36 protein-coding genes, 1 tRNA gene and 1 pseudogene are annotated in these 54,655 nt (G+C 61.3%); 20 read left to right on the top strand and 18 right to left on the bottom strand.

Annotation, left to right across the window (positions count from 1 at the left end):
- On the bottom strand, nucleotides 1-1,195 hold a 1,195-nt coding region (locus tag K8U03_24955), incomplete at its 3' end, for a DEAD/DEAH box helicase family protein (GenBank protein MCE9608147.1).
- 3 nt (nucleotides 1,196-1,198) lie between these two features.
- A complete protein-coding gene (locus K8U03_24950) occupies nucleotides 1,199-2,839 on the bottom strand; it encodes a site-specific DNA-methyltransferase (GenBank protein ID MCE9608146.1) in 1,641 nt (546 codons plus the stop codon).
- 501 nt (nucleotides 2,840-3,340) lie between these two features.
- Here K8U03_24950 and K8U03_24945 point away from each other — a divergent pair.
- The 5 genes and pseudogenes from K8U03_24945 (at nucleotide 3,341) to K8U03_24925 (ending at nucleotide 7,516) form a co-directional block, all read left to right on the top strand.
- Nucleotides 3,341-4,381, top strand: a complete 1,041-nt coding sequence (locus tag K8U03_24945; GenBank protein ID MCE9608145.1) for a hypothetical protein — start codon at nucleotides 3,341-3,343, stop codon at nucleotides 4,379-4,381.
- Between the two features lie 84 nt (nucleotides 4,382-4,465).
- A complete protein-coding gene (locus K8U03_24940) occupies nucleotides 4,466-4,708 on the top strand; it encodes a helix-turn-helix domain-containing protein (GenBank protein ID MCE9608144.1) in 243 nt (80 codons plus the stop codon).
- Nucleotides 4,705-5,961: a bifunctional DNA primase/polymerase gene (locus K8U03_24935; GenBank protein MCE9608143.1), complete on the top strand. Its 1,257-nt coding sequence runs from the start codon at nucleotides 4,705-4,707 to the stop codon at nucleotides 5,959-5,961. Before K8U03_24940 ends, K8U03_24935 begins: the two co-directional genes overlap by 4 nt.
- Before the next feature lie 43 nt (nucleotides 5,962-6,004).
- A complete protein-coding gene (locus K8U03_24930; protein ID MCE9608142.1) occupies nucleotides 6,005-6,232 on the top strand; it encodes a helix-turn-helix domain-containing protein in 228 nt (75 codons plus the stop codon).
- A 273-nt stretch (nucleotides 6,233-6,505) separates the two neighbouring features.
- Nucleotides 6,506-7,516 (top strand): annotated as a pseudogene (locus tag K8U03_24925) (site-specific integrase).
- 292 nt (nucleotides 7,517-7,808) lie between these two features.
- Here the strand turns inward: K8U03_24925 and K8U03_24920 are convergent.
- From K8U03_24920 to K8U03_24890, 7 genes are all read right to left on the bottom strand, one after another.
- Nucleotides 7,809-7,882, bottom strand: a tRNA-Arg gene (locus tag K8U03_24920).
- Between the two features lie 189 nt (nucleotides 7,883-8,071).
- Complete coding sequence (locus tag K8U03_24915) at nucleotides 8,072-8,959, bottom strand: M15 family metallopeptidase (GenBank protein MCE9608141.1); 888 nt, start codon at nucleotides 8,957-8,959, stop codon at nucleotides 8,072-8,074.
- Complete coding sequence (locus tag K8U03_24910) at nucleotides 8,956-10,338, bottom strand: hypothetical protein (protein ID MCE9608140.1); 1,383 nt, start codon at nucleotides 10,336-10,338, stop codon at nucleotides 8,956-8,958. Before K8U03_24910 ends, K8U03_24915 begins: the two co-directional genes overlap by 4 nt.
- 21 nt (nucleotides 10,339-10,359) lie before the next feature.
- Nucleotides 10,360-11,973 carry a PmoA family protein gene (locus K8U03_24905; GenBank protein ID MCE9608139.1) on the bottom strand — a complete coding sequence of 538 codons (1,614 nt, stop codon included), beginning with the start codon at nucleotides 11,971-11,973 and terminating at the stop codon, nucleotides 10,360-10,362.
- Nucleotides 11,974-11,992: 19 nt separating this feature from the next.
- Complete coding sequence (locus K8U03_24900) at nucleotides 11,993-12,778, bottom strand: hypothetical protein (GenBank protein MCE9608138.1); 786 nt, start codon at nucleotides 12,776-12,778, stop codon at nucleotides 11,993-11,995.
- Nucleotides 12,768-15,221, bottom strand: coding sequence for a DUF4838 domain-containing protein (locus tag K8U03_24895; GenBank protein ID MCE9608137.1), 2,454 nt, complete (start codon nucleotides 15,219-15,221; stop codon nucleotides 12,768-12,770). The genes K8U03_24900 and K8U03_24895 overlap by 11 nt, the downstream gene beginning before the upstream one ends.
- 59 nt (nucleotides 15,222-15,280) lie before the next feature.
- Nucleotides 15,281-17,908 (bottom strand): DUF4838 domain-containing protein, encoded by a 2,628-nt coding sequence (locus K8U03_24890; protein MCE9608136.1) that lies wholly within the window; start codon nucleotides 17,906-17,908, stop codon nucleotides 15,281-15,283.
- Between the two features lie 182 nt (nucleotides 17,909-18,090).
- On the opposite strand from K8U03_24890, the gene K8U03_24885 reads away from it, so the two are divergent.
- On the top strand, nucleotides 18,091-19,038 hold the full coding sequence (locus tag K8U03_24885; protein MCE9608135.1) for a LysR family transcriptional regulator: 948 nt from the start codon (nucleotides 18,091-18,093) through the stop codon (nucleotides 19,036-19,038).
- Here K8U03_24885 and K8U03_24880 read toward each other — a convergent pair.
- Nucleotides 19,035-19,865 carry a prolyl oligopeptidase family serine peptidase gene (locus K8U03_24880; GenBank protein ID MCE9608134.1) on the bottom strand — a complete coding sequence of 277 codons (831 nt, stop codon included), beginning with the start codon at nucleotides 19,863-19,865 and terminating at the stop codon, nucleotides 19,035-19,037. The genes K8U03_24885 and K8U03_24880 overlap by 4 nt on opposite strands.
- Nucleotides 19,866-20,007: 142 nt before the next feature.
- On the opposite strand from K8U03_24880, the gene K8U03_24875 reads away from it, so the two are divergent.
- The 5 genes from K8U03_24875 to K8U03_24855 all read left to right on the top strand — a co-directional run bounded on the left by K8U03_24875 (nucleotide 20,008) and on the right by K8U03_24855 (nucleotide 29,686).
- The gene (locus tag K8U03_24875) at nucleotides 20,008-20,763 is read left to right on the top strand and encodes a dienelactone hydrolase family protein (GenBank protein ID MCE9608133.1); all 756 of its coding nucleotides are present in this window, start codon (nucleotides 20,008-20,010) and stop codon (nucleotides 20,761-20,763) included.
- Between the two features lie 37 nt (nucleotides 20,764-20,800).
- Nucleotides 20,801-22,786, top strand: a complete 1,986-nt coding sequence (locus tag K8U03_24870; GenBank protein MCE9608132.1) for a hypothetical protein — start codon at nucleotides 20,801-20,803, stop codon at nucleotides 22,784-22,786.
- A 133-nt stretch (nucleotides 22,787-22,919) separates the two neighbouring features.
- Nucleotides 22,920-25,019: an acetylxylan esterase gene (locus tag K8U03_24865; protein ID MCE9608131.1), complete on the top strand. Its 2,100-nt coding sequence runs from the start codon at nucleotides 22,920-22,922 to the stop codon at nucleotides 25,017-25,019.
- Between the two features lie 162 nt (nucleotides 25,020-25,181).
- Nucleotides 25,182-28,583: a right-handed parallel beta-helix repeat-containing protein gene (locus K8U03_24860; protein ID MCE9608130.1), complete on the top strand. Its 3,402-nt coding sequence runs from the start codon at nucleotides 25,182-25,184 to the stop codon at nucleotides 28,581-28,583.
- A gap of 65 nt (nucleotides 28,584-28,648) precedes the next feature.
- Nucleotides 28,649-29,686 carry a glycoside hydrolase gene (locus K8U03_24855; protein ID MCE9608129.1) on the top strand — a complete coding sequence of 346 codons (1,038 nt, stop codon included), beginning with the start codon at nucleotides 28,649-28,651 and terminating at the stop codon, nucleotides 29,684-29,686.
- Nucleotides 29,687-29,908: 222 nt separating this feature from the next.
- On the opposite strand, the gene K8U03_24850 is transcribed toward K8U03_24855, so the two are convergent.
- On the bottom strand, nucleotides 29,909-30,448 hold the full coding sequence (locus tag K8U03_24850; GenBank protein ID MCE9608128.1) for a hypothetical protein: 540 nt from the start codon (nucleotides 30,446-30,448) through the stop codon (nucleotides 29,909-29,911).
- A gap of 253 nt (nucleotides 30,449-30,701) precedes the next feature.
- Here K8U03_24850 and K8U03_24845 point away from each other — a divergent pair, with 253 nt between their 5' ends.
- Nucleotides 30,702-34,928, top strand: a complete 4,227-nt coding sequence (locus K8U03_24845; GenBank protein MCE9608127.1) for a hypothetical protein — start codon at nucleotides 30,702-30,704, stop codon at nucleotides 34,926-34,928.
- Between the two features lie 22 nt (nucleotides 34,929-34,950).
- Here the strand turns inward: K8U03_24845 and K8U03_24840 are convergent, their stop codons facing one another.
- Nucleotides 34,951-36,597: a hypothetical protein gene (locus tag K8U03_24840; GenBank protein MCE9608126.1), complete on the bottom strand. Its 1,647-nt coding sequence runs from the start codon at nucleotides 36,595-36,597 to the stop codon at nucleotides 34,951-34,953.
- Between the two features lie 215 nt (nucleotides 36,598-36,812).
- On the opposite strand from K8U03_24840, the gene K8U03_24835 reads away from it, so the two are divergent.
- From K8U03_24835 to K8U03_24825, 3 genes are all read left to right on the top strand, one after another.
- Entirely contained in the window at nucleotides 36,813-38,771 is a 1,959-nt protein-coding gene (locus K8U03_24835; GenBank protein ID MCE9608125.1) for a DUF1588 domain-containing protein, read from the top strand.
- Nucleotides 38,772-38,858: 87 nt separating this feature from the next.
- A complete protein-coding gene (locus tag K8U03_24830) occupies nucleotides 38,859-40,241 on the top strand; it encodes a DUF1552 domain-containing protein (GenBank protein MCE9608124.1) in 1,383 nt (460 codons plus the stop codon).
- A complete protein-coding gene (locus tag K8U03_24825; GenBank protein ID MCE9608123.1) occupies nucleotides 40,238-41,758 on the top strand; it encodes an SUMF1/EgtB/PvdO family nonheme iron enzyme in 1,521 nt (506 codons plus the stop codon). Before K8U03_24830 ends, K8U03_24825 begins: the two co-directional genes overlap by 4 nt.
- A gap of 14 nt (nucleotides 41,759-41,772) precedes the next feature.
- On the opposite strand, the gene K8U03_24820 is transcribed toward K8U03_24825, so the two are convergent.
- A complete protein-coding gene (locus K8U03_24820) occupies nucleotides 41,773-43,929 on the bottom strand; it encodes an SMP-30/gluconolactonase/LRE family protein (protein ID MCE9608122.1) in 2,157 nt (718 codons plus the stop codon).
- Nucleotides 43,930-44,214: 285 nt separating this feature from the next.
- On the opposite strand from K8U03_24820, the gene K8U03_24815 reads away from it, so the two are divergent.
- Both K8U03_24815 and K8U03_24810 read left to right on the top strand, forming a co-directional pair.
- A complete protein-coding gene (locus tag K8U03_24815) occupies nucleotides 44,215-45,093 on the top strand; it encodes a hypothetical protein (protein ID MCE9608121.1) in 879 nt (292 codons plus the stop codon).
- Between the two features lie 50 nt (nucleotides 45,094-45,143).
- Entirely contained in the window at nucleotides 45,144-45,947 is an 804-nt protein-coding gene (locus K8U03_24810) for a hypothetical protein (protein ID MCE9608120.1), read from the top strand.
- A 39-nt stretch (nucleotides 45,948-45,986) separates the two neighbouring features.
- Here the strand turns inward: K8U03_24810 and K8U03_24805 are convergent, their stop codons facing one another.
- The 4 genes from K8U03_24805 to K8U03_24790 form a co-directional block, all read right to left on the bottom strand.
- Complete coding sequence (locus tag K8U03_24805) at nucleotides 45,987-46,877, bottom strand: EF-hand domain-containing protein (protein ID MCE9608119.1); 891 nt, start codon at nucleotides 46,875-46,877, stop codon at nucleotides 45,987-45,989.
- Nucleotides 46,878-46,982: 105 nt separating this feature from the next.
- On the bottom strand, nucleotides 46,983-48,752 hold the full coding sequence (gene aspS, locus K8U03_24800) for an aspartate--tRNA ligase (protein MCE9608118.1): 1,770 nt from the start codon (nucleotides 48,750-48,752) through the stop codon (nucleotides 46,983-46,985).
- A 208-nt stretch (nucleotides 48,753-48,960) separates the two neighbouring features.
- Complete coding sequence (locus tag K8U03_24795; GenBank protein MCE9608117.1) at nucleotides 48,961-49,761, bottom strand: hypothetical protein; 801 nt, start codon at nucleotides 49,759-49,761, stop codon at nucleotides 48,961-48,963.
- 124 nt (nucleotides 49,762-49,885) lie between these two features.
- A complete protein-coding gene (locus tag K8U03_24790; GenBank protein ID MCE9608116.1) occupies nucleotides 49,886-50,740 on the bottom strand; it encodes a formamidopyrimidine-DNA glycosylase in 855 nt (284 codons plus the stop codon).
- Nucleotides 50,741-50,865: 125 nt separating this feature from the next.
- On the opposite strand from K8U03_24790, the gene trpB reads away from it, so the two are divergent.
- From trpB to K8U03_24775, 3 genes are all read left to right on the top strand, one after another.
- A complete protein-coding gene (gene trpB / locus K8U03_24785) occupies nucleotides 50,866-52,107 on the top strand; it encodes a tryptophan synthase subunit beta (GenBank protein ID MCE9608115.1) in 1,242 nt (413 codons plus the stop codon).
- A gap of 69 nt (nucleotides 52,108-52,176) precedes the next feature.
- Nucleotides 52,177-52,989, top strand: coding sequence for a tryptophan synthase subunit alpha (trpA, locus tag K8U03_24780; GenBank protein ID MCE9608114.1), 813 nt, complete (start codon nucleotides 52,177-52,179; stop codon nucleotides 52,987-52,989).
- Between the two features lie 233 nt (nucleotides 52,990-53,222).
- Nucleotides 53,223-53,738 carry a hypothetical protein gene (locus K8U03_24775; protein MCE9608113.1) on the top strand — a complete coding sequence of 172 codons (516 nt, stop codon included), beginning with the start codon at nucleotides 53,223-53,225 and terminating at the stop codon, nucleotides 53,736-53,738.
- Nucleotides 53,739-53,775: 37 nt separating this feature from the next.
- Here K8U03_24775 and K8U03_24770 read toward each other — a convergent pair.
- Nucleotides 53,776-54,655 (bottom strand): CocE/NonD family hydrolase (locus K8U03_24770; GenBank protein MCE9608112.1); only part of this gene is annotated, 880 nt, incomplete at its 5' end.

The following is a 54,655-nucleotide window of genomic DNA, read 5'->3' as shown; positions in this document are numbered from 1 at the left end:
CGTCGAGGCCCGTTTGCGCATCGATATCGGCAAGCATCACATATCCGTAACGCAAAGCGTCGGGAACGATCTTGCCTTGAAGTCGCCGATGCACGCGCAAGATGCGTCCGACGAGTTGCACGCCAAAATCCTCGTCTTGCGCCGGCCGAGTTGAAACCAGAGTCCACGCGCGCGGCGCATCGAAGCCGAGGGCGACCGCCATCTTGAAGATCAGTACCTCTCGGGTTTCGTCGTTCGCAAGAGCAAGCAAGTTCGCATCCGGCTCGGCCGAGGTATGCGTCGCGACTTGCGCCTCGGTGAACCCAAGCTTTAAGAGCTTCTCTCTGACTCGCTCGACCGACTTCGGCTTGCTATCGACTTGTACCAGCATGAGGGGCGTCAAATTGATATCGGCTCGCTTCAGTTCGTCTTTTAGGAACCGATGCAACTCCGCGCCGTGGCGAAGCGCCGTATCCTCAAAATCGGCCGCGGCATCCGATCCTTCCTCCAGACGCCATGCAATCGTTTTGATTCCGCGCTTAATCAACCCTTCGTGCGGCCCGGGGCCGACGGCGTCGGCGCGGCTCACGCCGATTCGATGGATCTTGCCGATTTGCATCCGGTCTTTGAGGTCGCGCAAGTCGGCATCGTCCGGAAGTACCGTGCGAAAAAACACGGCGGCTTGAGTATCGGCGTGGAATCCGTGATGCGCCTCATCGACGACGACGCCGATTCGATACCCTTGCTCGCGCAGCGAAACGACCAAGTCGTCGATGCTATCGGTCAGCTCGCTATTCTGCCTCACGCTGCGTCGGTCGCGAACACGTGTTGCGACAAGGCCCCAAGTCGTCACGAACACGTCGCCGCTCTGAGTTCCGATAGGGTTGCGGTCGTCAGCCATCGTGCGCAGTCGCAAGCCTTGGAACTGCTCGCGCAGAACCGCCGCCGTTTGGTCGACGACTCCCTTAAACGGCGCGAACCAAAACCAGACCACCCGGTCGGCCGCGCTTATACGCTCGACGATGTTTCCGGCCATCAACGTCTTGCCCGAGCCGGTGGGCGCTTCAATGAGCAGATAGCCGTTATCGAAAATCGCAGTTGCGCGATTGTCCTCGCTTGCGCCTGCGGCATCGAGAATCGATCGCATATGGGCGAATACCGCGACTGCGCTATCGACGGCTTGCTGCTGAAACGGCTTGAGCGTAATCAATGCCATCGGCTAAATCCTCATTCCGAATCGGCGTGCGAGACTTTCCGGCACGGCCTCGACTTGTACGTTGTCAGCCTCTTTCAAACGTGATTTCACGGCGTCCGGTTGCCACGTGTAGACGATGCAAGCCGGCAAACGTCCGACGGCTTTTGCCAAGGCCTTTGCGTCTTTAGCGCGGAAGTGCGGCACGTAAATCAACTGTTGGTCGTCGTGCGCGGCGCTCACGAACGGCAAGGCTTCTTCGAATTCTGTGATCGTTGGCATGTGAGTGAGTTGCAAGGCCGTCCACACTTGAGCGTGTTCAATCTCGGTAAGCCGGCCCGGAGCGATTCGACGGCAACGGAGATAGGCAAAGTCGCCGCCAAGTCCCAGCATATTGCCATAGCCCTCGACGACTCGGCGAACGCGCCTAGCGCAGATATCACGACAGATGTTTTTCGTCGGCTCATCGACAGTGGCCTCCGTGCTGGAAACAAGAATGACCCTGCGACGTCCCCCATCATTTTTGTTCAGGTTATGAACGGCGTGGGCAAATGTTCCGCTCCCAGCAAAAAAGTCCAAAACTAGATCGTCATCGCTCGTCGCTAACTGAAGAACTCGCTCCATCAATCGGACGGGCTTCGGGGTCGAAAATACACTTCCGGAATCGGCAAAATCGACGATTTGAACGATCTCTTTTTTTGCCTCTTGAGTGTGCCCGACTTCAGAATACGGCCAGATAGTTTGCGGTACGACGCCCTGCTTCACTTCCGTGAGGAATCGTTTGACTGCCGGGGCATTGTTTCCGTCCTTCCCCCACCAAATGCGACCGTCTTTGTCCATTTCCTTAAATGTTTCTTCGGAATAGATCCAATAGCGCCCGGTCGGTGGACGTTCCACGATACGACCAGAGGGACAAACAACCTGATAGGTCCCCTTACTGTAGTAATTGCGCGCCGACATTCCGTCTGTTCGCCATAAGCCGCGCGGGTCGTCGTCGGGATTTTTGTAGGCTTTGTCTTGCTTCTCCGATCGCGCTACGAGATTTGGCTTCCAAGTAGCGCCATTTCTCGCATAAACGAGGATGAAATCATGATTTTCGGAAAAATGGCGGGCGGTGTTCTTAGGAGCATATGCCTTCTCCCAAATCACGTTTGCAACGAAATTTTGCTGTCCAAAGACGCGTTGCATTAACTGACCAAGCTGGAAGACTTCGTCATCTCCGATCGAGACAAAAATAGATCCATCCTCTCGCAGCAAGTCTTTCGCCAACGTCAGCCGCTGGAACATAAACTCGCACCACTTTGAGTGCCGCCAAAGGTCTTCTTTGTCAACGTAGTGGTCGTTGTAAACGAAGTCCTTATTGCCGGTGTTGTACGGCGGATCGATGTAGATGCATTTCACTCGGCCGGCGAATGTCATGCGGAGATAACGCAGCGCGTCGAAGTTGTCTCCCTCGATAATCAGATTCTTCCATGCCGGAGCATCGGCTGGACAACTCAGCGTGCGGTCGAGGTCGAGGGCGACAAAATCTTGATTCAGCGCCTTGTCTCGCTCGATTTCGTTAGCCTCCCAAACGAGGCCGAAGCGCGTAGCATCGCGCCGATCGCGCGCTTCCAGCAAGCGAATCAAATCCTCTTTGCCGAGATCGTCGTACTTCTTCCGAGCCATGTTGCCTCTCACTGCCGTCGGCTGTTCGACCCGATAGACCGGGCATGATAATGCGCATGCCGAGCGATGCCTATCGGCCGGCCACCGAGTAAGCGGCGCGCGACCACGGATCGTAGCCTCGGCAAGCTGGATAGGGGCCTCGAATATCTAGGGCAATCGCCCCCTCGAAACGATCTGGCCGGAGTGCGCGAGAAATCGCAGAATTGGGAACTTTTTCGTCGAGGAGCCCGGGGGTGGGGCAAATCCCTGATGCACCGGCCCCAAAGACCAAAGCCGCACCGTGCAGACTTTTGTGCGAAATACAAGCGGAATTGCGATCCCGCCGCGCGACTCGATTTTCACCGCTGGAAATTAGGCCGGCCGCCGCGATAGGATGCTACCTCTTATCGGGTGAGCCACGGCGATTGCAAACGCCGCGGCGTGCGGACCGTGCGGCGCTTGCGTTTCTTTCACCCTTTGCGCTTCGCCGCGCGGCCCGGCCCGATGTTCAAAGGGTCATTCATGCCGGACGCCAACCGTCTAGCGGTTCATTATTTCGCATGCGCTTCGGACGAGCATCCGTGGCGCGTGTTCTTTCGCACCGATAGATTGTCGGCTGCGGAGTGCGATACGTTGCTTTCCGCTCTGCGGATCTACCTCGGCGAGTATCACAAGGACGAAGATGTCACTATCGAGGCCGTGTCGGCGGTGAGCGAGCCCGCAAGGTTTCTCGACCTGGCGCACTCGTGGAAATTATACGAAGAGCACGAACTCGGTAGTTGGGACGACAACACCCGAGGGTCACTCTATGACATAGCTTGCGAACACGAGACGACGCTCATCGAAATAAGAGCGGACGAGCGCGTTGTCTCATACCTTACGGCAGATTTCGGAAGCGGTATTCAAGAGGTCTTTAACCGGATCGATAGCCTAAGCGAAGATGAGCAGTGCGGACTCGACAGCGTTCTTGATGACGAAGTTCATCAGCAAGGCGGATGCTATGAACGGTTCGACGAATTTTCCGCACGCGGTGATCACGGGCTTTGGCTTCGCCTCTCTATTGAGTGGGAAGACTTAGAAAAGCGCACCAAGCAGAACGACCTGACCGAGTTTGAGGAATGGGCGACAGCTCGAAGTAACGCGCTTGTCGACCGGCTCTTGCAACTCAGAAAACTCCCGCGTCCTAAGTCGTCGGGCGATGACGAGACAGAATTCGACGACGAAGACGAGGAAGATTCCCCAACCGAAGTGGCCCCAATCGCAGTGCGGCCGGATTGGCGGCCGACGGATGGCGAACTTCGCTTCGGTGACAAGTTGGCTCGACGAGTTCGGCCCTTAGCAAAGAACGTAATTGCTATTCTCACCGCATTCGAGGAAGACGGATGGCCGACACGAATCGACGACCCGTTGCCCGGCGGCCGCGACGACGAACGGCTAAGGAGCGCCGTGCGATCATTGAACGACGGCCTTGGCTTGATCCAATTCGAAGCCGACGGGAGTGGAGAAGGAATCCGCTGGAAACGAGTCGAACAAGCCTCGGAAGCTGGGCCGGTAGGTCCGTGATAGGTGACCTACCGCTCACCTATATTTCGACCGCCCACGCACCGGGCTTAGACCTACCGCTCCGTGAGCCGTATTTTTCGGTTCATGAGCACTAAAACGAATCAAACCGCGTCGGAACGCTTGGCCCTGAATGCCGCTGAGACGGCCGAGCAACTAGGAATCAGCGAGCGGCACCTCTGGGCGCTTCACTCGCAAGGACGCATCCCGAGGCCCGTACGGCTCGGCCGTGCGACCCGTTGGCCCCTCGACGAGTTGCGGGCCTGGCTTGCCGCCGGCTCGCCCCCTCGCGACCGCTGGGAGGTCATACGCCGCGGGGGTGCGGCATGAGCGAGATTTTCGAAGCGGCCCTCGGCTATCGTCGGCGAGGCTGGAGCTTGATCCCGTTGGGAGCGAACAAAAAGCCTGCCCTTCGACGCTGGAAGCCTTTTCAAACGAAACCGGCGAACGAGGCGAAACTAACGAAATGGTTCGATGGGAAGGGGTTTCCCGGCGTCGCCGTGATCTTCGGAAGCATTTCCGGGGGCCTCGGATCGCGCGACTTCGACGATATGGAAGAGTATCTCTGCTGGAGCGCGGAGCGGCCGGAACTCGCCGCGACGCTGCCGACGGTCGAAACGAGCCGCGGGCGACACGTCTATTTTACGGTCGAGGTTGATTGCGAACGGCGTTATCGCGCTGCGATCGGCAAACCGGCCGGCATCGGCGCGCTGAATTGCGTAGGAGGGGAACTCCGAATCGGCGTCGGTAGCTATTCGGTCCTTCCGCCAAGCTTGCACCCCTCGGGCCACAAATACAAGTGGTTGACCTCGACGGCAAACTTCCCGCGGGTCGATTTGTTCGATTCTGGTTTTGGGCCATGTAACAGAGAGGTACAGAGAGAACCTAAGACATTGGAGGATGGGGAGGGGTTTGATGGGAACGACGTAAGCGACCTAGAACTATCCGCTGCTCCATCGGATGCAATAGCTTCCCCGCCTGAACCGCCCTTATGTCTTGAGTATTCTCTGGACTCTCTGCCCTCTCTGTTACAAAGGCGAGTCGAGTTGGCGCTTGAACGGACAACTCCGACCAAAGATGGCTTCCGACATCGCAAGCTGTTTGAACTCTGTCGGGAATTGAAGGCTGTCCCGGAGTTTCGAGAAAACTCTCCCAAAGCGATGCGGCCCATAGTAAAGGAATGGCATCGACGCGCGTTGCCGAACATGCGCACCAAAGCTTTTGACGAGACGTGGCTCGATTTCGTCGAGGGGTGGCCCAAGGTCCGTAACCCTAAGGGAGAGGAACCGCTTACCATGATGTTTGCCAAAGTCGCAAAGATGGAACCGCCTCCCGAAGCGGCGCAATTTGAAACACCGGAGGTGCGATTGCTTGTCGGGCTTTGTCGAGAGTTGCAGATAGTCGCGGGCCGAGGCCCGTTCTATCTCTCGACCCGAGCGGCCGGCGGCTTGCTCGATAGCTCGCACGTACAAGTCTCGCGCTGGCTGAGATTGCTCCGTATCGAGGGGCTCTTGGACGAAGTCTCGAAGGGTAGCGTTGCGACAGGTCAGGCTAGCAGGTATCGCTACCTCGGCAGCCTATAATTCAATGCTTGACATTTAGACAAGTATATCCGATAGCTTGAACATGGCAAAGAAATCAAAGAATGCGAAACGGGTAGCCGTGACCGACCAAGTACGCCGGCATGTGCGCGAGTGCGGGTTGAGTTGCTATGCCCTCTCGAAGCTAGCCGAAATCGACGAAGCGACGTTGTCGAGGTTTCTATCGGGCGAGCGGGGAATCTCGGCCAAGGCCCTCGATAGGCTGGGGGCGGTTTTGAATTTTGAAGTGGTTTGCCACGGTCCAAACGTCTAAATCCGAGCGATCGGCAAAAGGTGAAACGTGCGAGTATTCAGGGCGACGTATAAGGACCGTGGCGGCAAGCGGCAAGAATCGGAGAAGTGGTACGTCGAGTTCCGCGACCACTTGGAACGGGTGAAACGCTTGCCGGCGTTCACGGACAAGGCGCAAAGCGAAGCGTTCGGCCGGAAGGTCGAGCGGCTGGTCGATTGTCGATCTAACAACGAACCGACCGACCCGGAGCTTTCGCGCTGGATCGAAACGCTTTCCCAAGCGACCCGCGAAGCGATGGCCCGTATCGGCTTGCTGGAAGCCTCGCGAGCGGCGGCCATCAAGCGCTTGACGGTCCACCTCGACGACTTCAAAGCGGCGATCCTCGCCCGCGGGAATACCGCGAAGCATGTGCAAATGGTTCATCAGCGCGCCCGCGACTTGTTCGACGGCTGCGGATTCAAGCAATGGAGCGACGTGCAATCGAGCGCCGTGCTGAATTGGCTGGCGAAACTCACGACCGATGCCCAAGTGAGCAAGGCGACGAAAGGAAAGTCGAAGCGACGAATCCCGGGGCGTTCGATTCAATCGCGCAACTTCTACTTGCAAGCGGCGAAGCAATTCTGCCGCTGGATGGTAAGCGAACGCCGCGCGACCTCGAACCCGTTGGAAAGCCTCGCACGGCTGAACGTCGCCACGGATCGACGCCACGAACGACGCGCTTTGTCGGTCGATGAACTGCGGAGGCTACTCTCCGCGGCGATGGGCGGTCCCGAGCGGTTCAGCATGAGCGGATCGGAGCGCTCCCTCGTTTATCGGCTGGCGGTCGAGAGTGGACTCCGTGCGAGTGAACTGCGCAGCCTTACGCGGCTTAGCTTTCGCTTCGGCGCGAAGCTTGCGACGGTGATCGTCGAGGCGGGGAATAGCAAGCGACGACGACGGGACGAACTTCCGTTGCGACCCGATACGGCCCTCGAACTCCAGGCGCACCTAAGCCGGAAGCTACCGACGGCGCAAGCGTTCGCCGTTCCCCCAAGCGACTCGACGGCCGACATGGTTCGGTTCGATCTTGCAGCGGCCCGTGCGGCGTGGCTGGCCGAAGCCTCAACGGTCGAGGAACGGGGGGAGCGGGAGCGGTCGACGTTCCTTGCCGAACGTGACGACGCCGGCCAAGTGGTCGACTTCCACGGCTTGCGGCATACGTTCATCACGCTGCTGGCGCGTTCCGGCGTTCACCCGAGCGTGATGCAGGCGATGGCCCGGCATTCCGACCCTCGGCTCACACTGGGGCGGTACACGCACGTAGAGACGGCCGAGCAAGCCGAGGCCCTCGACCTCTTGCCGGATCTTTCGGCCCCCGAAGCAATGGGGGCTCTCGCTACGGGGACCGACGGCCAAACCGTCGAGCCGGCGACCTCGCGAGGGGAAGCGAAAGGGGCCGATACTGTCTTGGCGGTTTGCTTGGCGTTTTCGGACGCAAAACAGTGCGCCGAGGTGCAGTCTCACGCACCCCAAGAGACCGAAGCGACTCCCCACCGTAAACGCAACAAGCCTCGGGAAACAGCGAGAATTCCCGCCATTACCGAGGCTCAAATGCAAGTACACCCTAGTGGGCTCGAACCACTAACCTTCGGTTCCGTAGACCGATGCTCTATCCAATTGAGCTAAGGGTGCAAACCGTAACGCACCCAATCAGACACCGCAGCCGGCTCTCGGGTGATCACAACCGTGCATCAGTTTACAGAAAAAACGGCTGGCTGCAAGTCGACCGGTCTTCGGATGCCACCGTTCGCAAATCGGCCGGCATTCGTCGAACGGGGTGTGATCATCGTGCGGCACGCAAAGCGGTAGACGGAATGCCGCCTATTCGGCGCCGCCCGTGCTCCGCTTCAGGGCTGCCGCGATTTCTCGTTCGATCACCGGCAGCGGATTGAGCGGCGTCAGCGGCTCCTCCACTCGGACGACCCGATTGGTTTGGGGGTCCCAATGCACGGGCCCGAAGCGTGCCGGGGCGGGTTTGTCGCGGAGGATGTGCCCCATCGCGTCGTCTTTGTTGAAGTGCCAAAACTCGAAAGGGAAATGCACGAACCCTTCGGCTTCGAGCATCGCCGTGATTTCGAGGCGATTCTTCAAGTGTTCCGCTGCGACGAATGGCGAGCGCATCGGGGTCCGTTCGCTCATTTCCAGATAAGGGTAGCCGCGCGAGACTTCGCTGCCGTCGTCGCGACGAAACACCGAGACGTCGATCGCCGAGCCCGACATGTGGGTGCCGATCTTAGGGATGTTGGCGATCAACACCAGCGCGCGGCGAAACATCATTTCGACCGAAGGAACCTGACCGCCGTTCTCCCAGATACATTTCTTCAGGATCACGTCGAACAACTCGGGCTTCCGCACGAGTTGGCCTTGCATTTCGAGCGAGCGGTAGCCGTCTTCGATCTTCAGAATCCAACCCCGCTCGTTCATCTTTCGGCCGACTGCGACGACGTCGTCGACGAGGCTCGAGCGCATGAAATAAACTCGCTCCAATTCACCGGCGATCTTCGTCGACGAGAACTGCATCTCCACGCCGGCCGAGTCTGCCGCATCGCGGAGCGAAGCGAAACCTTCGCCGCACTCTTGCACCTCGAACGGGAGAACTCGTTCGATCAGTTCGTAGCCGAGCTCCATTTGCTCGGCCCAATAGGCGCGGCGAGCTGCGTCGTCGGTGCCGGCTGTCGCGGCGGGCTCTGCGTTGCGCAGCATCGTCATTGCTTTTTCTCCGTAGATTTCGCGTCGAGAAGTTCTTGGATCTTGCCGAGGCATTCGGCCACGATCCGTTCGCCCGCGTCGGCGGCAAGGAAGCTGCACTCCGTGGCGCCGTAGCCCCCTTCCTTCACGGCTTGCACCGTCGGAATGTAGACGACGAACGGCGACCCTTTGCCTGGGTAGGCGACTCCCAAGATGAAAGTGTTCGCGATCGGCGAGCGCGCCGTGAGATCGAGTTGATGTTGTATGAACGGCTCGCCCGGAATCGCGATCAACGCCAGATTCCGATCGACGACGACGGTGAGCAATCCTACGTCGGTGGTTCCGTTGCCGCTGCGGTTCGGGATCGTGAGGAGGCTTTCTTTGATCTCGAGAGCGGCCCGATCGCTCTCAGGCCGAGTCTTCAGATCGGCCGCGATGCGCAAAGCTCCTTTGCCGAGCGAAATGCCGGCCTGCTTCGGGATATTGAACCGATTCTCACCCCGCAGATTGTGCAAGTCGTACGGATCGATATCGCCCTGCGCGCCTTGCAGATACATGGCGAGGCACTCAGGGCCGAGTTGCTCTTCGACGTAATCGACCATCCCGCCCGGAAAATCTCGCGACATTTCACCGGCCCCCATCGTCGCGACCGGATGGCAAGCGTATTGCACGGCCAGCGCTCGAGTCTTGCCCGCCAGATCTTCGACGCGAATCACGCCGACCGTAGGATCGATCGGCGAAGTGGGTTTGCGATCGGGATTTTCCCACATCGGGCTCGCGCGGCCGTTGCGTACCAGCCGTCGGTTGTGCGCCATGTAGGCACTGTCGAACGATCCTTTACCGGACGCAATGCGCGCCGGGAAAAGGTTTTGCATCGCCGTGCCGATCGCGGCGACGACCTTCTCTTCCGTCGCGGCATACCAAGGGTCCGCCGAAAGCCCGGGCCAATCGATCGTGTCGGCCGGAGCCTTGTTGCTGCGCGTCCAATCGGGCATCGCGGGAGGCTTAATGAGCATGCCGCGCGGGTTCATGCCCGCATGCGTGTGCGTGGCGCTGAGGATGACATGATCGACGCCCCATTTCGCTTTCGCTTCGGCGACGACCTTCGGCGAGGCGAACACGATCAAGTCGAGCGAGACGATCGCCAGCGATGTGTCGCCGTCTTTGAGCACGAGCACGCGCGCATAGAGCGAGTCGCGCGGCGCAAGATGCCGGCCGGAGAGATCGACGGCGGTTTCCGGGGTCGGCGTGATGTCGACTTTCGCCGTGCCGGCCATGAAGGGCCCTTCCGCTGCGGCGATGTTCGCGAAGCCCGACAGGATCAGCGCCGTCAGGAGTCTTTTGAGTATGTGAGTGATGTTCAAGAATTCGATCCGATGCACGTTAGGTTTTCGATTCATGTCGCCAGTCGATGCTGCTGCCTACTTCGTCGCTTCCAGTTTCAATGCCTCGCGAAACTTGGCGAGCGAGGCTTCTTCTTTGCCTTGCGCGGCGTAGGCATGGCCGTAGGTTCGCAAGATCTTGATGCGCCACGCCGGGGCCATCGTGGTTACGGCGTCGAGCTCCTTGAGCAGCTTCAACGCCTCGTCGGGCTTGGCCCGATCGATGAAACTTCGCGCCAAGGAGATGGTCGCTTGAATAGGCATCCAGCCGTACGTTTTTCCGGTGAGCTCCAACACGCGCCGATATGCGGCCTCGGCTTGTGGCGAATCGTCGAGCGCATTCGCGTAGTTGTCGGCGAGGCCCATCCATAGCCCGCCGTTTTCCGGGTCGAGCTTGATCGCCGACTTGTAGTCTTCTTCCGATTTCTTCCCCTTCTTCACGACGGAATATGCCAAAGCGCGCAGTCGCAGCGCTTCGCTTCTTTGCGCCGCGAACTCGGCCGGCCAAGCGGTAAAATCGGTGTTCGCATATTGCTCGACCAGAGTGCTCGACTTGAATTGCCGCATCAACGCTTGCATGAGGGCCAACGTCGATTCCGGATCGGACGTGTAATCGCGATACTGCTGCGCGACGTCGGCCGTCGTTGCGTCGCCGTGGTGGATATAGAATCGATTTCGGAGCTTCAAGCTCCCGCCGGCGGGAATCGTGTAGTCGCCCGAGTGCGACTCGCAGGCGGGGCAATTGCAGTTCTTAGCCGGCGCGCAGATCAACGTCTTGTGGTCGCCGTACTTTCCGAGAAAGTGATCCGTTCCGAAGCGATTGGCCGTCATCAGGCCGTAGGTTCGAGCATGCCAATGCGTAGGGAATCGCAAGTTCGAAGGATGATCGAATATCGCGATGCCGACCGTCTTGCCGGTAGCGTCGGGCCCGAAGTAGTCGGTCCATTCGGCTTGTTTTCCCCAAGCGTCGGCGTTGCGGTCGCCGCGGCTGTTGACGATCGTCCCTTGGAATTTATTTCCCTTCTCGTCTTCGACCTTCATCGTTCCCGCCACGCGTACGAGCAAGCCACCGTCGCGCTTATCGCCGAACACGACCGGCGCAGCTCCGGCATGGAGTTCGATGTCGTAGTCCAGCAATGTCTGATGGCCGGCGAGCGGTGTGACCGCGAGTCGCACCTTCTCGCGCAAGACAAGCTTGCCGTCGCCGAGCCATTGATTCCAAAAAATCGCTTCGCCGGTCTTGCCCGAGGTGAGTCGCTCGATTTTTTCGAGCTTGATCTCGGCTGTGTGCCCTGCCCTCTCTTTGCCGGGCGCCCACCAAAAGTTGAAGCCGTTTACGTCGCTATGCGAAAAGCGAATCGAGCGGTGCCACGGGTGATCTTGCTCTTCGCCCGGCATGCCCGACTTCATCGGATAGTGCCGCGTGACGTTCTCACCGTTCGGCCCGACGACCGGATACAGAAACGGCGCGACCCAATCCTTATACCGCCATTCTGTGAAGACCTGGCCATCGACGGTGATGCGAATGCAGTCGTCTCGCTCAACGACCGTGACTTCGGCACGCAGCGGCTCGGCGGCAAGCAGCACGGCGAAAGCTCCGCATAGCAACGCACTGAGAATTCGGAAGCGAATGTTCGGCATGATTCGAGGCATCGTGTTATTCGAGCGAAAGTTATTGGTGATTCGGAACGGTCGCGGCCTTGGCCTTGAGTAGCATATCGCGGTAAACGGGAATCGTCATCTTGCGCTCATCGATGCGCTGCAACTCGGCCTGGGCCTCGGCCTCACGGCTTTGGCTGCGAAGGATTCCGGCGATCGCAACTGCGGCGCTGCAATGCTTGAATTCGTTCGCCGTCTCGTACGTTCGGCGATACGCCGCGATCGCTTTCGCGTCGTCTTTCAAGTATTGCCGATAGGTCGCGCCGAGGCTGAGCCAGATTTGTCCGCGCAGGTTTTCTTCCGTGGCATAGGAGGCCGCCAAGAGAAGGTCTTGCTCCGCTCGTGATCCATCCTTCACGACGAACCACGCACTGCCGCGTGCAAATGCCCCGTCGGCGATGATGCCGTCGGGCCAGCGCAATAAATCTTCGTCGCCGAACTGCTTGACGATTTCATTCGACCCGTAGCTGTCTCCGAGCACGCGCATCTGGGCGAGCTTGGCATGCGCCGGCAGCGGGATCTGCTTCGCGACCTCCATCGCTTCTTCGAGGCGCTTCAAGCGCAGCGCGCATTGCGAAGCGTGTTCGAGTGCATCGGTCTGCTGAAACGGCGTCACCTTGCCTTGGGCCAGCTTCCGGAATGCAGCGAAAGCTTCTTCGTGCTTCCCGGCAGCCGTGAGCTTCATCGCCGCTTGGCGATCTTCCACGTAGTCGGCCACGGCCGACGATGCCGGCGCAACGAGGCTCGCGAACAGTAGGAAGAGCGTGCGCTGCTGGCGTGCGTAAAGTTTATTTGGCATAGAGCGATCCGAATTTCAGCATGTCGTGAAAGTCGTTTTTCGAGGTCGGCGAGAAGGCCGAGAGTTCCGAGCCGTTGTCGCGTACTCGTTGTCGGCAGACGTTGATATACCAGGGATAAAGCTCCGTCGGCTCGCGGCCCGACACCCCATGCAGCGGATCGATATTCTCCGTCTTACCGTCGCCGGCCATGGGAATGCGAATCTCGACGGTCCATGAATCCTCGCTGATGTGAGCGGCAACCTCGGCTTCAGACGACCAACTTTCGTTGAGTCCTCCTTTGCGATCGAGATCGATGATCGCGCCGGCCGGATTCACGACGAGTTGATAATAGGAGTGGATCTGCGTTTCCAGCAACAGCTCGACGCAGTCGCCGTTCCAGATGCGGCCATCTTCGTTCTTTCGCGTGCCGATGTTGAGGGTCTTCGTGTCGCGGTCGGAACAAGTGATGCCGAAGTAGAGATTGCCGTCGGCCCAGCAGGTGCGAAACGAGCTTTTGAACGCCGGTACGCGGCCCGTCTCTAGCTCGCCGAAACCGTAAGCGGCGAGCCCCTTCCAGGCCGGCTCATCGAGTTTGCCGTCGATCTTGATGCCGACCTTCGAGAGCTTCGTGGCTCGTGCCGAAGGGACGTTGCCGCGGCCTTTCGCCAGTTGCTCGCGCAGCTCGGCCATCGGGCGAAGGTAATCCGCAAGCAGCGCGATGCGTTGTCCGTAAGCGGAATCAGGCGGAGCCTTTTCCTTGGCCTTAGCGAGCAAGACGAACATCCGCTCGATCTTTTCGACGCTCTTCTTATCCCCGCTTTTGGCAAGGTCGCGCCAGCTCGCTTCGGAGTATTCGATGAAGGCCTGCATCTCCGCGGCCGCAGGGCCGTAGAAGTTGCGATAGTATTCGGCGAGCAAGGCGTCGATGTTTTGCTCGGCGTCCCAATAGAGGCGCGTCGTCACGTAAAGATTCAAATGATTGAACGCCGGCGCGTGCAGTCCATACGACTTCTTCTCGTCGAACATTACCTCGATCACTTCCCCTTGCGAGATTCCCTTCAACGACCGGAGGTCTTCGGCGATCAGATGCGGAAAGTAAGCGGGAACTCCGTACGACGGCTTGCCCGGCGCCGTGAAGGGATAATGCTCCCAGATCATCAGCGGCTCGGCCGAGGGCAGTTTCTTGATCCACGCTTGCCGTAGGTCGACGAATTCCTTTCGTTTCGCCGGATCGTTGAAAAACCGCCGCGGCTGCACGATGCCGACGACTAAGTTCGGGCTCAGCTTCGCGATCTTCCCCGGCGGCTGGGTGTAGGTGCCGTACGCGAAGCAACTCACCTTCTTGTGCGGGTGCGTCTTGTAAACTTCGACGGCAACGCGGTTCACGTAGTCCCACACATAGTCGGAGATCTTGCCGCTGAAGCCACGCGCCGGCGTTTCTTTGCCGCGGCAAAGCTCGCACTCGCAGGCATTGCTGTAGCCATCTTCCGGCATGACGGAAACCATCGGCTCGTCGTAGAGATCGAACATCGCGCGCACGTATTTCACGTTCTGCTGCAGCAGTCCCTCCGACGACAAGCATTGCGCCCCTCCGTAGTGCGCCACCGCTCGCTTGCCGTTCCAAAGGGCGTAGTATTCGGGATGCGCTTGCTTCGTTTCGTCGCGCATCGTGACGGCGCTCATGCCGTGGCCGGGTTCGCCGAGCCCGCGCACTTCGTCGCCGTGGTTGAGGCCCAGGCGGAGTGTCCAGAGAATGTCGTCTTTCGTCGCACCCCAGTAGAACGTGAAATGAAATTCTCGTTGCGCGAAGTCCGGGCGAATGGTTTCGTCGGTTGGCGCGAGCTTGACCGTCGCCGTCTTCGGCACGATCTCTCCCAGTTCGCCCGGCATATACCACCGCACACCGAGTCGCCGAAGCAATTCATACACGGCCTGCAGCGATCCTCCTCGATCGGCATGCCACAAACCGAGCGGCTTGTTGTAGCCGCGCATCAAACTCGCCCCGATCGGATTGCCCCACTTTTCCCCGGTGAGCTTGTCCCAGTCGGCGAGCATCTTCGGAGTGTGTCCGTAATGCGGCGCCCAGGGCTCTTTAGGAATGAAGTCGAGGTCGTGCCCCAACAATACGACGTGGTTCTCGCCGGCGACTATGCGAAACGCGCCGTACTTCAATCCTTCGTCGCCGATCTTCAGCGCGTCCGTTGCCGTGCTCCGGCCGATGTAGATCGCCGTGTCGCCGTTATTCGGAGGCGCATGCACGATCGGCAACGTAGCGCCGGAAATCTTGAACAGATAGCTTTGGAGTTCTTCCGCCGCGAGCTTGACCAATCGCGCCGGCTTTTCGGCGATGACGATCGCCGCGCGCGGCTTTCCTTCGGCGACAAGCGGTACGTCCGCCGCTTGCAGCGCTACGAATTGCAGCGACACGATCGCGATCGGCACGATGAGGATGCGATTCAACATGGCGAACGCTCGCTCTCCGTCTGTGTGTCGCGCCCCGAAAACGAAACCGATTTCCCAGCCTACTCGAACACGATCTCGCCGAACACGCTTCTGTCGTCCATGCTCGCATTCCCGAGCGTCGACGACCAGATCGAGCGATCGACCTTGTACGGACGTAGAGGATGGTAACGAGCGATGTTGCCGCGCCAGGTCGTTCCCGCGCTCGGTGGTTGCACGCCGAGGCTCTTGAAAGGAATCGTGATCAAGGCCTCCCAGCGAGCGGCTTTCGCATCGACCCGCGTTTCGTTTCGCCACTCGCCGTTCCAGGTTGGATCGTCTTGCCCGTACCGAGGATCGATCGCATCGGTAATAAAACCGGCCGCGGCATCCCACCGGCTCTTGGCATCCGCGCCGGACATAAATCGATACGCGACGTCGCTCCCGGCTTGCGGCGCAAGGTAGAGATCAATCGCTTCTTGCCCCCGTAGGTCGGTGTCGCGGCCATAGACGGGAAACTCGGTCGCGGCCGCCGGCTCCAAATCGCATTCGGCCCGCAAGTAGAGGTTCGTCTTGTCGTAAAGCAGACGCACCGTCGTCTTGCGCGGCAGCCCGATCAGCGGGGTTACGAGTGTCAACTCATTCGCAGCGGCATCCTTCCAGATCGGGCTATCGAACGTTACCTCCGATTGCGCCGCGGCCACGGTCAGGCGTTTCTTGCCCGGCAGCGGAGCGCTGCGCATCGCCTTCGTGTCCCAGTTGAGGCACGTGCGCGAATAGGGCTCTTGATAGCCGTCGTATTTTAATCGCAGGTGGTGCGCGTCGTGTCCGATGATGGGAAACAAAACCTGTGCCCAGTCGCCGTCGGACTTCGGGCTTCCGCGGTCGCCGTAGAGCGCATCGACCGCGGCGTTGCGTCGGTCGATCGCGTCGAGCAACCGCTCGCGCGACGGCCCGTCCGGTTGCAGCTCGAACGCATGATACAGATGCACCACGCGAGCCAGATTGCGAATCCACTCGAACTCGCGACGGACCAGCGCCAGCCGCGTCTTCACCTTAACCGTATCGGCCGAGCGCTCGGCTTGCGAGAGATCGGCATCGAGCGAGGAAAGGACGTTCGGCGGATAGAGGAACGCGATGAATTGAAACGGATCGGTCACCGACTTCCGGCCGCGCCCTTCGACCGTGCGATAGGTCCAAGCATCGTTCCGCGTGCCGATATGGTCGGAGTAGAGATTGATGGCGTGATAGAGCTGCTCGTAGAACGAGCGCATGCTCGTCGCCGCTTTGCCGAACGCCGCCTCGTAAAACTCGGGCAGCAGCTCTTTCGCGGAGTTCCGCTGCGGGTCGTCGAACATCCGCCCCATCGTGTAATACACGGGCCCTTCCGTGCCGAAGAGGAAGCCGTTGCCGTCGCGATAGATCGAGTCGATTTTGTTCGCGGTGAGCCGTTTGACTTGCGCTTCCACATAGGTCGGCGTGCGCATCGGCGTGTAGCGCGTGGCCAAGTTCGGGCAAGAATTGTAAATGTAACCGTAGAAGCCGGCCGGCACTTCCGCCTTGCGCCACGGCGCGATGTCTTCCTCATTCGTGCCGGTCAACATCACGCGCACGTTGGCGGGAAACTTCGAGTAGGTCTTCGGGGGATTCTCCGTGAGAATATACGACACCAGCGTGACGTATTTCGTCGGGTGCGATTTCAACAGCCGTTCCGCGATGATCCGATCGAAGATCCAAATCTTCTCGCTCCAATCCTTGCCGGTGTCGTAAAGCTTCGCGCACTCCTCGCATTGGCACTCGCGGAAGCCGTCGGGCTGGCCGAGGTCGACCGCCGCGCTCCCTTCATCGAACTGCTTCGCCATGTGCCGGTAAATCAACTCCTGCACGTCGGGATTCGAGAGGCAGTATTGCGCATTTCCGTCGCCGGCCTTCCAACGTTTGCCGCTCAGCAGCGCGAAGTATTCGGGATGCTCGGCGTTGTACTTTGCGGCCGGAATCGCGGTTTCCCAAGTGTGCGCGCCGAACGGTTCGTCGACGCGCGGGAACCGGTTGTGCGCCAAGTCGTAGAAGTTGGCGCTCGCCGGATACGACATGTTGCCGCGCATCACCGGAGTTTTCGCGACATTGAGATCGCCAGGCAAGACGGCAGCCTTAAGCGGCAGATACTCGATCGCCGGCGACTTCACCAAGTCGATGCCGGCCGCGCCGCTGATCGGAGTGCGAACCGGAAGGTCCGGATAGAGAAACCGAACTCCCAGGTACTGCCGCAGAAAATCCACGGCGGCCTTCGCCGTGCCGACGCGATCCCAACCTTCCCCTTGCTTCGTTCTCGGATCGATCGGCAGCGGCGTCGGTTGATCGTGGCCGGCGACGATCACATCGCGTCCGACGACTCTGAGCACATAGCTCCAATCGACGAGCTTTTCGGTGTCGACGCCGTTCTTCAGGGCGAAGTTCGTCGATCCGAGAAAGATCGCCGGCTTCGCGGCGTCGTGCTCCTTCTCGGCGACGATACCGATCTCGACGCCGTTGGCCTTGAACGCCGACTGCACGAGCCTCGCTGTTTGCTTTAAGCAAGCCGCGAACTCCGGGGTCGGCGAGGCATCCGGCAACACGATTTCATAATCGGACTTGCCGTCGCGAAACAACACGACCTCCGCAGCCGTCGCGGGTGCCGCAAGCAGGAGAACGGCGAGGAACGATTTAAGCATGGGACGGGCTCGCGAGTGCGCGGTAGCGGAAGAGGCGGGTAGCGGAGGGCGGGGGAATCGCTCGAGAGCTGCGATTCGCTATGGGCGAGTCTCTGCTGGAACCACGCTCGATACAAGTGTAAATTAGACGACGTTTTCTCGTTACAACCTACAGGTTGAACCTTTATCGCGATCGGCACCCCATGCCACGGCCTCCGGCGAAGCGCCGAACCTACAAGGAACTCACGTTCCAGCAATTGCGCAGCTTCAGCGAAACCGCCCGCTTGGGAAGCCTGGCGGCAGCCGCCCACGCGATCGGGCTCACGCATCCGACGGTGCGCGAACAAGTTCTCGCGCTACAGGCCGAGTTTCGTGTCAAGCTGATCGAACCGCACGGCCGGGGCTGCCATCTCACGCCCGAAGGTCGAATGCTGGCCGAAATGGTCGCGCCGATCATCACGTCAACCGCGTCGTTGCGCAAGCGCTTCGAGGTTGCGCGCGGCGCGGCCGAAGAGCGGCTGGTCGTTGCCGGAACTCCGCGGATCTTTCAGGAAGACCTCCCTGCGGCCGTCGATGCCTTGCTTAAGCTACGGCCGCGGGTTCGCCTCGCGTTCCTCGAACTGCGCGACGGCCAGATCGCGCAAGCGGTCGAGGCGGGCGCCGCCGACTTCGGCCTGACGACGCAACGGATCGCCGATCCCGTAGCGCCGGGAGTCGAACAAGAGCCGGGCTATGAGTTGGAAACGCTATTAGTCACGTCGAAGAAGCACCCGCTTGCGAAAAAACGGAGCGTCGATCCTTCCGACTTGCGCCGGTATTCGCTGATCTCATCGCTGCATACTTTTTCCGACGAGCCCGAAATTACGGAAGTGCTCGACCGAAGCCGTGTATTCGACGGCCCGGCGCCGCACGTCGAACCGGTGCTCGCGGCGACGATTCGGACTTATGTCGAGCGCAACCACGGCATCGCGCTGCTCTACGGTCGCCTGCCGCGCGGCCGAACCACCACCTTGCACGAACGCTCGATGAGTCGCTACTTCGGCCGCGTGCCCGTGCGCTTTTTCATTCGCGTGGGAACGGCGAACGAAGAACTCGCGCGCACGTTCGCCGGCATCATTAAGAAGTGCAACCCAAGCAAATCGCGCTCTTAAGGGGCTGCGCCGGCCTTCGCCTGGCGGATGGCGAAGTCGATCAGTTCGCGACAACGAAAGAAGCCTTCCCAGTAATTGTGCCCCTGCCCTGCGGCCACGATCAACTGCACGCTTTCCGCAGCGCCGGCTTGCTTGTAGCGCTCGGCTAGCACTGCCGAGTTTTTTTCCAGCGGCACCACCTTGTCCACATCGCCGTGGATGATGCAGACGGGAATCTTCGACTTCGCCAGCACGTCGAGCTTCGCGATCGGGTTGTGCTCCGCCAGCTGCGACTTCAATTGTTCGACAGTCAACTCATACGCCGGTGCCGCTCGTGCTAGGCCCGGATAGGTTTGTAGATCGAACACCGGATAGATGCCCGCGAGGCCGGCGACTTTGCTGCCGTTTTCGCTCGCCCAACTACTAACGAACAAGCCGCCGCGACTGCGACCCAACAGACAAACCCTCTTCGCGAAGCCACGCTTTTCGGTCAGTTCATCGTACATCGCCGACATCGACTTCCGCCCGCGAGGACTACCGTACGCCTCTCCGGCATCGATGCCGGCCACGGCCACGCCCGCGGCGAGAAATTGCTCGTGCATCCATTTCTCGTGAGTGTCGGGCAGGCCCGGCAACGTCGGCGCGTACATGATCCACGGCTGCGGCTGCTTTCGATTCTCGGCAGCCGGCCACAGGATGAACGCCGGCCGACCGTCGACGAGAAACGACTCGCCCGGCAAGATCAGGCTCTTCACCGGAGCCGCAGGTTCGGTTGCCTCGACGTGCCGAACCGGCGTCGAAAGCGAAAGAAGCGCCAAGCACGAGAGTAAGAGAACGGTTCGTCGCATGGCGGCGTGATCCTTGCAGCAGGAGAAGGAAGTCGTCGGGGCGATTGTAGCCGGTCGGAGTTGCAGAGGGGAATCTTTCCTCGCGCCGACTCCGCGGCTAGAATCGGACCCGGCATTCCGCACGCAACCCTCCGGTGATCCGATGAAAAACAGTCTGCTCGTCGCTACGGCGATTTTGTTTTCGACCGTTACCGTCCGTTCGTTTGCCGAGGAACCGTCGGCTCGGCAAAGCGCCGCCAAGTTGGATGTGCAGGTGAAAGTGCAGATGGACTACCTGCTCTATCTGCCGAAAGAGTACGACAAGCAGAAGGCGTGGCCGGTCGTGTTGTTCTTACATGGCGCAGGGGAACGTGGGGCCGATCTCGAAATGGTGAAGAAGCACGGCCCGCCGAAGTTGATCGCCGCCGGCAAAGACTTCCCGTTCATCGTCGTCTCGCCGCAATGCCCGAAGGGAATGTTGTGGGAACCGATCGAGCTGATGGCTTTGCTCGACGACATCGAAAGCAAGTACCACGTCGATCCCGACCGCGTATACGTGACCGGCCTAAGCATGGGAGGCTTCGGCTCTTGGCGGCTGGCGGCTTACAAGCCGAGCCGGTTCGCTGCGATCGCGCCGATCTGCGGCGGCGGCGAAACCTATTGGGCCAAGCAGATCGTGCAGATTCCGACCTGGGCTTTTCACGGCGCGAAGGATACCGCGGTTTCGCTCGAGCGCTCGCAGCAGATGATCGACGCGCTCAAGAAAGTCGGTGGAGAACCGAAGCTGACGATCTATCCCGACGCCGCACACGACTCTTGGACCATGACGTACGACGATCCGAAGTTCTACGAATGGCTTCTTGCGCAAAAGCTGAGCGATCAGAAACCGGTCGCCCCGAAGCCGAGCGAGAAGAAGTAGACGGTTCCGAGTTCCACACTCTCAGAGATGGTGCTGGATGCCGATCGTAAAACTCGGACTTGTCTTCGGCTTGCTCATCGTGGCTTCGCCGACATCGGCCGCGGAGATGAAGCTCACGATCCGTTCGGATTACCCGGGCGGCAACGTAATCGTCGTGAAAAACGAAGCCGGCGCCGTGCAAGTCGTGCCTGATCTGCGCGGCGGGCTGCCGTGGTTCTATTGGAACTTCGAAGCCTCGGCTTCGCAGCCGGGGCGCGTCACGTTCTCGTTCGTAGGGACGCAACAGATCGGCGTTCGAGGGCCTGCTTATAGCGTCGACGAAGGAAAGTCGTGGCGCTGGCTCGGGGCCGAGCAGGTCGTCTACGCACCGCTTACCGGCGTGCCGGCGCAAGACAAACGGGAGACCTTTACTTACGACTTCACTGCCGAACATCCGAAAGTCCGCTTCGCCGTCGCCATTCCTTATCTCCCGGACGACTTAAAGACGTTTCTCGCCAAGCACGCGAGCAACCCGAATCTGAAGCAACAATTTCTCACGAAGACGCGCAACGGCACTCCCGTCGAGCTGCTTCAAATCGGCGAAGCCGGCGCGATGCGCAGCGCCCTGCTCGTCACGGCGCGGCACCATGCTTGTGAGTCGATGGCAAGCTATGTCCTCGAAGGTTTCCTGCAAGAAGCGATGTCGGACTCGCCGGCCGGCATTGAGTTTCGTAAGCGTTACGTTCTGTTCGCCGTGCCGCTGGTCGATCGCGACGGCGTGCAAGCCGGCGATCAGGGAAAGAACCGTCCGCCGCACGACCACAATCGCGATTACGGCCCGCTGCCGATCTATCCCGAGATTCAAGCGATTCAAGAGTTGGGCGCAGCGCAGCAAGTGAAGTATGCGCTCGATTTTCATTGCCCTGCGCTTCGGGGGGACATTCATGAAGCGTTTCACTTTCTCGGGCTCGGCGTGCCGCGCGTAAAAGAGAATCTCGACGAGTACATCGCCTGGATCAAAGAAGAGCGGCCGCAAGCGGTAATGACGCCGCTCAACTTATTGACCGATCCGCAGAAGCCGAACGCCGTGAATCCGAAGATGAACTCGCATCACTTCGCGCTACGCGACGGGGCGGTGATCGCGGCGACGCTTGAAGTCCCTTATACGCAGCCGGAGCCTGCGCTAGATCCCGCGATGGCACGGAGCTACGGTGCCGGAATGCTGCGGGCCTGGACGCGCACGAAGTTCATCGTCGATGATGCCGCAAGCGCTCGCGGCGCGGCCGGCAACGCCGAGCTCCTCGCGTATCGCACCACTTTCGGCAAGCTTTATCGAAGCAAGCCCGACGAAGCCGAAGCGGCCGCGCGAGCATACCTCGAAAAAGAATCGTTGCCGGTCTACCGCGTCGAAGCGAATAGCCAATTGGCACTGCTCCGCTGGACTCAACGACGCTATGCGGAAGCCTTGGAGTTCGCAGCTACGGCGGCGAACGATCCGCAGGCCACGATGTATCAGCGGAGCGCGGCCGGGGTCTTGCGATTGCAGATCATGGCCGACGATCCACGCTCGACGAGCGAGCAAATCGAAAGCGAGCTACGGTCGTTTCTCCAATTGCCGTATCCCGCGAAAGACCGCCAGGCGAAGGCTTTCGAGAGCGCGGTCCAGTTTTTTACATCCAAGCAAAGCTACGAGCGGGCCATCGAACTTGCCCACCAACAAGCGACGGTCGCCGCGCCCTATGAAACGGGGAAGGTCATGAACCGGATCGCCTCGCTTTACGATCTAGCGAAGCGGCCGGCGGAAGCCATCGTAGTGCGGCGCGAAGCGGTCGAGCTGTTGCGTAAGCGGCTCGGGCCGGTGCCGCAGCGGAGCATCTTCGCGGCGATGATGACTTTGGATTTGTTCGACGCGGTGTGCGGCATTCCCACTTCGACGTTGGCGGAGAAGCAAGCCGCCGCGAAGCTCGTGCTCGACCATGAAGTGGTCGCGGCGATGTATAAGGACAAGGTCCGTAAGACTCTCGCCGAGCTTGAGAAGCAGTGAAGTAGAGACGCGGCCGCGCTGCCCACGGACGCGAGGTGAATCCTGTTGCATTCGCGTTACGGCTAGGTTCTCATGCTACGGCGTATGTTCGACTACCGTCGACGCCCAAGACCGAGCACCTGTGAACCCCATCATGACGCCTGTCCCGCTCCGTATCGGTCGACGTGAGATGCTGTCTGCGGCCGGCATAGGACTGTTGGGGGCTCCGCTATTTCAGGCCGCTTCGCACGGCCGCCTCGCAGCCGCAGAGCCGAAGGAAGTAAATGCTCCCAAGCCGGCGATCGAGCCGCTGAATCGCTTTCCGCGGATGATGCAGGAATGGCTCGTGCGGCAAGTGCGCGAGATCGAAGCCGCGGGAGACGCGCGTCGCGCCGCTTTGAAAACCCGCGCCGATGCCGAAGCCTACGTGCTGTCGGTGCGCGAACGGTTGCGCAACTGCTTCGGGCCCGCTCCGGAAAAGACGCCGCTGCTCCCACGCACGACCGGCGTCGTCGAGCGCGAGCGTTATCGCATCGAAAAGATCATCTTCGAGAGCCGCCCGGGCCTGCAAGTCGCCAGCAATTTATATCTGCCGAAGAATCGCTCGGGCCCGCTCCCCGCAGTGGTCGTCGCGTGCGGTCATTCCGAGAACAGCAAGAGCGCCATAGCGGAATATTCGATCGTGCAGGGGTTCGTGTTGCAAGGCTATGCCGTGCTCATCTACGACCCTACCGGTCAAGGAGAGCGCTACCAATACTTGAACGACGGCATCGGCTCGCGCTACAAATACTCGACCTTCGAGCATGCGCAAACTTGCAACCAGCAGGTACTCGTCGGCGAGTCCGGCAGCGCGTGGTTTGCTTGGGACGGCATTCGCGCGCTCGACTACCTTCTCTCGCGCCCCGAGATCGATCCGCAGCGGGTCGGCATCACCGGCAATTCCGGCGGCGGCATGGAGACCGCCTATCTTTGCGCTTTAGAGCCACGCTTCACGATGGCGGCGCCGTCGGGTTGGATTACGACGCTCCGTCGGAATGCGGAGAACGAACTGACGCAAGACACCGAGCAATGCCTGCGGCGCGTACTTGCGCTCGGCCTCGATCAGAGCGACATGCTCGCGGCGTTCGCGCCGAAGCCGATCGTCATCCAAACGCAAGAAAAAGACTTCTTCGATATCCGCGGCAGCCAAGAGACGTTTGCGCGTCTGAAGCATTTGTATGCGTTGCTCGGCAAGCCGAACGACATTCATCTGAAGACCGGGCCGCACACGCATTCGTATCCGAAGGCGAATCGAGAAGTAACGTACCGCGTGTTCAACGCCGCGGCCGGCGTTACCGGTTCATCGGAAGAACCGCCGATCATGGTCGAACAGGATGAGACGTTGTGGTGTACGCCGCGCGGTCAAGTTCTATATGAGAACTCGCGCACCGTGTTTTCGTTTACGCGCGAACGAAGCGCAAGCCTCAAGAAAACGCGACCGAAGCTCGACGACGAAGCCCTGCGCAACGCGGCGCGCGCGCTGCTGAAAATGCCGGAAGTCGACGGCATGCCCGACTATTCGATCCTGCGCAGCGCCGGAAAGAACCGCTATTCGACGAAGAACTATTGCACGTATGCCGTGACGACGGAGCCCGGCATACAAGCCATCGTCACGCGCTTGACCGCAGAGCCGCACGTGGCCCGCCCGCCGCGCGGCGCGAAGCGAGCCTTGTTGTATGTCGCCCATCTTTCGGCCGACGCCGAAATGCGCAAAGAGCCGTTGTTCGCGGAGTTGCTGAACGCTGAGAAAGATGCGGCGATCTACGGGTGCGACGTGCGCGGTATCGGAGAGTCGCGCGCCGATATCGGCGGCCCGCGCGATCGGACGTATGCATTCGACGCCGATTACTTTTACGCCGCCAACGGCATCATGCTCGACAAGCCGTACCTGGGCCAAAAGACGTTCGATGTGCTGCGTGTGCTCGGCTGGCTCCAAGATCAAGGGCACACGGAAATCCATTTGGCAGCAAAGGGCTGGGGCGCGCTGGCCGGCGTCTTCGCGGCGTTATTGAGCCCGGCAGTGGTGCAAACGACGCTGAAAAACTCGTTGCGGTCGTTTGCCGAAGTGGCTGAGACGGAAGACTATCGCTGGCCTTACCACACGCTATTGCCGGATGTGCTGCTGCATTTCGATTTACCGGATTGCTATCAAGCGCTTGCCGGAAAACAATTAAAACTGTTAGAACCTTGGGGCGCCGGCGACGGCCTCGGCTGATCGCCGCCGGTTCCCAAGCTGCTACGAATCCCCGCCCGCATCACCCCCCACACTACACACACTCCGCTTGCTCCCGCCTGCTGTCTGCTTCGACATGCGACGATCGTGATCGTTGCTTCGTGTCTTGATACACCTGCCGCCTATTCCGGTGAGACCTTCATGATGAAGATTTTTCAATCGTTCCGTTGTTGCGCCCTGATCGCTCTCTTAACGATGGCGAGTGCGCAAGCGAACGCCGCCGAGCTATTCGTCAACAAGCAAGGCAACGACGCCCACGCGGGCACATCGCGCGACGCGGCATTTCTCACTGTGCAGAAGGGAGTCGCGGCGTTGCAACCCGGCGACACCTTGAGCATCGGCCCGGGCGAGTATACGGAGTCGATCGAACGAAAGAATCTCGGCAGCGCGGACAAAGAGACCGTGATTCGTGCCGAGATCTCCGGCACGGTGCTGCTCCGGGGCGATGTGCCCGCACCGAAGTTCCGCGCGGTGCCCGGCAAGCAGTTCGTCTACGTCGCCGACTTCGACTTCAAGGGAGAAGTTCCGGTCGTCAACGAAATCGACACGCTGTCGATCTTGAATCGGATGCCGAACAGCACTGAGTTGGAATTCATTCCCGGCACGTTCTTTCACGACATCGCCGGCGGCAAGCTCTACGTTTCGACGTCGGACATGAAGCCGATCGAGACGCATCGCTATAGCGTGGCGATCAATCCCAACAACGGCATCTACTTGGTCGGCGCGAAGCGCGTCGTGATCGAGGGAATCACCGTGACGGGCTTCAGCTCGATGAAAGTCATTCACTACACCATGGGAACGGCCGGCAGCGTGTGGGGCATGTTCCTGCTGTCGGGCCACCAATGTACGATCCGCGATTGCCGAGCGTATTTGAACGGCTGGGGCATCGGCATGAATTCCGGTGAGCCGGGCAGCGGCGAAAACGTCGTCGAGCGTTGCACGGCTTGGGGAAACAATTCCGCGTTCGCTTTCGGCGACATGGGCGGGATCTCGATCTTCGGCGCTCGACGCGACACGATCCGGGATTCAACGGCGTTTCTCAACGGCATGTACGGCATCAACATTTACGGCACCGGCGGCGCACCGCCGGGAGCCGACGACGGCGGAAACGTGCCCGAGAAGATGAGCCGCCTGACGAACAATCTCGCGTGGGGGAATCAAACGGCCGACTTCAAGATCAAGACCGGCTACGAATACTTTCATGTCGTCGAGAACTGCACGACGAGGGGGAACGTCCACTCGACGAATCTGCTACGCAGCATCGTGGGCCGTTCGGCTCACGTCGAGCATCCGTCGACCGACTACATCATCTTGGAAAAAGAGACCGAGCTCGAGCCGCGCAACGAGTTCGCCGACCCTGACAATTACGACTATCGCCTGCAAGCGACCTCGCGCTTCCGCAAGACCGGCCCTAAGGGAGTAGATCGAGGCCCGGTGCAGTATGCCGAGAACATCTTCTACGTGAAGCCTACCGGCGACGACGGAGCCGACGGGCTCTCGATCGGTAAAGCGTGGAAGACCATCGCGCGTGCCGTAAAGACTCTCGAACCGGGCGACACGCTCTACCTAGAGCCGGGCACCTACGCCGGCGGCTTCGAGCTGCAAGCCTCGGGAAGTGCGAAAGCTCCGATCATCGTGCGCGGGCGCGGCACCGGCGCGGCCGTCGTCGAAGGTGCGGTTCGCATCAAGGGGGCCAGTTCGTTGCAATTCGCGCGAGTTCGCTTTGCCGATCAGGTGCAACTGGAAAACGGCAGCGCGATCGGGTTTCAGCAATGCGTGTTCTCGGCGAAGAACACTGCGATTCAAGCGGCGAACGTTCGGGCGCTGACCGTGAGTCACTGTACGTTCACCGGCTTTCAACAAGCCGCGCTGGATCTCGCTCGTTGTTCCGGAGTGCAGCTCAGCGGCAATCTCTACGACAACGCGCAGTCGCCGGCGATTAAGCTCGCCGGGGCCGATTCCGTGGCCTATTCGAACTACAACAGCTACGCCGGTGCAGCGGCCGCGTGGGAAGTCGACGGCGCGAAGCGAAGCCTGACGGATCTGCACAAGAGCTACGATCAGAAGTCGCAAGAGCTCGCGCCGCAATTCGCCATGGTCGACGGGGTCGCTGCTTTGAAGAACCCCGAGTTGTTTACCGCCGGCGGGCCGCTCGGCAAAGCGATCGGGCCTTATCGCGACGAGGCCTATCGCCGCGAGCTGCAACTGGTCAACAAGCCGAAGCTGCACTCCGTGAGTGCGACGACGGCCAACCTCGAATGGACGACTTCGCTCCCCGCGACTTGCGAATTCGCCTGGGGCGAGACTCCCGCCTGCGAGAAGAAAGGGCTGTACGACGTCAACTGCTTCGGCACCTATAGCTTCACCGGCCTAACGCCGGGCCGGAAGTATTACTTTCGCATGAAGAAGCTCTCGATCCCGACGGAAATGGTCGCGAAGTACGACGCCCAGCCGGTCGCGCTCGCCGACGATCTGCTCGAATTCACCACGGCCGCGCAAGACGCCCCCCCGGCGACCTACTACGTCGCCGGCGACGGCGACGATGCGCGAACCGGCCTGTCGCGCGAGCAAGCGTGGAAGACGATCCGCCGTGCGTCGGAGAAGGTCAACGTCGGGGATACCGTCATGATCGCCGGCGGCAAATACTCGGAGCGGGTCCGCATGCGCGCTACCGGCGCGAAGGGAGCCCCGATCACGTTCCGCTCGATTCCCGGAGAACGGGTCGAGCTCGATGGGGCTCAGCAGGCTCTCAACAACGCTTTCGTCGTCGGCCGAAAAAGCTATCTTCGCTTCGACGGCTTCTACCTCGCCAATTTCAATATGTTCCCCGATAGCCGTTGGCCGCTCGGGAAAGGGGCCGAGTTTCATCTCTATGAAGGGAGCGATATCGAAATCAGCCGCTGCCTCTCCGACGGTCGCGGCGGCTACTCGGCCGAATCGGTCGACGCTTACTTCACCGAGAACCTCACCATCACCAACTGCGTAAATACGAACAAGATGGGGGGAGCGATCTACATCTATCGTTGCCCCAACTTCGTCGCTCGCAACAATGTGTTCGCCGCGCCGATGATCTTCGCCATGGTGTTGCGCAACACGAAGACGCAGCCTTCGACGATGGACAACAATATCTTCACCGACATGTTCGACAAGAAGGCCCGGCTGAATCTCGGCTTGCTCTGCGTCGACGGCGAGATCGAGGCGTTTCGGCAGCACAACAATTGTTATCTGCTCCGCGATATCTTCCCGCTCAGCGAAAGAGCGTTGGTGAGAGACTTCCCGGTCGCTAAGCTCGGCAAGCACATCATCGATCCGCTCTTCGCCGACCCGCTCTTCGCCGGCGATCCCGGGCCGGCTCCCAATGCGAAAGTTAAACCCGGTTTCGCGCCCGATCGGCTGATGGACGCCGCCGTGAAGGTCGACTTCAATACGTTCTTCGCCACGAACCCGGAACTCTTGAAGCGCGACATCGGCCTGCAACCGGACGCCTTCAAGGAATTCCGCTTCCAAGTAAGCACGCCGGTGAAGACGCAGGCAAAGGCGAAGTAACCGCGCCCGCCGCCGCTCACTATCGCCACCGCACTCTCCCATACGCCCGCCTGGAGCTATGTATGATGTCGCACACCCGACTTGCCGCCGCGATCGGTTTCGTTTTCGCGTCGCTGTTCGCGCCTACCGGCATCAGCCATGCCGCCGATGACGACAAGCCGATCACGATCATCGATAAAACGGTCGGCGGACACGTTCATCCTTCGATCTGCCGAACGAAAGACGGCACGTTAGTCGTCGTCTTCAAAGGGGCGAACGTCCTGATGTGTTCGCGCTCGACCGACGGCGGAACGACCTGGACGACGGCCGAGCCGATTGCGACTTCGGCCAAACGGCCCGACGCGATTCGCGAAGTCAAGGTCTTCGAGATCTATCCCGGCACGGCCGACGTCCTGCCCGACGATCGTATTCTCGTCACCTGGAACTACATCGCCGACGACAAGAAGAAAGACAACTACTACGAACGGGCCCTCCTCTACTCGCTCAGCTCCGACAAAGGGGTCACTTGGACCGAGCAAACGCTGATCGGCCCGGTCGATGGTACGCATCTCGGCGCAGTGCGGCACAACGTGCTGCCGATGGACGGCGGGCGTTGGCTCTTGCCGCTCCGCGTAGGACCGCCCCGCTTGTATGACCCGAAGTCGGGCGCGTTGACCGTCTTTCCGGTTGCGGTTGCCGGCGGCAAGCAACATGCGTTTAGGCAGATCGTGCGCACGGCCGCCGGCTCCCTCTTGGCGATGGGCCCGGTGTTGCTTCGCTCGCAGGACGACGGCAAGACCTGGACCTCGATCGAAAACTTCGCGGCCCTCCCCGAGGGAGACACCGAGGAAGGCCGATACCTGACGGTCGTGAAAGACGGCCGGCTGCTCGTCACCTGGGGCGTCGGTAACGACAACAAAGGGCTGCGCTACAACTTCTCCGCCGACGACGGCCTCACCTGGAACGGCGACCGCACGGTCACACTGCTGCCGGAAACGAACGTCGCCGCGCGCTACTACTCCGCCCGCACGATCCAACTCGATCCCGACCACGTCGGCACGGTGTTCATGAACCGCCAAGGGGTTCATTTCCTGATGGTGCCGCTCGCTCGGATTGCGAAGTAGCGCTGCGGTAGTGCCCTAATTTGAAGTCTGCCACGTGCGGTTGCGCTGCATGATCGCGCGCGGAAAGAGCCGCAGCAGGTAAGGGTTGCGAAAAGTTCGCAAACGGTATGGATTGGTACTCTTACATTCCGGATAAAATGGCTGCCGCATGGCTGAACATGCCCTTAACGTCGCGAGTTGAAGCATTCATCGTTTGCAACTCAGCAAGTCGAGGTGGAGCGATCACGCCGACAATGCTTCGGTATAAAGTTTGTTGAGCCAAACCGAAATACACGCAACCGAGTCAATGAAATTTTCACGGGCCATAACTGGTCCGGTCGCTTGATCAAAGATTCGCTTTGTTTGTTGGCTTAAATCTCGCAGTGATCGAAGCTCGGGCGCGAGCGTAGTTACGAAAGTATGTACTAGATCGTCGCTGAGTTCGCCCGAGCCGGAGAAATGCGCCATGAAGTTGCGCACGTCTTTGAGATATTGGATCGACTGATATAGTTCGCAACTAATCAAACCGATTGCCAAACAAAGCCCGGACTTTGCTTTTAGATCAACGGAAAACTGACGTATTACATTGGAAACGGCATCGCGATCGCCACCCTTACTCGCCATCTTCACAAGGCTGAAAAGCAGGACCTCGCCTAACTGATCGTCGATATATTCGGCGGCAACTAGAGCACAGCCACGATCACTCTCGGCATTTAACGCATCGAGAATCGGAGGCTTAGCGTGGTTCGTCTCCTTCGACTTGATAAAGCTGCGGCTATCCACGACATGCGCTCCATATAGGCCGCAACCTCTAGCGGTCTTTCTCTAACCGCCTTGCTGCCGCAAGCCGCATCTTACGCGACCAGCTCGAATTCTTACCTCGCGCAGCGCGATCCAGCAACCCTAATTCGTCCTGCGATATCCGGATTTCGTTGCGGATCGTCCGCTGCGTGACGTTTGGACGCCTCCACTTTCTTAGGATACGATGGATCGGTTTTCATTAGCCGTTCCATCACCAAGCCCTAAGCACAGACCGATGCCCATCGTCCCTCTGTTTTTGCGAGCCGTGCGGCTCGGCGTATCGTTACCTCTCTTCGTCGCAATCTCTCTTTCCGGCGCGCAGCCGGTGCAGGCCATCAGCGACGGCTGCGATCTGGAGTTCGGCGGGCCCGGCACGGGGCCGGGGCAGTTCACCGTCGTCTACGATTTCGCCTTCGATCGGGCCGGCAATCTCTACGTGCTCGATGGTCCGAAGTACGATCAGAAAACGAAGACTTACTCCGGCAACCGGCGCATCCAAAAGTTCGACAACGACGGGCGCTTTCTCAGCGAGCGCTCGCTCGACGATGCGGCCGTCGGCTCCGCCGCGCTCGGCGAGAAGAACGTCCCGCAAAGAATCGTCGTCAACCACGCCGGCGAGATCTTCGTCACGCAACCGGAAGCGGATCGCGTGTGGCAAATCCATTCCGACGGCCGAGGCTTCCGCAGCATTCCGGTCGCAGGGGCCGCCGCGATCGCGGTTCCCGCTTACGGTAAAGACGGCCCGACATACGTGATCGAGTCGCGGCGCGGCAAGGGGAAGTCGTGGCTCGGCGGCGAGCGGATCGAGACGATCAAATCCGACGGCTCGTCCGGCATCGGCATCCAGCTCGAAAAGAAGTTGGACAACATCGTCGATCTTGCGATTGATCCGAAAGGGAACTTCATCTTCTTGGCCGATCTCAATCAGATCTACGTCTTCAGCCCGACGGGCAAGCTGCTCCGCACGGCCGGCGCGGGAAGCAGCACGCGCAACGACGACGGGAGCGAGCCGCTGCATTCGGTCGCGACCGATTCGGAAGGAAACGTCTACACGATGACCTGGGGTAATCCCGGCTTGGTGACGAAATACGACGCCTCGTTCACCGTCGTCCGGCAGCGCGACGGACAATTCAAATGGGCCGACCCTTGGAGCATTCATAGCTCGTTCGTGCCGCTGGCGATCGACCCACACGATCGGCTGTGGGCCGCGTTTCCGGAATCGCGCGATCCGCAGCACGTCCACTATAAGTTCTATCGCCCGACGCCGGCCCTCATCCGCGCGAAGGCCGACTTCCTGCATTCCGGCGGCAAAGGGGTGCGCGAACGGAACGCCCTGCTGCTGGGCTTCAAGCCCTCGATCGTCGTGCCGCTACCCTACAACACCGCTTACGATCTCCAGCCGATCGGGCTCAAGTTTCAGGTCGCCGCGGCGAATCGGCAGATCGGCGCGGTCGAGGTCGGTTACCGGTTTCAAGACGCGTGGGGCAAGATCGTCGACCAGGGGAAATTCGACCTTGCGCTGCCGCAAGGGAAAGATGTCGAGCATACGTTCTCGTTCACCCCGCCGAAGTTCGGTTGGTACACGATCACCTGCGATTGCAGCATCGACGGCAAGAAGCTTCTTTCGGTCGGCGAACATCTCGGTGTTACGCCGGCTTACGCGCAGATGAAGTCGCGACTCGCGGCCGGCGAGGCGAATGGCAGTTGGGACGATGCGCCGCGGCAGATGTTTTGCGGCCTGTCGAACATGCGATTGCACCCGAAGCTCGACCAGCCGGGCAAGTCCGACAACCTGAACAAGCTCGAGCACGACGCCGTCGAGGCGGTCAAGCTCGGCGCGACCGTCGTGTTGCAATTCTCCGACAAGAAGGATTGCACGCCGGACAACATTCGCCGCTACGTCGAACGGCTCAAAGGGCGCGTGAAGTATTGGGAGGTGATGAACGAGCCGAACTTCTCGATGTCGGCCGAAGACTACGCGACGCTCCTCAAGAACTCGTACGCCGTCATCAAGTCGGCCGATCCCGAGGCGCTGGTGCTCGGCCCTTCGCATTGCGGCATCTCGCTGCCGTGGATCGAGATCTTTTTGAAGGCTGGCGGTGGGAAGTATTTAGACATCGTCAGCATCCACGACTACGAAGGGCACGAAAGCGTCGACGCGACACACTGGCGCTGGAAATATTGGGCGCTCCGTGAGTTGCTCGCGAAGTACGGCATCGGCGACAAGCCCGTTTGGCAAACCGAGCGGGCCATCTCGGCCTCGCGCGGCGGCAACTTCACCGGCCTCGTGCAAGCCGAGCGGACGACGCTGCATCGCAGTCTGCTGGAGTCGCTCGGAGTGCCGCCGAAGTTCAACAACCATTACTATCTCAACGAAGGGGGCTACAACACCGTCCCGTCGTACGTCTGGTCGCGCAGCGGTCCTTATCCCGCCGCGCTGGCCCTCCGCACGCGCTCCGCGATGACGGAAGCCCCCGGCCAATCCTACGTGGGCCCGGTGGACTTCGGCCCGAGCGGCAACAGCTTAGTCCTCGGGCTGCGCTACGTCGCCGGCGACACCGAGACGATCGTTCTGCAAACGCTCGGCGCTGCGAGCTTGCCGGTCGAATTCACTGCCGCGGGGACCGATGCGCTGGAACTTGTCGACCCGTTCGGCAATGTCGGACAGGTCTCCGTGGTCGGTGGGAAGGTCGTCGTCGAGGCCGCGCAATTGCCGGTCTACCTGCGCGCGAAGAAAGAGCGCTCGATCACGGCGGTCCCGCTCGACTTCGGCCGCAACATCGCGCTGCGGGCTCAAGTCGCCTACTCGAGCACCTCTTCCAACGGCTTAGCCTTGCTGAACAACGGCATCGTCGAAACCTACAACGCCGGCCATCCGCACGGCGGCACCGACGGCAAGAAGATCTGGCAAGGGGATTGGCCGAGCGAAGGCAATCCGACGCTCGAACTCGCGCTCCCCACGCCGCGGCGCGTGAACACCGCCGTGGTTCACGGCGTGCAGGCCGATAACAACTTCTGCGCCTTGCTCGATTACGATCTCCAGGCCGAAGTTGCCGGCCAGTGGAAAACGCTTGCCGAAGTGCGCACTCCTCTCACGCCGACCGACACGGCCGTACATGGTCAGAATAACGGCAACAGTTGGTACGACGGCGGCCATCTGTTCGTGCATCGTTTCGAGCCTGTGGAGACGTCGAAGCTGCGGCTCGTCGTCCTCCGCGCAACGCAAGGCTTCGCCCCCGACGACGCCGCGACGACGATCTTGCGGCAGACCTGGGGCGGCAAAGGCATGCCGATGAAGGTGATGGTCCGCGAAGTCGAGCTCTACGGACCGGCCGGCGATGTGCAAGTCGCCGCTTCGATCTCGCCGGCCGATCCGCAATCGGCCCCGGCTCCGCGAAAGTTGCAAGTCTCGATTCACAACCACCTCGCGAAACCGCTGGCGGCGCAGCTCCGCATCGGTGTTCCTGAGGGGTGGAAGCCCGTGCCGGAAACCCTGTTCGGGATCGCGGCCGGCGCAAAGTTCGAGACCATGCTCGAGGTCGAGCCGTCGTCGATCTTGGATGCCGGCCGGCTGCCGATCGACGCCTACTTCATCGGCGTCGAAAAGTACGGCGCACCCGACAAGACCGCGGTCGTCGAAACCGATTCGGTGTTCGTCGAGTTCGTTTCGCCCGTGCAAGTGCAGCCGCAATCGCCGAGCGCGCTCGATAAGAAAGCGCAGCCGCTGGCCGCCGCGGTGAAGAACTTGAGCAATGCGCCGATCTCCGGCACGCTCGAGCTCCGGCTGAAAGGGCCGCACGACGTCGAGCCGATCACGCAGTCGTTCGGCCCCGTTGCGCCGAATGAATCGCAAACCGTTTCGTTCGCGGTGCCGAACGTCGACCTCGCCCGCGCTCCTTGGACGGCGACCTACGCCGCCACGGCGAATCGCATTCGCAGCCGGGTCGAGCAGCCGCTCAACGTTCGCCTCTGGTCGATCATCGGACCGTTCGAGAAAGACATCGAAAAAATCTTCGGGCCCGAGCAGTCGATCGCCACGGGAATCGATCTGAAGCGGAGCCACGTCGACGGCTTCGGTAACGAGCAGAAGTGGAAGGTCGTCGCCGGCGAAAGCTCCGGCATGCTCAACCTGACGAAGCACATCAACCCTCACGACAACGTGAGCGCGTATGCGGTCGTGTATGTCGAGAGCCCGAAAGCGGGGAGCGCAATCTTCTCGACCGGCACCGACGACGGCGGCAAAGCGTGGCTCAACGGCAAGCTCATCATGAACGACGACAGCTCACACCCGGCTTCGGCCGGCTCGACGCTGATTCCCGTCGAGCTCAAGGCCGGCCGCAACGAAGTCGTGTTCAAGATCATGCAAGGCAACGGCGGCTGGGGCTGCTACCTCGACTTCCTCGACGTGAAAACACGCCTGCCGCCGGCCGACCTCATCTACACCCCGGCTCCGCAGGAGTAGCGAGCCGGCGCCGAGCGTCCGATCACGCCGGCTGCGTCGTTCCCGGCCCACCGGCGGCGGCATATCCGCGGCTTGCGCCGGTCGTATCCGGGCTCACCCAGAACGCGAACAGCCGGCCGTTCTTGAGCGTGAAGCGAAACCGCACCGGCTTGCCGACGAGTGGCGAGAGATCGTCGGTCGACTTCCACGCGATCCTGTGCGTCGTCGAGTCGACTGACGTCGCGAGGCAATCGGCCGCGGCGAACGGCATGAGCGGCGCGCCGCGCTCGTCGAGCAACTCGGCTCGGAGCTCCCCTTTCGGTGCGTCGACGTTCACGAACAGATGCTTCCCCGTGAACGTCATCGGCCGGGTCGTCACCGAAGCTTCCTCCGCACCGGCATCGAGCGACGCGAAGCCGTCTCGTCGTAAGGTAGCGAGCCCGGTCGAGCCGCCGGCTTCGCGATTCTCCGGCGTGCCGCTCCGGCCGCTGCAATAAAAATGCAGCTTATCGCCGACGACGAGGCAACCGCCGCCGGCCGATTGCACGTTCCCCCAATTCCAATCTCCCTTCGTCTCCGACATCGGCAGAAACGGTCTTCGATCCGGCCTCGCGAAGTGGAACCCATCGCGGCTGAAGCCGAGGCACACGTCGTTCAACTCCGGCCGGCCGCTCGCTTCGGGAGCCGTGCCCCGATAGAGCGTGAACAAGCCGAGGATCAAGCTCTCGTAGGCGACGCCGTCGAGGTTCGTGAGCTGCGGCGGGAACTTCGTATCCTCGCGCGGAATGTCGAGCGTATCGGCCCCGAGCCACCACGAGCGATCTTTCGGATCCCATTCGGCTTGGCCGACGGCGTCGTCGCACTCGAAGTAGCGTCGGCAGCGACCGACTTGCGTGCTCGAATCTTTTCGAATGCCGTATTCCCAGCGCTTGCGAAACGGATTGCGAAACACGGTCGAGCGCGGATAGATCGACGCGCTCCGCGCCACTACGTCGCCCCAATGAATGCCGTCGGCCGAGACGTGAATCTGAAAGAACCAGTTCCCGCGACCGTCGATCACTTCCCGATGCGCGCGGAACAACTTGTACCTGCGCGCCGGATCCGGCTCTTCATGGTCGAGCCAGACGATGGCCGAGTCGCGATCGCCGGTCGAGACGATGTTCGTGCCGGCTTGAATGTCGAGCTTCGGCTTCTCCCACACGATGCCGTCTTGCGACACGGCGTAGCAAGTGCAGGCCCGATAGCCTCCCATGTACCACATCTTGAACAGCCGATCTTTCGGGTCGTACCACACGCCGTCGCTGAAGACGGCCGCCATCGGAAAATCTCCCTGCCGTTCCCACGGCTGATCCGGTCGCACTACGGGCCCGCTCGGGTGATAGTCGGGCCGATGAAACGTCCGAGTCAGCGTACTTTTCTCGATCAGAAAATCGTCGACGAACAACTGCCGCCCGACGTCGATCTTAATCACCGCCGGCGGACTCGTGAGATACGGCGGCGTGCTCGGAAGATGCAGCGTACTATTGCTGCCGGTCGGCGGCCAAGCGGCGGGGAGCCGGATGCCGTTGTAGAGCAGTTCCCCTTCCGCGGCGGCGACGGATTTACCGGCCTCCGCGCCGAAAACCGTTTCGGAACCTCCGAGAGCGGCTACGCCGGCCAAGGTCGTTAAGCAGAATTCTCGGCGATTCATCGGGTTTTCTCGTTTCGGCGAAGGCGTAAGGCGATTGCGACCAGAATACTCCATGCCTTAACAGCCGGCGAGCGGTTTCACGCAGCGTCGTGCGGCCTCGCGCAACGAGCCGGCGCGTGGTTCTCTTCCTACAGACAAACGCAACGACGCAAGCCATAATAAAGGCCCGTGCAACGCCTCGTTGCGTCTCGCCTCAAGCCCCACCTCCGGCATCGATGCTCCGTACTTCGCTTATCATCGCGGCCTTATCTTTCGCTGTTTCGACGTCGACGCAAACCGTCGTCGCTGCGGAAGGGGATGCCCCCGCGGTCGGCGCGCTACTGCAAAAGTACTGCGCCGACTGCCACGATGCCTCGGCGAAGAAGAAAGCCGGGCTCTCGCTCGTCGACTTGAAGAATTACAAAGACGCCACGCCGGCCGTCTGGTCGGCCGTCCGCGAGCAGATTCAGCTTGGGCAGATGCCGCCGCGCGACATGCCGCAGCCGAGCGACGAAGAAAAGCAACGGCTCGTCCTCTGGATCGCCGACGCGCTGGCCGCGGCCGGCGAACACGTCGAGAACAAGCTGGAGTTGCCCAACTACGGCAACTACGTGAACCACGAAGCGCTCTTCAACGCCGCACCGCACCCTGCTCCGGCGACTCTCGTTCGCGTTTGGCGTCTCCGTCCGGACGTGTATGAGCGAACCGCGCCGTGGCGAGGTATTCAGCCGTTTTCGATGGCGCCGGGCCATCAACTGAGCGACTTCAGCCGGCTCTACGTCGCCGATGAATCGTCGACGGAAATCGTACTTCGCAACGCCCAGCAACTCGTCGCCTCGCAGACGCGCGTGAAGCTCGAAGGGGGCAAAGTCGTCAACGACGTCGGCGGTAAAACACCGGCCACGTTGCTGCCGCTGCTGCATCCCGAGAAGATCGCGACGCCGGAAGAGATCAAGAACGCGATCGCAGGGCAGTTCTGGCTGGCGATTCTTCGCGCGCCGACGGAAGAGGAACGAACGCGCATCGCGACGCTCCTCGCGCGCGTTTCCGAAAAACACGGCAAGCTCAACGGCGTGCGCGCGGCGATGACCGTGCCGCTGCTCATGCCCGAGGCGATCTACCGGCTTGAGCTCGGCGCGGGGGAACTCGACGCGCAGGGCCGGCGCAGGCTCACGCCGCGCGAGATCAACCTCGCCGTGCAATACACCCTCTTCAACGTGCAGCCGAACGGCTCGCTCGCCGCCAAGGCCGATCTCACGACGCAAGCCGGAGTCGCGGCGTTCGTCGCGCAAGTGCTCGAAGGAGAGCCGAAGCCGCGCGTGCTTAAGTTCTTCGACGAATACTTCGACTACGAAAAAGCGAACGGGGTTTTTAAAGAGCCGACGAGCGATCTCCCGTTCAGCGCCAACATGCTCGTCTACGACACGCGCAAGCTCATTCAGCATGTCGTGAATGAAGATCGCGACGTGCTGGTCACGCTGCTGACGACCACGAAAAGTTTCGCCACCGACGGCAACGGCTACGTTCGGGGTGCGCCGCGCATCTACGGCCTCCCCTACGATTGGAAACCCCGCGACGGCGAACTCGTCGAGCTTCCGGCAGATCAACGAGCCGGCGTGCTCACGCAGCCGGCCTGGCTCGTAGCGCACTCGGGCAACTTCGACAACGATCCGGTCCGCCGCGGCAAATGGATTCGCGAGCATCTCCTCGGCGATGTGATTCCCGATCTGCCGATCAGCGTCGATGCGGTCGTGCCCGACGACAAAACGAAGACCTTGCGCGAGCGGTTCGAGGTCATTCGCAACGATGCCTACTGCTGGAAGTGTCATCAGGCGATGAACCCGCTCGGGATGCCGTTCGAGGCCTACGACCACTTCGGGCGCTTCCGCACGAAGGAACTCCAGCGGCCGGTCGATACCCACGGCGCGATCACCGGCGCCGACGATGCGAAGTCGGACGGCGACGTCGCCGACGCCGTGCAGTTGATTCGCCGCTTGGCAAAGTCGGAGCGAACCCAACAGGTATTCGTCCGCTACGCGTTCCGCTTTTTCCTGGGGCGCAACGAAACGCTGCGCGATGCTAAAACGCTCCAAGAAGCGAATCGGGCCTATGCCGAAAGCGGCGGCAGCATGAAAGCCCTAGTCGTTTCGCTGCTCAGTTCCGATTCCTTCCTTTATCGCGCTCCGGAACTATGACGCGATCGGATAGAATGAAGGTCGACCGCTCCCCTGCCGACGAATAGTTGCAAGAGATTCTAAGACTCTCCGCACGAGTACCGCCCGATGACCCACCTCCCGCGCCGTTCCTTTCTGAAATCGCTCTCGCTCGGTGCGAGCGCTCCTTTGCTGGCGCCGCTCGTCGGCCGCTTGGAAGCGGAGAGCCGCGGCGTCTTGCCGCAGCGGTTCATCTTCGTCGTCGAAGGCAACGGCTTGCCGGCCACGCATGTGCAGCCGCTCGGCATTCCTCGCAAGGTGCAAAAGAACCTTCGCAATCCGCAAGTCGAGCAAAGCGCGGAAGACGCACTCATCGACTTGCCGCTGTCGGACCCGAAGCATCAATTGCCGCCGAGCCTCGAGCCGTTGGCGGCGTTTCGCGATCGGATGACGATCATCCAAGGGCTTTCCGGCCGCGTCTGCGGCGGCGGGCATTCCAACGAATACGGCGCGCTCGGCGCCTACTCATCGCGGGCCGGTGCGAAAGACATCACGATCGATGCCGCCGTGGCCCGCAAGATTCCGGCCGTGTTTCAGCAAGTGGCGCTCGGCATTTCGACCACCGCCGCGTCGGACGTCATCTACGGTTGCTCGGCCTCGGGCCCCGACCAGAAAGTGCCGATCTATACCAACCCTCGCCTCGCTTACGACATGCTCTTCGGCAAAGTTCTCGGGGGCAACCCGCAAGCCGAAGCCGGCACGCAGCAGATGTTGCTCGACTATATGGTCGACGATATTCGCCGCGTCGAAAAACAACTCCCGCGCGAAGAGCAACAGAAGCTCCGACAGTATCGAGATGCGTTTCAATCCATTGCGTCCCGGCAATCGAAGCTCGGCGACGTCGACCCGCGGCGGATTCATCCGGCGACGGAGAAGTACGACTCGAAGGTCGAGACCGACCGTTTGAAGTCGCACTTCGAAATGGCCGCGACCGCGCTCATCACCGGCATGACGAACGTCGTCACGCTCGCCTCGGGTGCCGGTGGGCCGCACTTCGCCGTGGCGTTTACGGGGCTCGGCATCAATTCCGACAAGCATGTGCTCGGGCACCAACAAGTGCCCGGTGCCGAAGAAATGTCGATCAAGATCCGCCGTTTCCACACGGAGCTCGTTGCGCAGTTGATGCAAAAGCTGCAAGCGATTCCGGAGGGAAACGGCACGATGCTCGACAACACGTTGATCGTCTACTTGAGCGATAGCGCCGAGAACCACCATTCGACCTGCTACGAATGGCCCGTCGTGCTGCTCGGCAATCTCGGCGGCCGGTTGAAGAGCGGGAATCGCTTCTTGAACTACCCGCGCTACGGCATCGCCGGCCATCGGACGATGGCGAATCTGTATACGACGCTGCTGAATACGGTCGGCGACCGCAAAGACCACTTCGGCCAGAAAGACCGCGAGCTCGAAGGGGCGCTCGATCAAGACGGGCCGCTGGGAGAGTTGCTCGCATGAGGCGGCTGCCGCTACTCGCCGCGGCGTGGCTCGCGTTATGCAGCGGGAGCGCGGCGCAAGCCGAACATCGCGCGGTCTTGCTCATCGGCAACTCCGCCTACGCCGGCGCTCCGCTCGCTTCTCCGCCTCAAGACGTTCGCGCCCTGGCCGCGGCATTCCGGCAGCGAGGTTTCGTCGTTTCGATTTCCGAAAACGTCGACCTGAAAACGATGCAGGCCGATGTCGAGCGGTTCACGCGCTCGGTGCCGACGCGCGGAACCGCCGTGGTGTACTTCTCCGGCTATGCGCTCCGCGGCGGCCAAGGAGACTACGCCGACAATTTCTTGCTGCCGCTCGACGCCGGCGTCGTGAACACTGCAAGCGTGCAGCAAGCGAAGCTCGGCGTTCGTTGGGTACTCGACCAACTTCGCACCCTCAGCGGCAGCGAAGCCAATATCCTGCTCGTCGACGGCTGCTACGCGCATCCGAAACAAAACAAGACGCAAGACTACACGCTGCGCGAAACGCCCCGCTTCCCGGCCGAAAGCCTGGCCGTGTACGCGGCCCCGTTCGGCACCGTCGTCGAGCCGGCCGCTTCGGGCATGTCGCCGTTGGCAAAGCGTTTGACCGACGAACTGCAATCGGCCAAGCCCCTCGCGGAGATCTTCGCCGGCCTCGCTCCGACGCGCGAGTCGACGCTGGAGAACCTCACGTTTCTTGCCGGCCCGGCGTCGAGCGCGCTCGGCCTCGCCTCGCAACTGAAGCCCGGCACGAAACCCGGTGAGGAATGGGTCAACGAGTGGGGCATGGTTTTCTGCTGGTGTCCTGCCGGCATGTACTCGATGGGAAGCCCCGCCGGCGAACCATCGCGCGGCGATGACGAAGGCCCGCGCAACGTGACTTTCGAGCAAGGCTTTTGGATCGCGAAGTACGAGTTCACGCGCCGCGAAATCATGACGTTGATGAAGCGGCACACTTACCTTTCCACCGGCACGCACAAACTACAACCGCTCGACAAGACCCGCAAAGACGACGTCGGCCAATGGCTCACGATCCTCAACGGCAACGTCGCGGGCGGTTGGCGTTACGCCGTGCCGAAGGAAGAGGAATGGGAATACGCGGCCCGCGCCGGCACGACGACCCCTTACTATTTCGGCGCCGATGTGCGCGAGCTGGTGCGACACGCGAACTTCGCCGATGTGAATCTCTACGACTTGGAGAGCGGCTATTACGCCTACGCCGAACGAGCCCTCGACGACGGCTTCGCCATGATCGCGAAGGTCGGCAGCTACGGGCCGAACGCTTGGGGCCTGCACGACATTTGCGGCAACCTCTCGGAACATTGCGACACGCCGTATGAAGCGGCGAACGTCAAGCCGAACAACTATCCGAACAGCGTGATTCGGGGCGGCAGCTGGCTTAGCAGCCCCGGCAGCTGCCGTTCGGCGGCGCGCAACTACTTCTCGTTCAGCGCAAGCGAGAACGCCATGCCGAACCATGTCGGCTATCGGTTGATGATCCGTAGCGTGAAGCCCTAAGCGGCGCGACGCGTCTAAGGAGTAATCACCAAGTTCGGCAGCTTCGCGGCGAGCTTGGTCTTACCTGCCGGAGTCGTGCGCGTGCCGTCGAGTCGAAGCTTGCGCAGATTCGTGAGCCCGGCCAGGCTATCGAGCGCCGCATCGGTGACGTTCGGCGAATTCAGTACCAGCTCTTCCAGCGTGGTCAGCCCCTTAAGGTGTGCGACCCCGACGTCGTCGAACGTGCCGACGAAGAGCCGGAGCATGCGCAGCTTCGGCAGCGTGCCGATCTCCTTCATCGCTTCGTTGCTCGCGGCCTTTTCATACACATCGAGTTCGTACAACTCCTTGAGTTGCCCGACGACGGGGACCAGGGCCGCGGCCGTCGTGTCGTGGCTCGCGACATGGAACTGCCGCAGTTTCGCCAGCCCGCCGAGTCGGCCGACTCCGGCATCGGTTACCGACGTATGCACGATCTCGAGCCGCAGCAAGCTCGGCAGCTTGCCGATCGCTTCGAGCCCGGCATCGCTCGCCGGGGTCGAGTGTAAGTTGATCGATTCGAGCTGCGTCATCCCTTGCAGGTGGGCGAAGCCGCTCCCCGTAATCTTCGAGGCGCAGATCACCATCCGCTTCATTTTCGTGAGCTCGGCCAAATGCTCGAAGCCGGCGTCGCTGCAAGCGGTGAGGCAGATGTTGAGCACTTCCAGCGCTTTCAAATCCTTGAGATGCACGAGCCCCTCGCTCGTCACGGCGGTGCCGGAGAGTTCAAGCGTGCGCAGCTTGTCTTGCCCGGCGAGTTGCGACAGCCACGCATCGTGTACGCGCTCGGTGAGCGCTTTCGGCGTCGCCGCTTTGTGGCCGTCGGTCCGCTCGTTCAAATCCAAGCCGACGATCCGTCCGAAGACCGGCAGCGCTTCGTCGCCGGCGATGCTCCGCAGCCACGCGGGGGCGGAGCTTTCGAGCGTCGCGGTGCCTTTCAAGCGTTTGACTTCGGCCAGCAGCGATTTGTCTTGCGCGTAGCGAGCCGCTGCCGTTTCGAGCGGGCCCATGAGTTGTTCCAAGTCGGCGCGGACTTGCGAATCGGTCAGACCGGCGGCGGCGAGCAACTTCAATTCGTCGCGCGTCGCGGAGTCGAACTTGCCGTCGACGAGCTTCGCATCGGCAGCCGTAAGGGCGACCTTCTTGAGCGTCTCGGCATCGGCATGCACCCGCAGCGGCACGACGTCGATCAAGCGGATGATCGGCATCGCTTTGCCCGGATGGCCGGCGAAACCTTTCACGCCGACCGCGGCGTGGAACACTCCCGGAGCGTCGCCGGTCGTGCAGAAGATTTCATCATGATTCGGCCCGCCGAACGCGATGTTGCTCACCAGCTTCGTCGGCAAGTCCAGCATCGCGAGCACTTCCGCTTTCGGGCTTAAGACGAGAATGCGCCCGTGCCCCGTCTCGGGACGATGAAAATCGGCAACCCAAAGATTTCCTTCGGCGTCGAAGACGCAGCCGTCGCCGCCGGAGCCGCCGAGGTCGTAGAACGTCTCGGGCTTGCCGAGCAATTCATCGTCGGCAGGCAGGGCATAGCGCAGAATCTTTTTCGATTGCGATTCGATCACGTAGAGATACTTACTCGCCGGATCGACTTCCAAACCGTTCGGAAAGGCGAGGCCCGTGGTTAACAGATCGACGCGGCCGTCGGGGCGAACGCGAAACACGTTGCCGACCGGATTCTTCAGCGTCGAATCGGTCGGGTCGGTCCAGTAGACGTTGCCGCGCGCGTCGACGGTTAGGTCGTTCATGCCGCGTAGGGTTTTCGTCTCGAAACGCTCGGCGACGACGCCGAGCTTCCCTTCCGGCGAGAGATCGACGATCGCCTTCGCTTTGTTATCGCAGATCAGCAGATGGCCGTCGGCTTTGAGCACCGTGCCGGCCGGCGAGATGTCGAGATACTTCGAGACCTGCTTCTTCGCGTCGACCCGCAACAAGCCGCCGCTGCAGAAGAAGACTTCGCCCGCGCGCCAGGTCGGCCCCTCCGAGTAGCCCGGCCCGACGGCATAGTGGTCGAACTTCACACCGGCCAGCTTCTTCGCCAAAGGGGTGTCGGGCCCGGCCGCGCCGGCGATGCTTACGAGCCAGCAGGGAGCGAGCGCGAGGCAACCGAGCAAAGCTCGCAACGATGCGGAGGCAAAACGAGGCATGGACATTCTCCGACAAACGGGGAGTGGATAGATTGGCGTTACCGACCCGCGGTGAGGTACGATACCGGGCGGGTTCGATACGGTTGGATTCAACGACCCAGGTGGGGCTTCGGCAAAGATCCGAGTAGGAGAGCAATATCGGCTCCGACCTTCGGCGGGTCAACGTATAAAACGGAAGTTCACTCCGCCGAAGTTCGTAATACCGGCGGAACGATGCTCGCCCGCCGGGGTTTCATGCTCACACTTCCCTTGCACTTCTCGCCTCGCCTTTTCAGGAACGCTTTCATGCCACGCCCGTTATGGATCGTCGGACTTTTGCTTATCGCCGGCGCAGCGGCCACGCTCGTCGCTCAGCCACCGGCCGGGCCGCCCGGGGGTCCGCCGGAACGCAACGGATCGGAGCGCAACGGGCCGCCGCGCGGGCCGGGGGGACGTTCGCAATTGATGGAAGCGCTCGACGCCGATAAAGACGGCAAGCTTTCGGCCGAAGAGATCAAGAACGCTTCGGCTGCGCTCGCCCAGCTAGACAAGAACCAAGACGGTATCCTCACCGAAGATGAAATTCGCCCGGGGCAAGGACGCGGCGCAGGCCGACCGCCCGAAGCAGGCGCTCCGCCGGCGCAAGGCCAACCACGCGTGAATGCCGCCGTCGCAGAGCCGCTTGCTCCCGGCGCCACGCAAACGCCGCTCCTCTTCTCGGGCGGCAACGAGACCGATCCGCGCGATCGGGGTCGGCCGGTGGTGCTCATCGCCGGCGCGCTCGGCGTCACGCCGGAAGTGTTTCGCGAGGCGTTCAGCCGGGTGCGGCCGGCCGGAGCGGGCTCGGAACCGGCGCCCGAACAGGTTCGACAGAACAAGGCGGCCCTCATGCAAGCGCTCGGCAAGTTCGGCATCTCGAACGAACGGCTCGATGAAGTGTCGAACTACTATCGCTACGTCGGCAGCCGAGGCGAATCGTGGCCGATCACGCCGGCCAAAGGATATGCCAAGCTCAAGGACGGCAAAGTGACGGGCTTCGTCATCACCAGCGCCGGCTCGGGTTATAGCTCGCCGCCAAGCGTCACGGTGCAAGGCTTGCCCGACGTCGTCGCACAAGCGAAGCTATCGTACGGCAAGGAGTTTTCTTCGAACGGTTCGGTCGCAGCCGTCACGGCTGCCAACTAGAATCCGTGTCGACGATGTAACCGGCAACAACCTTTGAGGCGAGTCTTACGATGGGCATCCGATGGAGTTTTCGAGCGGTCGTTGCGGCGGCGTTCGCAGGGTTGGTTGCATTCTCGTCAGCGTCTGTTTCCCTAGCAGCCGACGACGCGACGAAGGTCGAGGCTGCCAAGCCGATTACGCTGCTGCTGATCGGCAACAGCCAATGTCCGACGATCGTCGGGCAGCGCTTGATCGAAAACTTGGCCGCGTCCGATCAGGGAGCGCGCCCGATCAAGGTGGTCGGCTGCGTGAAAGGGGGCGCGTCGTTGAAGTCGCATTGGGAAGCCGGCACCGGCCCGACGACGGCGCGCGGCATGATCGCCGCCGGTCCCGGTGCGGGCGCGCCGTGGGACTTCGTCGTCGTGCAAGAAATCTACAACGCCCAGCAACCGGCGTTTCAACCCTACGCGCGCCAGTTTCATGAGCTTGTCCAAGAACACAAAGCGCAAATCGTGTTCTTCGGCACCGCTTCGATCATCAGCGATTTTCCGAAAGGGTTTGAGCGGCTGCATCGGATGCACGTCGACATCGGCAAGGAATTGAACGTGTCGATCGTCGATGCGAGCCAAGCCTACTTCCGCTACCTCGGCGAGAATCCGGCGAAAGAAAAGATAGAAAGCCTGTTCGCAACCGATAAAGCGCATCCCGGCTTGCAGGGCTCGTATCTCTATTCGTGCGGCATCTATAGCGTCGTCACCGGCAGAAGCCCGCTCGGGCTGGCCGCGCCGACGGCCATTCCGGCCGACATTGCCAAGAGTCTGCAAGAAGCCGCTTGGGCCCAGTACCAAGCCACCGCAGCGGAGCTGAAGAAGTAAGCGAGCACGCAGAGCCAAGGCAACAGATACGGCTTAACGTTATTCCGACGATTTCTCGTCGGGCACGCGCTTCAAGATCATCAGCCAGAAGCCGTTGGCGGTGACGAAATCTTCCGGGCGTTGGCCGGTTCGGTTCGAGACGCACCAATAAAGCGTGTCGCCTTGCATGCGAAAGATTCCGAGGCAGATCCGATCCGTGCCGTCGAGGTATTGCGCGTCGAGGTAGCCGATGTCGGCTTTGCCCGAGGCGACGAACGTGCCGACGCCGAGGTTCGGCTCGTCCCCCTTCTTGCTTTTGCTCAGATCGCGACCGGCGATTCGGTTGCCGGCGATCAGCAGCTCGATCGGTGTGCCCGAGTTCGGATTCTCCCCCCGCTTCTCGACGATCGCTCCGCGCCAGAGCCCGGCTCGCAGCGCGGCGACGTCTCCTGGTTTCGACGCGGCGTTCTTGGCGTCGACGAGCGTTTGAAACTCCGCAAGGTCGAGCGCGCCGTTGCCGTCGGCATCGATCCGCTTAAAGCTCGCCGCGAGCGCCGTCCACTCGGCGCGGCTCAGCTTGCCGTCGCCGTTGGTATCGACAGGAACAAGCACGATCGACTCGCCGCTCCGTTCGTTCGACGCCGCCTCGTCTGCCGACAACTCGGCCAGGTCGACGCTGTTATCTTTATTCGCATCGAAGCGACGAAAGCTTTGCGCGAAGCGAGTCCACTCGGCGCGCGTGATCTTGCCGTCGCCATCGGCATCGGCGGGCTTCAACGTCGGCGTCGGCTTAGGTTCGCCGGCCGCTGCGCCGTCCGTCGCTTGGCCTACGGCCACCTGCGCCGCGAGCGCAGGCGGTATCGCCACGACGGTACCGAGGCCGGCGAACGCTACGGCAAGCCGGCGCAGATAATCGCGATAATCGGGTCGACGGCACGGCAAGCGAAACACGTCTCAAGTCCTCGATAGGCGATCGCAGAACGAGTCGACACTTCCAGTCGACACTACCGCTAGTCTAATTCGAGCTTGCGCTTCCGGCCGTGAAGATTTCGGGAATTAACCCTGATTGACCTTAATCGACAGTTCCCGAAGTTGCTTCGTGTCGACGTTGCCGGGGGCTTCCGTCATCATGTCGGCCGCTTTTTGCGTTTTCGGGAAGGCGATGCAGTCGCGGATGTTGTCGAGACCGCCGAAGAGCATGATCCAGCGATCGACCCCGAGGGCGATGCCACCGTGCGGCGGGGCGCCGAACTGCAGCGCGTCGAGCAAGAAGCCGAAGCGCTCCTTGGCCGTCGCTTCGTCGATGCCCAAGAGGCCGAACACTTTCGATTGCGTCTCTTGATCGTGGATGCGGATCGTGCCGCCGCCGGCCTCCGAGCCGTTGATGACGAGATCGTAGGCGACGGCGCGAGCCCGGCCCGGATCGGTGGAGAGGAACTCCAAGTCTTGCGGGCGTGGGGCCGTGAACGGATGGTGCATCGCGCCCCAGACTTTCGATTCTTCGTCCCAGGCGAACATCGGGAACTCGACGATCCACGAGAAGTGCATCGCCTTCGGATCGTAGAGTTTGAGCTCGACGCCGAACTTCTTGCGCAGCGAATAGAGTGCCTTGCAAGTGACGTCGAACTTGTCGGCGATAAAGACGATGAAGTCGCCCGGCTCGGCTTGAAAGCGCGCGGCGATCGCGGCGAGCTCTTCCGGCTTGAAGTTTTTCGCGATCGGCGAGGCGAGCGTGCCGCCGGCTTCGACCTTGAACCAAGCCATTCCCTTGCAACCGAAGTCGTGCTTCACCCATTCCGTGATTTCGTCGATCGCTTTGCGAGAATACTTTTCGGCGGCTCCCTTAGCATTGAGCCCACGCACCTTCTCGCCGGCATCGGCCGCAGCGCGGAACACGCGGAAGTCGCAGGCCGCGGCCAAGTCGGTCGCGTCGACGATCTCGAGCCCGAAGCGGAGGTCCGGCGCGTCGTGGCCGAAGCGTTCCATCGCTTCGTCGTAAGTCATTCGCGCGAGCGGCAGCTTGACGTCGAGCTTGAGCACGTCTTTCGCCACGCGCCCGACCAAGCCTTCGATGATCCCCATGATGTCGTCTTGCGTGATGAACGCCATCTCGACGTCGAGCTGCGTGAACTCCGGTTGCCGATCGGCCCGCAAGTCTTCGTCGCGGAAGCAACGGGCGACCTGCACATAGCGATCGTAGCCGGCCATCATCAGAATTTGTTTGTAGAGCTGCGGCGATTGCGGCAGCGCGTAGAACTTGCCCGGATGCACGCGAGAAGGAACGAGATAATCGCGGGCCCCTTCCGGCGTGCTCCGGCCGAGCATCGGCGTTTCGATTTCGAGGAAGTCGTGCTCGTCGAAGTAGTCGCGCATCGTCTTCACGATGCGATGCCGCAGGATGAGCGTCTGCTGCATCTCTGCGCGGCGCAGATCGAGGTAGCGATACTTCAAGCGCAGGTCTTCGCCCGGCAGGTCTCGCTGGCCCGGCGTAAACGGCGGAACCAAGCTCCGATTGAGCACCGTGATCGTCGTGCAGCGGATTTCGACTTCGCCCGTCGGCAGCTTCGGGTTCGTCGTTCCTTCCGGCCGAGGCGAGACCTTGCCCACAACCTTCACGACCCACTCTTGCCGCAATGTTTTCGAGAGTTCGAGCAGCGCAGGGTCGAGGTTCGTCGAGAACACGACTTGCGTCTTGCCGTAGCGATCGCGCAGGTCGATGAACAAGCCCAGGCCGTGGTCGCGGTAGCTATCGACCCAACCGCAAAGAGTGACTTCTTGGCCGACGTCGGCGGCGCGGAGCTGGCCGCATGTGTGGGTGCGTAACACGGTCGGAGGATCTCGCTACGAATGGAATGAAAACGCTTGCCGGTTCGGGCTCGCGACTAGCTCGCCGAGCCCCCGGCGAAAGAATTCGGCATTGTAGCCGGCCGCCCGAGATTGGGGAATGCCGAACGAGGCGGCGATCGGCCGGTCGTCGACGGTTGGCCCGCCGCGAATCGACGCGAAAACGGGAGATTCCAGCGAGGTCCGAACCCTACGGCTTCGGTTTCGCAGTCGTAGGCTGAGGAGCGTCTTTCGGTGCGTCCCATTCGATCTTACAGTTCGGCAGGGCCTTCTGCAGCGACGCCACTTGCGCGGCATCGACTTTCGTGCCGCGCACGCTGAGCGAAACGAGGCTCTTACACTCGGCCAGCGGCGCGAGATCGCGCACGCCGCGTAGGCCCTCGAGGTTGAGCCGCTGTAGCTTGGTGAAACTCGTCAAGTGTTTCAGGCCGGCATCGGTGACCGCCGTACGATCCAATCGCAGCTCTTCGAGGTTTTGCAACGGTGCAAGGTGTACGACTCCGGCATCGGTGATCTTGCTCGTGCCGATCGCCAAGAGCTTGAGCTTGGTCATGCCGCGCAGATGCACTAAGCCCGCGTCGGTGATCGGGTTCTCCATTAGGTAGAGCGTCTCGATCGAAGTGATTCCTTCGATCCGCGCGAGGCCGGAGTCGGTCAGCTTGATATCGGCGAGCCCGACTCGGCGGAGCTTGAGCGGCTTGAGGTATTCGAGATCGTCTTCGGTGATATCGCTGAGATGCAGGCCGATCCATTCGACTTCGGGGAGCTTGGTGAGAGGTGCGAGGCCGATCCCTTTCGTCTTGCCGCCGAACAAGTGGACCTCGGTGACCGGCTTGCCGGGCCGTTTGTCGTCGATCTTCACGTTCCCTTTCATTTTCCGAATGGCTGCGATCGCTTCTTCCTGCGCCACGTTCTTCTCATCCGCCGCCGCCGGAGAAGTCGCCACGAAGACCGAAACGGACAGCAATAGCAAGCGAAGAATCGAGGTCATGAGCGGTGCTCTATTGGGCGAAGGGAACGTGCGATGGCGTGGGGCGATGCAGGCGGGAGACGGCATACAGAGCCGCCGACAATCAAACGGCCGACCGTTACACGATCTTTTCAGACACTCGAATCTACCGCGGTTTCGAGCCTTGGCAGGTCGGGCAAAAGAAGGTCGCGCGCTGCGCCTGCACGATCCGGCGTACCGGCGTTTTCAGGCAGAGGACGCAAGCGATTCCCTCTTTGTCATAGACGCGGTGGTGGTTCTGATAGCCCCCTTCCTTGTTCAAGGCGTTGCGGTAGGTGCCGTCGCCTAAGGTCGAGCCTTCGTAACGTACGGCCGTCTCGAGCACTTGGCGCATCGCCTCGAACAGCCGGCTCCAGGCATCGCGATTGACCGCCGTGCAACGCTTGCGCGGATCGATGCCGGCCGCGAACAACATCTCCGACGCATAAAGATTCCCGATCCCCGCGACCGCTTTCTGATCGAGCAGCGCCACTTTGATCGCTCGCTTGCTTTTGCCGAGCCGGAGGCGAAAGTCGTCGGGCGTGATCGCGAGCGCGTCGGGCCCAAGGATGCCGTCGGCATAGCGGGCGGCGAGTTCTTTTTCGTTCAGCAAGCGAACCGAACCGAGCCCGCGACGGTCCCAGTAGTACACGTCCCGTCCGTCGTCGAGCGCGATCCGAATGCGCAGGTGCTCGGTCGTCGGCGGATCGGCCAAGAGGACGAGGCCCGTCATGCGCGGTTCGAGAATAATCGACTCTCCGCCGTTCTGCTTGTCGCCCGCAAGTTTAATGACCACACGCTTGCCGATCCGCTCGATCGCCGCGACTTTGCGCCCCAATGCGCGCCGGCGAAATGCCGGCAGGCCCGGCTCGACGCTGATCGGCTTCCTCGGGCAAGGGGTGCGCTCGATCGCCGTGATTTTCCGCCCGACGATCGACAGAATGCCGCGCCGCATCGTTTCGACTTCAGGTAGCTCGGGCATGCCAAACGCTCCGGCAAGAGACGAAGATCGGCATCGTTCACGGACGCCGGTCGCTTGACCATCGGAAGTCGGCGGTCAACAATCAGATTTTCCCACGTTCTCGCCGTTCGTCTAGGGTAGTGCCTATGTCCGCCACCGAACACGCCGCCGAAGCCGTCGATGCTTTGGAGTCGACGCTTCAAGTTCCCGATGCCGCGGGCCGATTCGGTTCGTTCGGCGGGCGCTATGTGCCTGAGACGTTGACGAAAGCCCTCGACCAGCTCACGGCCGAATACGCGAAAGCGCAGGCCGACCCGAAGTTCCACGCCGAACTCGACTACCTGCTGAAGAACTACGTCGGCCGGCCGAACCCCCTCTACTTTCTCGAACGGCTCACGAAGAAATGCGGCGGGGCGAAGATCTACGTCAAGCGTGAAGACCTGAATCACACCGGCGCACATAAGATCAACAACACGCTCGGCCAAACGCTCCTCACGCTCCGCATGGGAAAGAAGCGGGTCATCGCGGAAACCGGAGCCGGGCAGCACGGCGTCGCCACGGCCAACGCTTGTGCGCGGTTCGGGCTCGAATGCATCGTCTACATGGGCGAGGAAGACATTCGCCGGCAGAAGCTTAACGTCTTCAACATGAAGATGCTCGGGGCCGAAGTCCGACCGGTCACGACCGGCTCGCGCACGTTGCGCGACGCCATTAACGAAGCGATGCGCGATTGGATGTCGTCGGTCGAAACCACGCACTACATCATCGGCTCAGTCGTCGGGCCGCATCCGTTTCCCGTCATCGTGCGCGACTTCCAATCGGTCATCGGCCGGGAAACGATCGAGCAATCGCTCGCGCAGTTCGGCCGGTTGCCGAACACCGTGGTGGCGTGCGTCGGCGGCGGAAGCAATGCGGCCGGCATGTTCTATCCGTTCGTCGCGCATAAGGAAGTCGAGTTGGTCGGTGTCGAAGCCGGCGGAAGAAGCTCGACTGCCGGCGACCACGCCGCGCCGCTGTCGTTCGGCAGCCCAGGCGTGCTGCATGGCAGCTTCAGCTACGTCATGCAAGACGAAGACGGCCAAACGTCCGACGTTCACTCCGTCTCCGCCGGGCTCGACTATCCGGGCGTCGGGCCCGAGCATAGCTATTGGAAAGACTCGCAGCGCGTTCGCTACACCTACTGCCAAGACGACGAAGCGCTCAAGGCCTTCGACGCGATGGCCCGCAGCGAAGGAATTCTTCCGGCGCTCGAAAGCTCGCATGCCTTGGCAAAGGGAATGGAGATCGCCGCGCAGCGCTCGCCGGACGAGATCGTGGTCGTGTGCCTGTCGGGCCGCGGCGATAAAGACGCCTTCGAAGTGGCACGACTTAAAGGCGAGCAGATGTAAGAAAAGTTCTTGGTGCGTGGTTCGTAGTTAAGAGTTCTGGTTTCTGACTTCTGGTTTTGAGTTCCCCTTATGTCTGCCGTCGACGAACTTTTCCGCCGTCTCCGTAGCGAAGGCCGCAAGGCGCTCATGCCGTTCGTCACGGCCGGTGATCCCGACCTCGAGTTCACGGCCTCCGTACTCAAGGCGCTGTCGGCCGGAGGCGCGCAGCTGTGCGAGCTCGGCATTCCTTATAGCGACCCGATCGCCGACGGACCGGTGATTCAAGCCTCGTACACGCGGGCACTCGCCAAGAAAGTGAAGCTCGCCGACATCTTCGCGATGGCCGAGCGCACCGTGCCGAGTCTCTCGGGCCCGGTGGTGACGATGGTCAGCTACGCGATCATCCATCGCCACGGCCCGGCGAAGTTCGTCGCCGCGGCGAAGCGGGCGGGAATCGCCGGCGCGATCGTGCCCGACTTGCTCGTCGAGGAATCGGCGGAGTTTGCGAAGCTTTGTCGGCAAGAAGATTTCAGCCTGATTCAACTCGTCACGCCGACGACTCCGCGCGACCGTGCGAAGCGCATCGCCGAACGAACGAGCGGCTTCATCTACTATGTTTCCGTCACCGGCATCACGGGCGAACGGACGCAACTCCCCCCCGACTTAGTCGAAAACGTCGCTTGGCTGCGCACTCAGACCGAACTGCCGATCTGCATCGGCTTCGGGATCAACTCGCCCGAGCATGTCCGGCTGCTCGCTCCGGCGGCCGATGGACTGATCGTCGGCTCGGCGCTGGTGCGGAGGTTGGCGGCTGCCGAAACCGGCTCGCGCGAAGAGGTGCTGAAGAGCGCGACGGCCTATATCCAAGAGCTCGCCGCAGCGTTTCCGAAGGCCGCGCGCTAGGGCCGAGACCGGCTGTCCATCCCTGCGGCGGTCTTACGCCATGCGGCGTATGTCAGCCGTTTGTCGGTATTTTCGACGTCACAATCGGAACGGCGATCTTCGCAAGATCGAACTTGAGCTATTTCGGATAGCTGCCTAAACTTCAAGTAGGGAGTCTTGCCGATAAGGATTATCGACGGCCCGATGTTCGGAGTCGCCGACCCTTTCGTCCCTCGCCCGCCGGAGGTCGACTTGTGGATCCGATTCGTTCGCAGCTTTCGCCTGCAAGTTTCTTCGCCGGTCTGACCGAGTACGTGTTCGAAACACGGCTCGGCTTCGCAGACCCTCCGTTGGTCGACTACGTCGCCGGCCTGCTCGGCCGCTTCATTCATTTCGACTCGATCTATCGGCTCCGGAGCCCCGTCGGCCGAAGGCTCGAAGAAGTGAGCGAGATGAAGCTCGAAGCCGACGCGCGAATCGGCGAAGCTCGCCGCGAGGCCCATCGCCACATCGGCGACTTCACCCTCTTTTGGACCGGCCTGTATCCGGAGATTCTCGAAGTTCGGCTGACGAAGAGCCGCTTCGACAAGTTCGTCGACTACCGCGAGCAAGGGAAGCTGGCGTATTCGATCGCGGCGGAAATCCCCGCGTCGGGCGAACAAGCGGTCTCCGGCGTCGTCCTCGAACGGCTCAGCGACGAGTTCGAGATTTGCGTCGAAGGGCTCAAAGAACTCCGCCGCGAACTAGGCGGAGTCAACCCGTCAGGCTAATCGACGCCTTCGAGCATCGTGGCGAATACGAGAACGGTCACTCACTTGCGATTTCGCGAACCACCGGCGCAATGATTCGCGAAACGCGCTGCCGATCGTGATAGATCCCGTTCTCGGCCACGACCGTGGTCTTGGAAGGGTCGATCGTGAAGACGCCGCCGGTTTGCGGATTCACTTCGTAGAAGTCGGCCCCGGTGCTGCCGATGGTCACGCGGATGCGATGGCCGCGATTGAAGATTTGGCTCAGCCAGCCGATCTCGAACGAGAGCTTCACCGGTTGGCCCGCCGGCAGCGGCACTTCCTTCTCGAAGCCCTCGCGATAGCGCGCGCGGCGCACGCCGTCGATCAGCAAGATCGACCGGCCGTCGGGATACACATCGCTCACGCGCACGATGAAGTCGGCATCCGGCGCGGTCGACGAGACGAAGATCTCGGCCTTGACCAAGCCGGTCCATTCGACCGGAGCGGTTAGAAGCGAAGTGGAAAACGTGCGCACGTCGGGATGCGCTTCATACGCCGCGGCATCGCGAGCACCCGGAAAGGCGGTGCCGACGATCGGTGCCGGACGAGCGGGATCGCTCCGAAAGGTCGTCGGTGCGGCGGCTACCGAAGAAGGAGCCGTCGAAAGCTTGCCGCCGGAGTGAAAGTAGTAGCCCGACTCGACGGCCGGAGGAGGAAAGTCGCGCGCGGAACGCCACTTGTTGCCGGGAGCATCCTGCTCGCCGAGCGCTCCCATCACGTAATAGCGCACGGGCGACTCGCGCTCGATGCCGTTATCAGCTCCCTTCAGATAATGATCGAACCAGCGCAGCATGTGCTCGTCCATCGCGAAGGAGGCATTCTCGGGATACGTCAGGTCGCCGATCTTCACGCCGCTTTTGTTCGTCGAGCCGTGCAGCCAAGGGCCGATCAGTAAT

It is taken from the genome of Planctomycetia bacterium (genome assembly GCA_021413845.1).
GTDB lineage: Bacteria > Planctomycetota > Planctomycetia > Pirellulales > PNKZ01 > PNKZ01.
The sequence above is the reverse complement of the archived record's forward strand: the minus strand, read 5'-3'. Positions and strand labels throughout refer to the sequence as shown.

Bases quoted from the DNA above. Each gene is read 5' to 3' on its own strand.
- K8U03_24950 (MCE9608146.1), bottom strand. From the start codon at position 2,839: ATGGCTCGGAAGAAGTACGACGATCTCGGCAAAGAGGATTTGATTCGC.
- K8U03_24945 (MCE9608145.1), top strand. From the start codon at position 3,341: ATGCCGGACGCCAACCGTCTAGCGGTTCATTATTTCGCATGCGCTTCG.
- K8U03_24940 (MCE9608144.1), top strand. From the start codon at position 4,466: ATGAGCACTAAAACGAATCAAACCGCGTCGGAACGCTTGGCCCTGAAT.
- K8U03_24935 (MCE9608143.1), top strand. From the start codon at position 4,705: ATGAGCGAGATTTTCGAAGCGGCCCTCGGCTATCGTCGGCGAGGCTGG.
- K8U03_24930 (MCE9608142.1), top strand. From the start codon at position 6,005: ATGGCAAAGAAATCAAAGAATGCGAAACGGGTAGCCGTGACCGACCAA.
- K8U03_24915 (MCE9608141.1), bottom strand. From the start codon at position 8,959: ATGACGATGCTGCGCAACGCAGAGCCCGCCGCGACAGCCGGCACCGAC.
- K8U03_24910 (MCE9608140.1), bottom strand. From the start codon at position 10,338: ATGAATCGAAAACCTAACGTGCATCGGATCGAATTCTTGAACATCACT.
- K8U03_24905 (MCE9608139.1), bottom strand. From the start codon at position 11,973: ATGCCTCGAATCATGCCGAACATTCGCTTCCGAATTCTCAGTGCGTTG.
- K8U03_24900 (MCE9608138.1), bottom strand. From the start codon at position 12,778: ATGCCAAATAAACTTTACGCACGCCAGCAGCGCACGCTCTTCCTACTG.
- K8U03_24895 (MCE9608137.1), bottom strand. From the start codon at position 15,221: ATGTTGAATCGCATCCTCATCGTGCCGATCGCGATCGTGTCGCTGCAA.
- K8U03_24890 (MCE9608136.1), bottom strand. From the start codon at position 17,908: ATGCTTAAATCGTTCCTCGCCGTTCTCCTGCTTGCGGCACCCGCGACG.
- K8U03_24885 (MCE9608135.1), top strand. From the start codon at position 18,091: ATGCCACGGCCTCCGGCGAAGCGCCGAACCTACAAGGAACTCACGTTC.
- K8U03_24880 (MCE9608134.1), bottom strand. From the start codon at position 19,865: ATGCGACGAACCGTTCTCTTACTCTCGTGCTTGGCGCTTCTTTCGCTT.
- K8U03_24875 (MCE9608133.1), top strand. From the start codon at position 20,008: ATGAAAAACAGTCTGCTCGTCGCTACGGCGATTTTGTTTTCGACCGTT.
- K8U03_24870 (MCE9608132.1), top strand. From the start codon at position 20,801: ATGCCGATCGTAAAACTCGGACTTGTCTTCGGCTTGCTCATCGTGGCT.
- K8U03_24865 (MCE9608131.1), top strand. From the start codon at position 22,920: ATGACGCCTGTCCCGCTCCGTATCGGTCGACGTGAGATGCTGTCTGCG.
- K8U03_24860 (MCE9608130.1), top strand. From the start codon at position 25,182: ATGAAGATTTTTCAATCGTTCCGTTGTTGCGCCCTGATCGCTCTCTTA.
- K8U03_24855 (MCE9608129.1), top strand. From the start codon at position 28,649: ATGTCGCACACCCGACTTGCCGCCGCGATCGGTTTCGTTTTCGCGTCG.
- K8U03_24845 (MCE9608127.1), top strand. From the start codon at position 30,702: ATGCCCATCGTCCCTCTGTTTTTGCGAGCCGTGCGGCTCGGCGTATCG.
- K8U03_24840 (MCE9608126.1), bottom strand. From the start codon at position 36,597: ATGAATCGCCGAGAATTCTGCTTAACGACCTTGGCCGGCGTAGCCGCT.
- K8U03_24835 (MCE9608125.1), top strand. From the start codon at position 36,813: ATGCTCCGTACTTCGCTTATCATCGCGGCCTTATCTTTCGCTGTTTCG.
- K8U03_24830 (MCE9608124.1), top strand. From the start codon at position 38,859: ATGACCCACCTCCCGCGCCGTTCCTTTCTGAAATCGCTCTCGCTCGGT.
- K8U03_24825 (MCE9608123.1), top strand. From the start codon at position 40,238: ATGAGGCGGCTGCCGCTACTCGCCGCGGCGTGGCTCGCGTTATGCAGC.
- K8U03_24820 (MCE9608122.1), bottom strand. From the start codon at position 43,929: ATGCCTCGTTTTGCCTCCGCATCGTTGCGAGCTTTGCTCGGTTGCCTC.
- K8U03_24815 (MCE9608121.1), top strand. From the start codon at position 44,215: ATGCCACGCCCGTTATGGATCGTCGGACTTTTGCTTATCGCCGGCGCA.
- K8U03_24810 (MCE9608120.1), top strand. From the start codon at position 45,144: ATGGGCATCCGATGGAGTTTTCGAGCGGTCGTTGCGGCGGCGTTCGCA.
- K8U03_24795 (MCE9608117.1), bottom strand. From the start codon at position 49,761: ATGACCTCGATTCTTCGCTTGCTATTGCTGTCCGTTTCGGTCTTCGTG.
- K8U03_24790 (MCE9608116.1), bottom strand. From the start codon at position 50,740: ATGCCCGAGCTACCTGAAGTCGAAACGATGCGGCGCGGCATTCTGTCG.
- trpB (MCE9608115.1), top strand. From the start codon at position 50,866: ATGTCCGCCACCGAACACGCCGCCGAAGCCGTCGATGCTTTGGAGTCG.
- trpA (MCE9608114.1), top strand. From the start codon at position 52,177: ATGTCTGCCGTCGACGAACTTTTCCGCCGTCTCCGTAGCGAAGGCCGC.